The following is a 45,161-nucleotide window of genomic DNA, read 5'->3' as shown; positions in this document are numbered from 1 at the left end:
GACCTACGCCATGTGGTGGATTCGCGCCTCGATCCAGGAGTACATCCTGCGATCCTGGAGCCTCGTGAAGATGGGCACCACGGCTGCGCAGAAGAAGCTGTTCTTCAACCTGCGCAAGGCCAAGAGCCAGATCAGCGCCTTTGAAGACGGCGACATGCATCCCGACCAGGTCCACCTGATCGCCACCAAGCTGGGCGTGCTGGACGAGGAGGTCATCTCCATGAACCGGCGCCTGTCGGGTCCGGACGCCTCGCTGAACGCGCCCCTGCGTTCGGACTCCGAGAGCGAATGGCAGGACTGGCTGGCCGACGACAATGCGCCGAGCCAGGAGACCGTGGTCGCCGACAAGGAAGAGCGCGGCCTTCGCATGGGCCTGCTGCAAGAGGCGATGGCCGAGCTGACCGATCGCGAGCGCCACATCCTGACCGAGCGTCGCCTGAAGGATGATCCCACGACGCTCGAGGAACTGGCTGGCCAGTACGGCGTCAGCCGCGAGCGGGTTCGCCAGATCGAGGTCCGCGCCTTCGAGAAGCTGCAGAAGACCATGCAGGCCGCCGCCGAAGACCGGAACCTGGTCAACGCCTGAGCCCGCCGACATACAGACGTCTGCGGCCGGCCCTTCCCAGGACCGGCCGTTTTCGTTTCAGGCGACCCGCTTGGCGGCCGGCGCGCTCTCGGCTGGCAGGAAGGCCGACAGGGCGGCCACGTGGAACGCCACCTGGGCCGGGTCGAGCCGGCGGGGATCGGCGACGGTGGCCAGGTAGCGCTGGAATTCGGCCGCGGCGCCAGCCAGCTTGATGTCGCCGGTTTTCACAGCCACAGACTGCAGGTCCGCGCCCTGGGCCTTCATGGCTCGCAGGGCCTGGATCGGATCGCTCTGCAGGGCGCCGGCGGCGGACTTCAGAATCTTGATCGCCTGGGTGATCCGCGATTTCTCCGGCGTGGCCCGGGTGTCGGAGCGGCGCTTCAGCGGACCCGTATAGTCGCCGGAGTTGAACCGCCGGCGGTCGGGGCCGACATAGGTCACCGCCTCGACCCAGTCGCGGGGTCGCAGGGTCACCGCCTCCAACCGCTTGAGCAGGTCGCCGGTGGTGAAGGGCTTGCGCAGGAATTCGTGCACCCCGGCGTCCCGGGCCCCCAGGACGGCGGCGGCGGTCGGCTGGGCCAGGATCATGACCACCGGCGCCTGGCGGCAGGCGGCCTCGCTGCGGCGCAGTCTGCGGGTGAACTCGATGCCGTCCACCCCGCCCCGCTCGGCGTGCTCGATGAAGACGATCTGCGGATCGATCCCCTTCAGCAGCTCCATGGCCTTGCCGGCCGAGGGCGCGATCCAGACCTGGCAATGGGTCAGGCTGCGCATGAGATCGGCCAGCATGCGGCTGCCCGGCGGCGACGGATCGATCACCAGCACCCGCTGGAGGGCGGGCGCCATGCGATCGATCAGCTTTCCGTCATCCTTGAACACTGGGGCTCGCTCCACGATTGGAGCGAAGGTGGCACGAGGCCGTAAAGAACCACTTACGGTCGCCGCCCCGCCTAACCCTGGAACGGATCCAGCATCATGATGATGTCATCCCGGTCGGGGCTGGTGGACAGCAGCACGGCCGGGGCGCCGATCAGCTCCTCGATGCGCCGGACATATTTGATCGCATTGGCCGGCAAGTCCTTCCACGACCGGGCGCCGCGGGTGCTCTCGCTCCAGCCCTCCATCTCCTCATAGATGGGCGTGATGGCGGCTTGGTCCCGCAGGCCGGCGGGCAGATAGTCGATCGTTTCGCCGCGCAGGCGATAGCCGACGCAGACCTTCAGGGTCTCGAAGCCGTCGAGGATGTCGAGCTTGGTCAGGACCGCGCCCTGGATGCCGCCGACGGCGATGGACTGGCGCACCAGGACGGCGTCGAACCAGCCGCAGCGGCGGGGCCGGCCGGTGACGGTGCCGAACTCATGGCCGCGCTCGCCCAACAGGCGGCCGGTCTCGTCGTTCAGCTCCGTGGGGAAGGGGCCCTCGCCCACCCGGGTGGTGTAGGCCTTGACGATGCCGAGCACATAGCCGCCAGCGGTGGGGCCGACGCCGGCGCCCGCCGCAGCCTGGCCGGCCACGGTGTTGGACGAGGTCACATACGGATAGGTGCCGTGGTCGACATCCAGCAGGGTCGCCTGGGCGCCCTCGAACAGGACCCGCTGGCCCTCCTTGATGGCGTCCCCGAGGATCCGCCAGGCGGGCTTCGCATAGGGCAGGATGCGCGGCGCGAGCTCTTCGAGCTGGGCGAGGATTTCGTCGGCTCGCGCCTCGGGAAGGCCGAGACCCGCCCGCAGGGCGCCGTGATGGGCGAGCAGGCGCTCGATCTTCACCTCCAGGGCCTCACGGTCGGCCAGGTCGGCGAAGCGGATGGCGCGGCGGCCGACCTTGTCCTCATAGGCCGGGCCGATGCCGCGGCCGGTGGTGCCGATCTTGCCGGCCCCGGCCCGAGCCTCGCGGGCCCCGTCCAGGTCGCGGTGCAGCGGCAGGACCAGGGTGGCGTTCTCGGCCAGGATCAGGTTGTCGGGATTGATGTCCAGGCCCTGGCCCTGGGCGCGGGTGATTTCGTCCAGCAGCGACCAGGGATCCACCACGACGCCATTGCCGATGATCGACAGCTTGCCCTGGATGACGCCCGACGGCAGCAGGGAGAGCTTGTAGGTCTTGTTCCCCACCACGATGGTGTGGCCGGCGTTGTTGCCGCCCTGGAAGCGCACCACCACGTCGGCGCGGTTGGCCAGCCAGTCGATGACCTTGCCCTTGCCCTCGTCGCCCCACTGGGCGCCGATCACCGTCACATTGGCCATTGAGATACGATCCTTCCGCCTGCCGAGCGGATCCGTCCCGCCCTTCGACAGGGCTCGGCGAGAGGATGTGATCGATTGTGGAACCCGCCGATGGCGCACGCGGCGCGGGGCAGGTCAGAAGCTGTAAATCAGTCGCACGCCAGCTTCGTCAAGACCCTGGTTCTTGCCCTGGTGGAAAATCTGGGCGTTGGAGATGTGGACCCAGGACAGTTCGGCGGCGAACCGCTCGGTGAATGTGTAGCCCAGGGAGAGTTCAGGCTGGAACAACAGCTTGGAGCCGAAGTCGATGCGGGTGTTGTAGAGCTCCAGGCGGCGGGCCACCTCGTCAGGGGTGAGGCCTGGCTCATTGACCGGCGGCAGCCCCGCCTCCCCGTCCGTATAGGCCAGGCCCAGGCCCGGCCGGACATAGAGCCGGTCTGTGACGCCGATCGGCCAGGACAGACCGGCGGCCACGAAGTTGCTGGTGTTCTCGCTGTTGATGGAGACGAAGGCGTGCGCCTGGGGATCGCCCCACAGGGCCGCGATGGGCTCGCTGCGCAGGCCAAGATGCAGGTCGATCCCGTCCTCGCGGCCCGCCGCGCCCGAGCCGATCGCCTTGCCGATGAAGGTGACGTCGTGGCCATAGACTCCGACCAGCAGGTCGGCGGCCTGGGCGGTCCCCGTCCAGACGAGACAGACAGCCGCACCGGCCGCCGCAATCCTCTTGCGCATCATGAATCGCCCCCAAACCCCATGCTATGGACCGCGCACAGATAAGCACGGTCGGCCGTGCGTTAAAGCCGTCGCGCGACGGCGGGCGGCAAGCTATTCAGGAATCCCATGACCCGACCCCGCTTCCACCTCGCCTTCCCCGTCCACGACCTGGCCGAGGCCCGCGCCTTCTATGGCGATCTGCTGGGCTGCGCCGAAGGCCGCTCCAGCCCCGACTGGATCGATTTCGACTTCCATGGCCACCAGATCGTCGCCCATCTGGCGCCCGATGAGGTCGGCCATCGCCAGACCAGCGCCGTGGACGGCGAACAGGTGCCGGTGCGCCACTTCGGCGTCATCCTGACCCTGGACGCCTGGCAGGATCTGGCCGACCGGCTGCAGGCCGCGGGCACGTCGTTCATCATCGCCCCGCAGGTCCGCTTCAAGGGCCAGCCCGGCGAGCAGGCGACCCTGTTCTTCCTCGACCCCTCCGGCAACGCCCTGGAATTCAAGGCGTTCGCCCACGACGACATGGTGTTTGCGAAATGAGTGTGACCCTCGCCGATATCGAGGCCGCCGCCGACCGGATCCGCGGCCTCGCCGTCGAGACGCCGCTGATCGAGAGCCCTGCGCTGAACGAGAAGATGGGCCTGCGGGTGCTGCTCAAGGCCGAGACCCTTCAGCGGGTCGGCGCCTTCAAGTTCCGCGGGGCCTATAACCGGCTGGTTCAGCTGGACGCCGACGAGCGCGCCCGCGGCGTGGTGGCCTTCTCGTCCGGCAACCATGCGCAAGGGGTCGCCCTGGCCGCCCGGCTGCTGGGCATCCCTGCCCTGATCGTCATGCCCAAGGACGCCCCGGCGGTGAAGGTCGCCGCCACACAGGGCTATGGCGCCGAGGTGCGTTTCTATGACCGGCTGACCGACAGCCGCGAGGCCATCGCGGCCGAGATCGCCGAGCAGCGTGGGGCGGTGGTGGTTCCGGCCTTCGACGACCCGCACATCATCGCCGGTCAAGGCACGGTGGGTCTTGAGCTGGTGGCCCAGGCCAGGGCCGTCGGCGCGAGCCTCGACGTGGTGGCCGCCCCGATCAGCGGCGGCGGGTTGCTGGCCGGTCTGGCCACGGCGGTGAAGGGGCTGAGCCCCCAGACCGCCATGGTGGGCGTCGAGCCAGAAGCCTTCGACGATACGCTGAAATCCCTGCAGGCCGGCGAGCGCCGGACCTTCAAGCCCACCGGCCGGTCCCTGTGCGACTCCCTGGAATCACCGGCTCCGGGGGTGCTCACCTTCCCGATCCTGCAAGAGACCGTGGCGGACGTGGCCCTGGTCAGCGATCGCGAGATCACCGACGCCATGCGCTACGCCTTCTCGACGCTCAAGCTGGTGGTCGAGCCCGGCGGCGTCGCGGCGCTTGCGGCCCTGCTGGCGGGCAAGATCGACGTCGCCGGCAAGACGAGCGTCGCGCTCGTCCTGTCCGGCGGCAATGTCGACCCCGAGCAGTTCGCCCAGGTCCTGCGCGGCGAAATCTGATCTCTCCAGAACAGGCGTCTGGAGCGCGTTCCGATAAGTGGGAACCGGTTATCGGAACAAAACGCGCTCAAGTCTTTGAGTTTAGAGGCGGTCCTCTGGCACGGCCGGACCCGGCGCCTCCCGGGGGGTGACCAGGCGGCCGAGCTTGGGCGCCAGCCAGCGCTCGAAGTCGTCCACGATCTCGTAGACCACCGGCACCAGCACCAGGGACAGGATGGTGGAGGTGATCAGGCCGCCGATGACCGCCACGGCCATGGGCTGGCGGAACTCCGCCCCCTTTTCCAGGGCCAGCGCCGTGGGCAGCATGCCGGCCGCCATGGCCACGGTGGTCATCACGATGGGCCGGGCCCGCTCGCGACAGGCCTCGATCAACGCCTCGCGCTGGGGCATGCCCTCGCGCTCGCGCTCGATGGTGTATTCCACCAGCAGGATCGAATTCTTGGCCGCCAGACCCAGCAGCATCAGGAAGCCGATCATCGAGGGGATCGACAGGGAGAGCTGGAAGGCCAGCAGGCCCAGGAAGGCTCCGCCCACCGCCAGCGGCAGGGCCGACAGGATCACCACCGGCTTGAAGAAGCTGCGGAACAGCAGGACCAGGACGGCGAAGATCATCGAGACCCCGGCGAAGATCGCCATGCCCATGGCGCCGAACAGTTCCTGCATGGCCTCCAGTTCGCCCGTGGCCGCGGGCGCGACCCCGTCCGGCAGGTTCTGCATGATGGGCAGGGCCTGGACCTTCTGGTTGGCGTCGCCGAGCTCCACGCCGTTGAGCTCGGCCTGGACGGTCAGCTGACGGCTGCGGTTCAGGCGGTCGATACGGGCAGGCCCCGCCTGGAACTCCACATCGGCCACGGCGCCCAGGGTGGTCGCGCCCCCCGTCGCGGTGGGCAGGCGCAGGCCTCTTATGGCTTCCAGATCGGTGCGCGCGTCGGCAGGCAGCCGCAGGCGGATGGGCAGACGGCGCTCGCCGATGGTCATCTTGGCCACATTGGCGTCGATGTCGCCGACCGTGGCGACCCGGGCCACGGTGGCGATCTGCTCGGCGCTGACGCCCAGGCGCGCGGCCTCGGCGGCGCGCGGCCGGATGATCAGCTCAGGTCCGGTGGGCGGCACCGAAGGCCGCGGTTCGGCGATCTCGGGCACGTCGCGCATCTGCCGCTCAAGCTCGAGGGCGGTCTCGCGCAGGGCGTCGGGATTTGTGCTGGTCAGCACGATCTGCAGACCGGCCTGACCCTGGCCATCAAGGAAGGTCACCCGGGCGTCGGGGATTTCACGAAGGGCTTCGCGCATCTCGCGACGGATCTCGTCGCCGGACAGATTGCGCCCTTCATCCAGCAGGACGGTCACCGTGCCGCTGCGCAGGTCGCTGCCCCCGCCGCCGCCGCCGCCGGGCCCCTGGGCCACCACGGTCGAGCCGATCTGGGCGAAGATGTTGGTCACCTCAGGCCGCTCGGAGAAGGTGCTCGTGATATCGCGGACCACGCCCTCCATATGCTCGGCCGTCGCGCCGGGCGGACCCTGGACGTTCACATAGAGATAGTCGGGATCCCCCGCCGGCTGGAATCCCTGGGGCAGAAGGGGAATCAGCGCCAGGGAGAGGATGAACAGCACCCCGCCGGCGATGCAGGCCACGATCCGGTGATCCAGGGCCCATTCCAGGGTGTTGCGATAGAAGCCCTTGAAGGGCTTGCGCTCCTGCGGATGGGCTACCGGCTTGAGCAGATAGGCGGCCATCAGCGGGGTGAGCAGGCGGGCCACCAGCAGGGAGAAGATCACGGCCACCGAGACGGTGATGCCGAACTCCCGGAAGAACTGGCCGGCCATGCCGCCCATGAACGACACCGGGGTGAACACCACCACGATCGACGCGGTGGTGGCCACGACCGCCAGGCCAATGGCGTCGGCGCCTTCCAGGGCTGCCTGGAAGGGCCGCATGCCGGCGACGATCCGTTTCTCGATATTCTCCACCTCGACGATGGCGTCATCCACCAGGATGCCGATCACCAGGGTCAGACCCAGCAGGGTGACGATGTTCAGCGAGAACCCGAACAGATTCATCACAAAGAAGGTGGGGATCAGCGACAGGGGCATGGCCACGGCGGCGATGGCCGTGGAGCGCCAGTTGCGCAGGAAGACGAAGACCACCAGGGCGGCCAGGCCCATGCCCTCCAGCAGGACGTTCTGGGTGGCGTGGAAGCTGGCGCGCGTCTCGTCCACCGAGGAGAAGATCTTGGTGAAGCTGACGCCGTCGTGCTGGCGCTCCAGCTCGGCCAGGGCCTCCAGAACCCCGTCCTCGACAGCGACGTCGCTGGAGTCGCGGGTCTTCATGACCATGAAGCCGACGACGGGCTGACCGTTCAGGCGGGCGAAGCCGCGGGGCTCCGAGGCGCCGTCGCCCACATCGGCGATATCGGACAGGCGCACAAAGCCGCCCTGGCCGGTGGGAATGGTCAGGTCGCGCAGGGCCTCAACGCTGCTGACGGCGCCCAGGACCCGCAGGTTCTGCTCCTGACCGCCGATGGTGACCCGGCCGCCGGGGGCGTCGAGGTCGAAGCTGCGCAGGGCGTTGTTGACCTGGGTCGCGGTCAGGCCGCGGGCGGCCAGGCGGTCGGGATCGAGGACGACGTTGATCTCGCGGGTCACCCCGCCGACCCGGGCCACCTGGGCGACGCCCTCGCTGGCCTGCAGGGCGCGGCCCAGGGTGTCGTCGACGAACCAGGACAGCTCCACGTCCGACATGCTGTCGGCGGCGACCGCATAGGTCATGATCGGCTGGGAATCGAGCTCCACCCGCTGGACCGTGGGCTCGTCGATCTCGCGGGGCAGCACCGCCCGCGTCTGGTCGATCCGCGAGCGGACGTCGTCGGTGGCCTTCTGAAGATCCTCGCCGAGCTCAAACTCGACATTGGTCACCGAGACGCCCTGGGTCACCGTCGAATAGATGTTGTTGACGTTGGGGATGCCGGCCAGGGCGTCCTCCACCGGCCGGGTGATCTGGGTCTCCATCTCCCCGGGCGCCGCGCCGCTCTGGGTCACCGTCACCGAGACCAGGGGGAACTGCACATTGGGGAACAGCTTCACCGGCAGACTTCCATAGGAAATCATCCCGGCCAGCGTCAGGGCGACAAAGAGGACGACGACGGGAATCGGGTTCCGGATCGCCCAGGTGGAAAGGCCGAGGGGGCGTTCGGCGCTCATTTCGCGGGCTCAGTCTTGGCAGATGGCGTGGACTGGGCCGCCGGCGCGGTCGTCGTCGCCGAGGCGCGAACCGGTCGGACCATGTCGTTTTCCAGCAGGAAGGAGCCTGCGCTCTCCACCACCAGGGCGCCGGCCGGAGGCCCGCGGACCAGCTCGACGAGGCCGCCGCCGCGGGCGCCGGTGGAGACCGAGACGCGCTTCACCCGATTGTCCTCGCCCACCACCATGACGCTGGCCCCGTCGCCGTCATAACGGACGGCGGTCTCGGGCACGGTCAGGGACGAGGCGCCGCCCCCCTGGAAGGCGGCGCTGGCGAAGCCGCCGGCGCGGATGTCGGGACGACTGGGCAGGCGGATCCAGACCTCGCCCAGTTGGCTTTCGGCGTTCACCTGCGGGCTCACCAGGCGCACCGTCCCCTGGACGGTCTCGCCGTTCTGCAGGGTCACCTGAACCGCCTGACCCTCGCGGATGCGGGCCAGATCGGCCTCGGACACCTCGGCCCGCAGCTCGATCAGGCCATCGCGGGCGATGACGAACCAGGGGGTGGTTCCGGCGCCCGACTGGTCGCCGGGGCGGACATTACGCGCCAGGACCAGGCCGGCCACCGGCGCGGTCACCGACAGCCGCGCCTGGCGGGCCCGAAGATCGGCGAGGCCGGCGGCCTGGGCGCGGGCCTGGGCCCGGGCGCTGCGGGCCTGGAACTGACGCTGTTCGATCTGTTCATTGGACAGGACGCCCTGGCCTTCGAGGCCTTCGACCCTGGCGGCCTGGCTTTCGGCCTGCTGGGCCTGCACCTCGGCCTGGGCCAGGGCGGCCTCCTGCTGCTGCAGCTGCGACTGGAGCAGCGCCCCGTCGAGGACCGCCAGGGTTTGCCCCTGGCGAACATAGGCGCCGGGCTCCACCAGGACCCGGGCGACGCGGTAGCCGGCGATCTCGGCGCTGACGGCGGCCTCCTCCCGCGGGACCAGGGGGCCGGAGGCGGCGACGGAGCCGGTGATGGAATGGGCGGCAACCGGTACGACGGTCACGGCGCGCGCCTGCTGCTCGGCGGTTTCCCGGGGCGCGTCCTCGCTGCAAGCCGATAGGGCGAGCACGCCGGCGATCATGACGATCAAGGCGGCGGGGGCTTTGCGGCGGGTGGCCGGGGAAGTCTTGATCTGCATCATGCCGTCCGCCTCAGCGGGCTTGGGTGTTGAGAGGAAGGTCCTGCGACGGCCAGCCGCCGCCGAGGGCCTTGAAGGCCTGAACCGCCCGGCGCTGGGACTGCACCTGGGCGTTGGTCAGCTGGGCGCGGGTGGCGCGCCAGGTCTGTTCGGCGGCGAGCGCCGTCTGCAGATCGGTGAGACCGGCGTCATAGCCGATCCGGGAGGATCGATAGGCGCGCTCGGCCCGGACTTCGCCATCGGTCAGCAGGTCCACCCGACGCCGATCGGCCGACAGCCGGACTAGGGCGCTTTCGGCCTCCGCATAGGCGGTCTGCACCACCTTTTCATAGGCGATCACCGCCTGTTCGGTGCGGGCGTCCTGGGCGCGCAGGTCCAGCAGGAGCTGGGGAATGTTGAGCACCGGCTGGGTGACATTGGCCCCGATGCTCCAGTTCTGAGTCGTGGCCTCATAGCCCGGCTGAACCGTGCGCGAGATGCCAAGCCCCGGCGTCAGGGTAAAGGTCGGGAAGAAGGCGAGCTGGGCCACCGCCAGGCGGCCCGCGGCCGAACGCACCCGGGCCTCGGCCTCGCGAACATCGGGTCGCCGGGCCAGGAGTTCGCCGGGCATGGCGGCGGGAACCGGCGGCGGAAGGCCGGTCAGGGGTGGGGTGGACACGCCGGCCAGGGGGGCCGTCCCGCGGCCGACCAGGACGAGGAGGGTCCGCTGCTGGGCCTGAAGTTCGGCCTCGAGGTTCTCCACCTGGCTCCTGGCCTGGGCGAGTTCGCCGGCCACGCGGTCGGAGTCCGAGCGGGCGGCGATGCCGATGTCGACCCGCTGCTGGGCCAGATCATAGAGGGACTGCTGGACGCGGGCGCTTTCGCGGGCGTCCTCAAGCTGGATGGCCAGGCCGCGCGCCTGGAAATAGGCGTCGGCGACATTGGCCGCCAGGCTGGCGCGGGCGCCTTCATAGGCGAAGCGGGCCGCAGCCGTGTCGCCTTGCGCGGCGCGGCGCACGGCGAAGAAGCGGCCGAACAGGTCCAGCTCCCAGCTGACATTGAACGCGCCCTGGTAGCTTTCGCTGGTCCCGGAGGTGGACAGGCCCGGAACGCTGATCTCCTGGCCGTCGATCTGCTCGGTCTCGGTCTGGCGGGCTGACCCGGTCAGCTGGCCCTGCGGCAGGAAGGTGGTCAGCGCGCTGGTCGCCGTCAGCCGGGCTTCGCGCAGGCGCGCCGCCGCACTCTGGGCGTCCGGACTGAGCGTCAGGGCCTCATCGATCAGGGCGGTGAGCTCGGGATCGCCGAAGGACAGCCACCAGGCGTCCAACGCCCCGGCGGACGCCGCGTTGGCGTCCAGGGTCGGATAGGCCTCGGGCAGGTCGATCTCGGCGTCCCGGGCGGTCGCACAGGCGCCTAGGAGGAGGAGAGCGGAAAGGGCGAGCGAAGACGTCAGACGCATGGCAGTCCTGGTAGGCCTCGGCCGCGAATCGGAAATCATCATATCGCCCCAGGGGGTAACGCGGCCTAAACAGCAGCGCTTCCCAAACCACAGGTTCGCGACCCGGGAATTGCAGCTTCGATACAAACCGCTGGCCAGCCGTCACACAGGTAACATCCCCGGTGGCATGGCGCCTGCGCCGCAGCTAGGCTCCGCCCTAAACCACAACCCTGCGCAGAGTCTCAATGAAAACGATCCTTTTTGCGGCGGTCGCCTCAGTGGGCCTGATCGTCGCGCCCGCCCTGGGGGCTCCCTCCATTTCTGGCGAGCGGATCGGCCAGCACGTCGAGGTCCTGGCCTCGGACGCCTTTGAAGGCCGCGCGCCGGCCACCCCGGCCGAGGTCAAGACCATCGCCTATATGGTCGAGCAGCTGAAGGCCGCCGGCCTGAGCCCGGCCGGCGATCTGAAGAACGGCCAGCGCCTCTGGACCCAGGACGTGCCCCTGGCGCGGTTCGAGATCGACGGGCCCGCGGAGGCGACCATCCTCGCCCCGGGGGCGGCGATCACCCTGCGCCAGGGCGAGGAGATCGCCATTCGCGCCGCGGCCAACGGCGCTGGGCGCGTCGATATCGACAACGCCCCCATCGTCTTCGCCGGCTACGGCGTCGTGGCGCCGGAGCGCGACTGGGACGACTTCAAGGACATGGAGGTCAAGGGCAAGGTGGTCGTGGTCCTGGTCAACGACCCCGACTATGAGGCCGGCGAGGGCGACTTCGGCGGCAAGGCCATGACCTATTACGGCCGCTGGACCTACAAGTACGAAGAGGCCGCCCGCCAGGGGGCGCTCGGCCTGCTGGTGGTCCACGAGTCCGAGCCGGCCTCCTATGGCTGGGCGACGGTCAAGAACTCCAACACCAATGAGATCTTCGACATCATCCGCGCCGAGCCCGCCAAGGCCCATGTCCCAGTCGAGGGCTGGATTCAGCGGGAGGCGGCCGTGCACCTGATGGCCCGGGCCGGGCTCGACTTCGAGGTTCTCAAGGCCGAGGCCCAGACCCGGGACTTCCAGCCGCGCCTGCTGGAGGGCCTGACCTTTTCCACCGCCTTCGACGTCGATGTGCGCCAGATCATCAGCCAGAACGTCGTCGCCGAGGTGGCCGGTTCCAAACGGCCGAACGAGCGCATTCTCTATACGTCCCACTGGGATCATCTGGGGGTCGGCGCCCCCGACGCGGCCGGCGACACCATCTATAACGGCGCCGTGGACAACGCCGCGGGCATCGGCGCGGTGATGGAGATCGCCCGGGCCTTCGCCGCAGGGCCGACGCCGGAGCGCAGCGTCGGCTTCCTGCTGGTGACGGCGGAGGAAAAGGGCCTGCTGGGGTCGGAATACTACGCCGCCAACCCGCTCTATCCCCTGGAAACCACCGTGGCCGTGCTGAACCTGGACGCCCCGTCCCCGGCCGGTCCGGCCAGGGACTTCTCGGCGGCGGGCGACGCGGCCTCGGACCTGCAGGACCTGCTGATCGCCAAGGGCGAGGCCCAGGGGCGGACCTTCAAGCCCGACCCCCGCCCCGAGGCCGGCAGCTTCTTCCGCTCCGACCACTTCCCCTTTGTACGCGCCGGCGTGCCGTCGATCTCGTTCCGCTCCGGCCAGGACCTGGTCGAGGGCGGTCTTGCGGCCGGTCAGGCCTGGTCGCGGGACTATACCTCGGCCAAGTATCACCAGCCGGCCGACGCGTATGGCCCCGACTGGAACCTTGCAGGCATGGCCCAGGACGCCGACATGCTGTTCCAGCTCGGTCTCGACCTGGCCAATTCCAGCGATTGGCCGGCCTCGAAGGCGGGCTCGGAGTTCAAGGCCGCCCGCGACGCCACGGCGGCGGCCCGCCGATAGAGGACGACGACCGATGACGGGACGGGTGCGCGCAGGAATCGGTGGCTGGACCTTCGAGCCCTGGCGGGGGGTCTTCTATCCCCAGGGTCTGCGGCAGGCCGATGAGCTGGCCTATGCCAGCGGGCGCCTGCCGGTCATCGAGATCAACTCGACCTATTATTCGAGCCAGAAGCCGGAGAGCTTCGCCAAGTGGGCGGCCGCCACCCCTGAGGGATTCATCTTCACCCTCAAGGCTTCCCGCTTCTGCACCAACCGCAAGGTGCTGAAGGCGGCCGGCGAGTCGGTGGAGAAGTTCCTGAACCAGGGGATCGCCGAGCTGGGTGACCGGCTGGGGCCGATCCTGTGGCAGTTCATGGCCACCAAGCGGTTCGACGCCGACGACTTCGAGGGTTTTCTGGACCTGTTGCCGCCGACCCTGGCGGGCCTGCCCCTGCGCCATGCGGTCGAGGTAAGGCACGCAAGCTTCGCCGATCCGGCCTTCCTGGCCCTGTGCCGGGCGCGCAATGTGGCGGTCTGCCTGACCGAGCACGCGGAATTCCCGATGATCGCCGATCCGGTGGCCGACTTCGTCTATGCCCGGCTGATGGCGGGGTCCGACGAGATCGAGACCGGCTACGCGCCTAAGGCCCTGGATCAGTGGGCGGATCGTCTGCAGGCCTATGCCGCCGGAGGCGTTCCCGACGACCTGCCGATGCTGGAGGCCGCGCCCAAGGCCAAGGCCAAGGCCCGCGAGGTGTTCGCCTTCTTCATCAGCGAAGGCAAGGTGCGCGCCCCGGCCGCCGCCCAGGCCCTGATGACCCGGCTGAAGGCCTGACCGCCCAAGAAAAAACGCCCCCGCGCGGAGCGCAGGAGCGTTTGATCGTAAAGAATACGAAACTGTCTGGCTTAGCTGCCAGGGAACCGCATCGGGACCTTAACCTGGCCCGTCTTCGACCCCATGGGCAGGACTTCGGCGACGCAGAGCGCGGCCTTGTCGAAACCCTTGCCTGCAGCGCTGTCCTGCAGAACCTTGCAGTCCGACAGCTTGCCGCTGTCGGCGCTGCATTCCAGCATGACGGTCGCCGCTTCACGCGTATTGGCGTGCTTTGACAGACAACGAGCCATGCTTTCTTCAAACGAAGCCGCCACAGAGGCGTTCGCCAGAACGAGGCTCACGAAGAAGCCCCCACCGATTGCGATGATCTTTTTCACCTACCCACTCCTTCTAGACCGGAAGTGGGAGCACCATCAGGGATTCAGGTTAAAATTGTCTAATCCACGCAAGAAAACGATAGTAAATAATCGTAAACCATAATCATCGCGGTCCGCGGTCCCCGCCTGCACTTGCGCCGTCTCTATATAGGCGATTGGCAAGGCGAGCAGATGAAGGAACGCAACCCTCGGTGAGGAAGCGTTAGCAACCTAGCGTTCATCATGGCGCCGTCCGATGGCGATCGGGCGTGTCAGGGGATGGAACGACAATGCGTTTTCGGCTGGTGGACTTACCGTTGATCGTGAAGATCGGCTTCGCGCCGGCCTTTGCGCTGCTCATGCTCGCCGCGGTGGCGGGCGGGACCATCTACATGCAGCAGGCCCAGACCAGGGCCCTGCAGCAGGTGGTTCACACAGACATGCCCAACAGCCTGCGGATCCAGCGGATCTCAGAGCGGATCAATGCGGTTCACGGGCAGCTCTACTTTCTCCTGACCAAACAGGCCGCGGCGCTTGAGGTCGAGACCATTGAGGCCCAGGCCCAGGAGATGCTGGCCGAGGTGAACGCCATCGCCGCCGACGCGGCCACGGCCAAGGCGGCCGCGCCGACCAGCCAGCATGCGGCCTTCGACACCCTGATCCAGGACCTGAAAGAGACCCACGACGCCCTGGACATTATCGTGGCCATGCTCTCGGTGGACTTCACCACCGCCGCCAGCTTCGCGGCGCCCTTTGAAGAACAATATTCGGAGATGACCGCCAATCTGGGCGCCATCGTCGCCCAGACCCAGGCCGCCACCGACGCCCGGGCCGCCGCCAGCGAGGCCGGCGCCACCCTGGCCCGCAATGTCACCATGGCGGTCGTTCTGGTCACCCTGCTGGCGGCCGGCGCCCTGGCGCTGATGTCGGTGCTGACCATGCGCCGGGCCGTCCAGCGTATCGCCGGCGCCACCGAGCGCCTGTCGCGCGGCGACAATGAGGTCAATCTCGACGCCCTGGCCCGCAAGGACGAGCTGGGCGCCATTGTCCGCTCCCTGACGGTCTTCCGCGACAACCAGCTGCAGATGGAACAGCTGCGCGCCGATCAGGAAGCCAGCCGCCACACCGCTGAAGAGACCCGCCGCCAGAGCGCCGAGGCGGCTGCGGCCGTGGCCGAGGAACAGGCCCGCGTGGTCGGCGAACTGGCCCAGGCCCTGTCGCATCTGGCCGACGGCGACCTCACCTACCGCCTGGAGACCGATTTCCCCGGCGAGTATCAAAAGCTCCGGGACGATTTCAACGCCGCGGTGGCCAAGCTGGAAGACGTCATGGGCGCCATCGCCTCCACCACCGGGGCGATCACCTCGGGCGCGACTGAAATCTCGTCCGGCGCCGACGACCTGTCGCGGCGCACCGAGCACCAGGCCGCCACCCTGGAGGAGACGGCCGCGGCCCTCGACGAGATCACGGCCACCGTCCAGAAGACCTCCAGCAGCGCAGACCAGGGCCGGGAAGCCGTCACCTCGGCCCGGGCCGATGCGGAGCGTTCGGGCGACATCGTCCGTCGCGCCGTGGCCGCCATGGGTCAGATCGAGCAGTCCTCGACCCAGATCAGTCAGATCATCGGGGTGATCGACGAAATCGCCTTCCAGACCAATCTGCTGGCCCTGAACGCCGGGGTCGAGGCCGCCCGGGCCGGCGACGCCGGCCGCGGCTTCGCCGTGGTCGCCTCCGAGGTCCGGGCGCTCGCCCAGCGCTCGGCCGAGGCCGCCAAGGAGATCAAGGCCCTGATCAGCGCCTCGACAGAACAGGTGGCCCAAGGGGTCGGCCTGGTGGGCGAGACCGGCAAGGCCCTGGAGCGCATCGTCACCCAGGTCGCCGAGATCAACGGGCTGGTCAGCGAGATCGCCGCCTCGGCCAAGGAAGAGGCGCTCGGCCTCGCCCAGGTCAATACGGCGGTCAACGAGATGGACCATGTGACCCAGCAGAACGCCGCCATGGTCGAGGAATCCACCGCCGCCAGCCGTGTGCTGGCCGATGAGTCCCGCGAACTCGCCAAGCTGGTGGGCCGGTTCAGGGTCTCTGCAGGCCAGCCCGCCGCCAGCCGTCCCGCCGCCTCGGCCCCGCGGCCGGCGTCCAGGACGGCCTCAGCGCCCCGCCCCGCGACCCGAGGGGCCACCGCCCTGGCCCTGGCGCCGGCCGGCCAGGAAGAGGGGTGGGAGGAGTTCTGAAGGCCTTCCCCCGCCCAATTGAGATGATCGAAGCGCGCGGACCTCCGCGCGCTTCTTTCGTTTGCGCCCAAGAGACCGCCGCCTACGCCGGGACTTGACCGACGGGGCGTCACAGGTCCGCACTGGCGAAAACAGCGGAGGACGCCCCATGGCCCAGTTTTCGATGGACGACCTGATGTTTCGCCCCGGTCTCATGGCCGGCGAGCGGATCCTGATCACCGGCGGGGGCACGGGCCTGGGCAAGGTGATGGCCGAGGCCTGCCTGATGCTGGGCGCCGAGGTCTATATCTGCGGTCGCCGGGGCGGCGTGGTGGAGGCGACGGCGGACGAACTGATGGCGGCCCATGGGGGCAAGTGCGTGGGGCTGGCCTGCGACATCCGCGTGCCCGACGCCATTGAGGCCATGCTGGACGCCATCTGGGCCGACGGCGGCGCCCTGACCGGCCTGGTGAACAACGCCGCCGGCAACTTCATCAGCCGCACAGAGGACCTCTCGCCCCGAGGCTTCGACGCCATCTCCAACATCGTCTTCCGGGGCGCCTTCTTCGTCACCCAAGGCTGCGGCAAGCGCTGGATCGCCGAGGGTCGCAAGGCCTCGGTGGTCTCCATCCTGGTCACCTGGATCTGGAACGGCGGCCCCTACACGGTGCCGTCGGCCATGTCGAAGGCGGGCATCGCGGCCATGAGCCAGTCGCTGGCGGTCGAATGGGGCGCCTACGGCATCCGCTTCAACAACATCGCCCCTGGCCCCTTCCCCACCGAAGGCATGAGCGCGCGGCTCAATCCCGGCCAGGGCGAGGAGACCGGCGGCGCCTATGGGGATATGAGCAGCAATCCCATGGGCCGGGTCGGCGACATGCGCGAGCTGGCCAATCTGGCAGTCTATCTGCTGCATCCCCTGTCGGCCTATGTGAACGGCCAGACCATCGCCATCGACGGCGCCGCCTGGCAGGCGACCGGCGGCAACTTCTCGCGCCTTCGCAGTTGGGGCGACGACGAGTGGCAGGCCGCCCGCCAGGCGATCCAGTCCACCAACGAAAAGGACCGCGCCCAGCGCACGGTCTGACCTCAAGCCACGCGTCCGCCGAAACGTGGTTAATCGGGCCTTAACGGCTGGGCGCCAGGGTGAGCCCATGCGTCTCGTCCTCGCCCTTCTGCTGGTCGCGCTCACAGGCCTGCCGGCGCTCGCCCAGACCGACGGACGCCTGGACCTGTCGCGGCCCGGCGCCGGCGCCCTGGGTCTGCGCGGAGCCAGCGCCTTGGCCCCGACGTCCCCACAGGCGGCGGACGCCGCCGAGGACGAAATCTCAGCGCCCAGCCCTGCGGGGCTGAACCTGCGGCCGCTGGCGGGACCGGCGCTGATGTCGTTACCCCCGCCGCCGGACCCCCAGGCCTGCCGGCTGGCCTGCGCCCAGACCTATTACTTCTGTCTGGCCGATAGCGCGTCGGACGAGTGCCCCCAGGCCTGGGGGCAGTGCCGACTGGGCTGTGGCCCTGGCGCCGGCGGCGCTCCCGCCGCCTGACCCAGGCTGACCGGCTGGCGCCCAAGCGGGCGGCGAAGACACTTCATGCACGGCTGAAAGACGGGATCCGGACGATTGGGGCGCGCAGATCGGTGGCGCTTGTCCAGACCAGGCCCTAGAATGACGCCCGTCAGCTTTGCGTACGGAGTCCCATGTCCCAGCTCGCCCTTCTCCCAGCCGGAAAGCGCGCCAAGACCAAGGTCCAGAACCGGACCGCCATATTGGACGCCGCGCGCGAGGTGTTCGGGGAGATCGGCTACGAGCCGTGCACGGTCCGCGACATCATCCGCCGCACCGGCCTCGCCGCCGGCACCTTCTACAATTACTTCAAGTCGAAGGAGGAGGTGTTCGCCGCCCTGGCGGATGACGGCGCCCGGCGCTTCGGCCCGATCCTGAAAGCCCTGCGCAGCCAGAACGAAGACTTCGAGAGCTTTCTGCGCGCCGCCCTGAGGGCCTATTTCCGATTCCTCGCCGATGAACACCAGAACTGGGCCGCCCGGCGGCCGGCCGAGGAGCACCTGCACGTCCAGGGCCAGACGCCGGAGATGGAAGCGGTGTTCAGCGAGGTGCGCGCCGCCATCCTGGACGCCATCGCCCGCGGCGGGGTCCCGGCCGCCGACGCCGACTATCTGGCCGCCGCCTGCATCGCCATCGCCCGCGAGGTGGGCGACCAGATGCTGAACCGTCGCCCCGTGGACGTGGACGGCGCCACGGCGTTTTCCACCGCCCTCATCCTCTCGGGCCTCAAGGGGCTGCCCCAGGCCCAGGCTGAGTCTGCGGGGTCCAGCTGATGCGGGCCCTGGTCGTCGAGGCCCTGGCCGCCGACTATGGCGGCTGCGTCCTGAAGGAGATCGAAACCCCTGTCCCGGGGCCCGGCGAGGTGCGGGTGCGGGTGCGGGCCGCGGCGGTGAACTTCCCCGACCTGCTGCAGACCCGCGGCGAGTACCAGCACAAGCCCGCCCTGCCCTTCATCCCTGGCCTGGAGATCGCCGGAGAGGTCGAGGCCCTGGGGGACGGCGTCGAGGACTTCCAGATCGGCGAGGCCGTCGTCGGGGGCGCGCGCATCGGCGGCTTTTCCGAGTTCGCCGTGACGCCGGCCAAGGGTCTGCGCCGCAAGCCTGAGCGCCTCTCCTTCAGCCAGGCGGCCGGCTACGCCACCGCCTATCTCACCGCCTATGTGTCCCTGGTGCGCCGCGCCCGGGCCGAACCCGGGGAGTGGGTGCTGGTGCACGGGGCGGCCGGCGGGGTTGGCCTGGCGGCGGTGGATCTCGCCCGCCACCTGGGGTGCAAGGTCATCGCCGCCTCGGCCTCGGACGAGAAGCTGGCCATTGTCAGCCAAGCCTATGGTCCTGAGGCCACGGTCAATGTCACCGGCGGCTTCCGCGAGGCGGTCAAGGCGATCACCGGCGGCAGGGGCGCCGACATCATCTATGATCCCGTGGGCGGCGACGTGTTCGATGAGAGCGTGCGCTGCATCGCCTTTGACGGCCGGCTGCTGTCCATCGGCTTCACCTCGGGCCGGCTGCCCGTGCTGCCGGTCAATCTGGCCCTGATCAAGGGCTTCTCCCTGATGGGCGTGCGGGCCGGCGAATATGGCCGCCAGTTCCTGCAGAAGGGCCGCGAGAACCAGGCCGCGATCTGGGCCCTGGCGGAGGCTGGCCTGGTCACCCCGCGGGTCCATGCCGAATATCCCCTGGCCGACTGGCGCGCCGCCTTCGACAGCCTGGCCCTGCGCCAGGTGGTCGGCAAGGCCGTCATCCGCCCCGATCTCTGACGCAAATCCCCGAAGAAAGACCCCGCCATGACCATCACCAGCCAGGAAGACCTGGAAAAGCTCAGGGTCGTCGGCCGGCTGGTCGCCCAGACCCTGGAGGCCATGGGCAAGGCCCTGGAGCCCGGCATGACCACCGCAGAGCTCGACGCCATCGGTCGGGGCCTGCTGGAGGCTCAGGGCGCGCGGCCGGCGCCTGAGCTCACCTACGGCTTCCCCGGCGCCACCTGCATCTCGGTGGGGCCTGATGTGGCCCATGGGATCCCGAGCGACCAGAAGGTCGCCGCCGGGGACCTGGTGAACATCGACGTCTCGGCCGAGCTGGACGGCTATTTCGGCGACACCGGCGCCAGCTTCGCCGTGCCGCCGGTCTCCCGCAAGGTCGAGCGCCTGTGCCGCGACGGCCGGCGGGCCATGTGGAGCGGCATCCGGGCGGTGCGTCCCGGCGCGCCGCTGAACGCCATCGGCCGCAGCATCGAGGGCTTCGCCCGTCAGAACGGCTACAGCCTGATCCGCAACCTCGCCAGCCACGGGGTCGGCCGGTCCCTGCATGAAGAGCCCGAGAGCATCCCCACCTGGTATGAGCCGGGGGACCGTCGCCAGATCACCGAGGGCCTGGTCTTCACCATCGAGCCCTTCCTGGCCCTGAGCGAGGACTGGGTGGACGAGCTGGACGACGGCTGGACATTGCGGCCCACCGGCGGCGGTCCGGCGGTGCAGTACGAGCACACCCTGGTGGCGACCCGCAACGGGCCGATCATCATGACCCTGGCCAATTGAGGGACTTTCGGCCTTTTCCACAGCGGAGCGGTTGACGGGGCCAGGTGGTTGGCGTATCTCCGCGCCTCGTTTTTCTGAGCTGGAGCCAACAACGTGAAGCGGACATATCAGCCGTCGCGACTCGTGCGTAAGCGCCGTCACGGCTACCGCGCGCGCATGGCCACCAAGAATGGCCAAAAGGTCATTCAGCGCCGCCGCGCCAAGGGCCGCAAGCGTCTGAGCGCCTAAGGGCGGTCGCTGAGCGGTAGAATTGAGGTGTCGGCGTGACCGACGCCCCTATCAAGATCGAGCGCCTGCGTAAGCGTCCAGACTTTCTGGCCGCCGCGCGGGCGTTTTCGTGCGCCCGGGGCGCCGTGGTCGTCCAGGCCCGCGACCGGGCCGACGACACAAGCCTGGTCCGGGTGGGTTTCACCGCCACCCGCAAGGTGGGCGGCGCCGTGGTCCGCAACCGCGCCAAGCGCCGCATGCGGGCCGCCGCCCATGAGGTTTTGCCCGGTCTGGCGCGCCCCGGATTCGACTATGTTCTCATCGCCAGGAGCGGCGCGCCGGCCCGGGCCTGGCCGCGTTTGCTTGACGATGTGAAAAGCGCGCTGATAAGCCTCGCGACCGAAAGCGACCGGCAGGCGCGTCCGTCTGCGACCGCAACCCCTCCTCCCGCCTGAGCGCGCTGACCTCCATGCAAAATGACAATACCCGCAACACGATCCTGTTCGTGGTCAGCGCCATCATCGTGCTGGTGGTCTACCAGTTCCTGGTGATCGAGCCGGCGGCCAGACGCCAGCAGGCCGAAGTCGCCCGAGCCGCAGCCGAAGCCCCTGTGGCGCCCGGCACCAATCCGGTGGGCCGCGACCCCAACCTGCCCTCGAGTCCGGCCCAGTTGGCCGACCGCGCCGCCGTCGTGGCGCGCACCGCCCGGGTTCCGGTGGCGACGCCCTCGCTGACCGGCTCCATCGCCCTGCGCGGCGCGCGGATCGATGACCTGTTCCTCAACAACTACAAGGTCAGCGTCGACCCCAACGCCGAGGCCGTCGAACTGCTCCGCCCCGAGGGCGCCGAATATGCCTGGTTCGCCGAGTTCGGCTGGACCGGCGCCAATCTCACCGGCCTGCCGACCCCCGACACCCGCTGGACCCTGGTGGCGGGCGATCGCCTGGCGCCTGACTCTCCCGTCACCCTTCGTCACACCACCGGCCAGGGCCTGACCTTCACCCGCCAGATCTCGGTGGACGACCGCTACATGTTCACCGTGACCGACACGGTGGCCAATACCGGCCAGGGCTCGGTGACACTGGCCCCCTATGGCTCGGTGCAGCGCCAGGGCGTGCCCGCCGACCTGGGCAAGAACCAGATCGTGCACGAGGGCGCGGTGGGTTGGCTGGGCGAAGAGCTGCGCCTGGTGAAGTACAACAAGTGGGCCAAGGACGGCGGCCCCGAGGTCACCTCCCAGGGCGGCTGGCTCGGCATTACCGACAAGTACTGGCTGGCGGCCCTGATCCCCGACCAGGACGAGACCCTGAAGGGCGAGTTCCGGGTCACCCGCGCCGGCCCGGTGGAGATCTTCGAGGCCAACTATGTGGGCCAGCCCCGGACCATCGCGTCAGGCCGCCAGATCACCGAGACCACCCGCTTCTTCGCCGGCGCCAAGACCGTGCCGGTGCTCAAGGCCTATGAGACCGACCTGAACATCCCCCGGCTGGACGCCGCCGTCGACTGGGGCAACTTCTGGTTCCTGACCCGGCCGCTCTTCAGCTTCCTGCACTTCATCTATCAGCACATCGGCAATGTGGGCCTCGCCATCCTGGCGCTCACCGTGGTGGTCAAGCTGGTCTTCTTCCCGCTGGCCAACAAGAGCTACGAGTCGCTGACCAAGATGAAGAAGGTGCAGCCCCAGATCGAAGAGCTGCGCAAGAAGTACAAGGACGACCCGGCCAAGCAGCAGCAGGAGCTTCTCGGCCTCTACAAGACCGAGAAGATCAATCCCCTGACCGGCTGCCTGCCCATGCTGGTGCAGATCCCGGTGTTCTACGCCCTGTACAAGGTGCTGACCGTCACCATCGAGATGCGGCACGCCCCCTTCTATGGCTGGATCCAGGATCTCTCATCGCGGGACCCGACGACCATCTTCAACCTGTTCGGCGCCATCCCGTGGGATCCGGGCGCTGTCCCGCTGATCGGCGGCTTCCTGAACGGCCCGCTGCACCTGGGCGTCCTGCCGCTGCTCTACGGCTTCACCATGTGGCTGACCACGGCCATGAACCCGCCGGCCACCGACCCGATCCAGCAACGCATCTTCCAGCTGATGCCGATCATGTTCACCTTCATCATGGCGCCGTTCGCCGCGGGCCTGCTGATCTACTGGATCTGGAACAACATCCTGACCATCGCCCAGCAGTACATCATCATGCGGAAGTTCCAGGTCGATAACCCGATCGACAGCCTGATCAACCGCTTCAAGGGCAAGAAGGCCGTCACTTGAGCGCGCCTGACGAACTCTTCGACGAAGCCGCCCTGGAGGCCGCCCGCATCCTCTTCGCCCGCAAGGCGGAGTTCATGATGGGGGCCGTCGCCATGGACGGGCTGCCGGCCCCGGACCTGCCGGAAGTGGCCTTCGCCGGCCGCTCCAATGTGGGCAAGTCCTCGCTCATCAACGCACTGGTGGGACACAAGCACCTGGCGCGGGCCTCCAATTCGCCCGGTCGGACCCGCGAGGTGAACTTCTTCGTGCTGGACGAGCGCCTGCGCCTGGTGGACCTGCCGGGCTATGGCTTCGCCCGGGCCTCGCGCACCGAGGTCAAGAAGTTCCAGAACCTGGGGCGGGACTATCTGCGCGGCCGTCCGAACCTGAAGCGCGCCTATATGCTGATCGACGCCCGCCACGGCCTCAATGAGGTGGACGGCGATCCCATGGACGCCTTCGACCGGGCCGCCGTCTCCTATCAGATCGTCCTGACCAAGGCCGACAAGCTGCGCCCCGCCGCGGTGGAGGAGGTCCGCCTCCGCACCGAGGCGGCCATCGCCAAGCGCCCGGCCGCCTTCCCCCGGGTGATCGCCACCTCGGCGGAGACCGCCGCCGGCCTGGCCGAACTGCGGGCCGAAATCGCCGCCGCCTGCGAGATCACCGAGGTCTAGACACACGATCGCCGGCGTCAAAGCGGCGGGCGGCGGGTGACACAGAAGCCGCTGTCGGCTATCGGGGCCGTCCAAGTCCTGGGAGCCGCCGCGCCGTGACCGACACCTCCGAAGAAGAAGGCTGGGCGACGGCCCGCACCCTGGCCGAGGCCCTGCCCTTCATCCAGCACTACGACCGCGAAACCGTGGTCATCAAGTATGGCGGCCACGCCATGGGCGAAGAGTCCGTGGCCAAGCTGTTCGCCGCTGACGCCGTCCTGCTGAAGATGCTCGGCGTCCACCCGGTGGTGGTCCATGGGGGCGGGCCGCAGATCTCCCGCATGCTGGACAAGGCCGGCGTAAAGTCGAGCTTCGTCGACGGCCTGCGGGTGACCGATGCGGCCACCATGGAGGTCGCCGAGATGGTGCTGTCGGGCGCCATCAACAAGGAGATCGCCAACTGGATCACCCTGGCCGGCGCCGAGGCCGATGTCCGGGGCGTGGGCCTGTCGGGCAAGGACGCCCGGCTGATCACGGTGGAAAAGGCTGTCCGCACCCGCAAGGACCCCGACAGCCAGATCGAACAGGCCGTGGACCTGGGCTTTGTGGGCGAACCCACCAAGATCGATCCCAAGCTGATCGAGGCCCTGATCTATGCGGACGAGGACTATGTGCCGGTCATCGCCCCGATCGGCGTCTCCAAGGCCGGCGAGACCTATAATATCAACGCCGACACCGTGGCCGGCGCGCTCGCCGGCGCCCTGCGCGCCAAGCGCATGCTGTTGCTCACCGACGTCAAGGGGGTGCTGGACGCCGACGGCCAGCTGATCCGCGAGATGAACCTCGCCCAGGCCCGCGAGGCCATCGCCTCCGGCGTCGCCACCGGCGGCATGATCCCCAAGCTGGAGACGGCGATCAACGCGGTGGAATCCGGCGTGCAGGCCGTGGTCATCCTCGACGGCCGTCGCCCGCACGCCATGCTGGTGGAGCTGTTCTCCGAACACGGCGCCGGGACCCTGATCTCGGCATGAGCGCCGACCTCGTCCACGTCGACACCTGGCTGTTCGACCTCGACAACACCCTCTATCCGGCCGAGTCCGGCTTCATGGGCCAGATCGAGACGCGGATGACGCAGTTCGTGGTCAAGGTCACCGGCCTGCCAACGGACCAGGCCTATGCGCTCCAGAAGCGCTACCTGGTCGAGCACGGCCTGACGCTTCGAGGCATGATGGAGCATCACGGGGTGGATCCCGCCGATTTCCACGCCCTGTTCCATGACCTTTCCCTGGAAGCCCTGGCCCACGACGCCGATCTGCTGGCGGCGCTGGAGCGCCTGCCTGGCCGTCGACTGATCTTCACCAACGCCGACGCCTTCCATGCCGAGCGGGTGCTGAACCATCTGGGCCTCCACCACCTGTTCGACGACGTCTTCCACATCGACTCCTTCGGCTTTCGGCCCAAGCCCGACCCGGCCGCCTTCCAGGCCATGCTGGACGTTCATGGCCTGGAGCCCGCGGCGACGGCCTTCTTCGAGGACTCCGAGCGCAACTTGGCGCCGGCCGCCGATCTTGGCATGACCACCGTGCTGGTGGGCGCCCATGCGGGCGCCTCGGCCGCCCCCTTCGTTCAACATCGCACCGAAACGCTGGCGCCGTTCCTGGCGACCGCACGCCTCAGGGAGACCCGCTGATGACCGCGCTCACCTTCGATGACCTCAAGACCGAGATCGAAGCCGCCTGGGAGGCCCGCGACGGGATCTCGACGGCCACCAAGGGCCCGGTCCGCACGGCGGTGGACGAGACCCTGCGGCTGCTGGACGAAGGCCGCCTGCGGGTGGCCGAGCGGGCCGACGACGGCCAGTGGGAGGTCCGCCAGTGGGCCAAGCAGGCGATCCTGCTGTCCTTCCGCCTGAACCCCAACAGCGTCATGCACGCCGGCGCGCCGGGCCCCTACTGGGACAAGGTCCCCACCAAGTTCGACGGCTGGGACGCCCCCCAGTTCCAGGAGGCCGGCTTCCGCGCCGTGCCGGGCGCCGTGGTCCGTCGCGGCTCCTACATCGGCAAGAACGTCGTCCTGATGCCATCCTTCGTGAACATCGGCGCCTATGTGGGCGACGGGACGATGGTCGACACCTGGGCCACGGTCGGCTCCTGCGCCCAGATCGGCAAGGGCGTGCATATTTCCGGCGGCGCCGGCATCGGGGGGGTGCTGGAGCCCCTGCAGGCCAATCCGACCATCGTCGAGGACGGCTGCTTCATCGGCGCCCGCTCCGAAGTGGCCGAGGGGGTCATCGTCCGTGAAGGCGCGGTGCTGTCCATGGGGGTGTTCATCACCGCCTCGACCAAGATCGTCGACCGCAAGACCGGCCAGACCTATCGCGGCGAAGTGCCGGCCTATTCGGTCGTGGTGCCGGGCTCGCTGCCCGATCCGCACGGCGTCGGGCCGTCTCTCTATTGTGCGGTGATCGTCAAGACCGTGGACGCCCAGACTCGGTCGAAGACCAGCGTCAACGAACTGCTCCGCGACTGAAAAAACCCATACGGGCCGCCCCCTTACGCGTCAGCGGGCGCCTGCCAACTGCGCGATGCGCTTAACCGTGCGTCACCCGCTCATTTTGAGCGCGGGGGTTGTTTCCCGTTATGGGCGAGTAGACTAGGCTGATCTCAGGAGCGGGGGCGGTTCTATTCTTGGTTAACAAAGTCTTCCCCCTCAGCTGACCCATTGGCCCGAATAGAATTGGTCCCCGCTTCGCCTAACTATTGACAGGTTTTCGTTGTTTTTTGCGACGGGGCCCATATCCGGAGCGGTGGTTATGTTTTCATTAACATCGAATTCTCAATCGCTTTCCCTAAGGGATGCGGCGGATGAGACGATGGGCGTGCCCGCTGAGGCGCGCTGCTGGAGCGAACCCAGTCCAGGCTATCTGGACCAGGATGCGCAGCGCTTCTTCTACCGGTGGGGTGGTCAGCTTTCGGCGGCCCTGATTCGGATTCGGAGCCGCTTTGACGGCGATCTGGACCAGTACGTCCTCTATCTGACCTTCCTGCTGTCGGAACTGGCCGAGTCGATCAACGGAGAGGCGGGCGTCGCCCGGACGCCCCGGGGGCTGAATGCGCTCAGCCTGTCGGAGATCACCGGCATTCCCCGCGAGAGCGCCCGTCGCAAGCTGCTCATCCTGGCGGCCAACGGATACCTCAATCGCGACGCCGACGGCCTCTTCACCCTGGGCGACCGCTACGGCCTCGACGCCTTCTTCACCGAATTGAAGCCGCTCTTCTGGGACGCCGTCCGCACGCCGCGCTAATCCTCGCACCGCGCTAAGAGGTTGAGAGGCTGAGCCCCCACTCAGCCGACCTCGTCCATCCAACGCCAGAGGCTGCGGATCGCCAGCGCCCGCAGGGCCGCGTCTTCTGACTCCAGGGCCGGCAGTCCGGCATGGGTCAGGCAGTCATTGAGCGTCAGCGGCTCGCGGGCCGAGACCTCCAGGCCGATCCGCCGCGCCGTCTGCTGGAACCGCCGCCAGGCGCACTCGACACCGGCTGCAGACCGCACCGCGCCATAGGGCAGAAGCCCGCCTTGCAGAACCCGCTGATAGGCCACCAGAGTGGCCCCGCCGCAGAGCCGCGCGGCGATGTGATCGAACGCCTCGGCGTCCAGCGGCTCCATGGCCAGATCCTCGGCCCGGGTTCCGAACATGATCGCCGCCGGCGCCTGCGACCGAACAAAGGCGCTCATGACCACGTTTCCGCGATCGTCGGCAAAGGCGTATTGCAGAACATGGTCCCGCCCCTGCACGCCCAGCGAACGCACCACAAAGTAAAGATGGTCACTGGTTGAAGCGTCGATGCGGCGACGACGTTGGCCAAACGTCGCTTTCTCCGGCGGTCGATAGTGAGGATCAGCCGATCGCAAGGCCAAACCCATTCGGGATTTGCATGGCTTCGCGTGATGTCGCCCAAATATCTCGACCAGGTTCATCTCATGTCTCCGATTACTTGGACATTTGAGCACCTAACCATTCCGACGGGAATGCGGATGGTCCCTACACTGAGATGATTACTGGCGATTAATCATCTCATCCTGGGCGCGGCCTATTGCAGTCTGGGGGACCGGCCATTGCTCATCGCTGGGCCTGCGGCTACCTGCATGGGCATGACCCGCCTCGACGCCGTCCGCCTCACCCAGGATCTCATCCGCCGCCCCTCCGTCACCCCGGCCGACGCCGGGGCCATGGACGTGCTGCAAAGCCAGCTCGAAACGCTCGGCTTCGCCTGCCGCCGGATGCGGTTCGGCGAGATCGAGAACCTCTATGCCCGCTGGGGAACAGCGCGCCCCAATCTCTGCTTCGCCGGCCACACCGACGTGGTGCCGGTGGGCGACGCCGGCGCCTGGAGCCGCGACGCCTTCGCCGCAGAGATCGTCGACGACATCCTGATCGGCCGCGGCGCGGTGGACATGAAGAGCGCGTTGGCCGCCTTCGCCGCAGCCGCCTCAGCTGCGCTCTCCCGCGGCGAGGTCAGTGGCTCGCTTTCCTTCCTGATCACCGGGGATGAGGAAGGCGTCGCCCTGGACGGCACAAAGAAGGTGGTCGAGGCCCTGATGGCCGAGGGCGAGGCGGTCGATCATTGCGTGGTCGGCGAGCCCACCAGCGCCGAGACCTTCGGCGACATGATCAAGATCGGCCGCCGGGGCTCCATCAACGCCGAGATCGTCGTGGAGGGCCGGCAGGGCCACGTGGCCTATCCGCACCGGGCGGCCAATCCGGCGCCGGTGCTGGTGCGCATCCTGGCGGCGCTGGACGCCCATGTGCTGGACGAGGGCTATAGCGGCTTCCAGCCCTCGAACCTCGAGATCACCACCATCGATATCGGCAACGCCGCCACCACTGTCATCCCGGCGATCGCCCGGGCGCGGATCAACATCCGCTTCAACCCGGCCCACACCGGCGCCGGCCTCGCCGCCTGGATTGAAGGCGTGGCGCAGGATCAGGCGCAGGACTTCGACGGGACCGTGCGCGTCACGCCGGCCATCAGCGGCGAGGCCTTCCTGACCCCGCCCGGCGACTTCACCGACGTGGTCGCCGCCGCCGTCCGCGACGTGGCCGGACGCGACCCGGAACTGTCGACCACCGGCGGCACCTCGGACGCCCGCTTTATCCGCGCCCTCTGCCCGGTGGTGGAGCTCGGCCTGGTGGGCAAGACCATGCATGCGGTGGACGAGCGGGCGCCGGTGTCCGAAATCTACGACCTGCAGGCGGTCTATGAGCGTCTGATCGCCCGCTATTTCGCGCGGTTCGGCGGCTAATGCGTCCCTCGCGCCGAAGGCGCAGAGTAGGCATCCACCACGAAGGGCACGAAGTTCACGAAGAGCCGTTGCGTCCTTCGTGCTCTTTGTGAGCCTGGTGGTTCAATCTTCCGGCGCTGACGCGCCATACTTCACACCGACCAGATAGAGGCCGGTGGCGGGCGCCACGGGACCGCAGGCGCGGCGATCGCGGGCGGCCAGGGCCTTGGCCACGCCAGCGGCGCTCCAGCGCCCCAGCCCGACCTCGGCCAGGGTGCCGGTCATCGAGCGGACCTGCCGGTGGAGGAATGAACGCGAGGCGAACTCCAGGATCACCTCCTCGCCCTCGCGACGCACGCTGGCCACGTCCAGGGTCTTCATCGGAGACTTGGCCTGGCACTGCAGGTCGCGGAAGGTGGTGAAGTCGTGATGGCCCACCAGGGCCTGGGCGGCGGCATGCATGGCGTCGGCGTCCAGGGGCTTCTTCACATGCCAGACCCGGCCCCAGTCCAGGGCCGGCGGCGCCGTGCGATTGAGGATCCGATAGATGTAGCGCCGCTCGGTCGCCGAGAAGCGGGCGTGCCAGCGGGGATCCTCCACCAGTTCGGCCGACAGGATGGCGATGGGCTGGGGCACGAGATGGGCGTTCAGCGCATCGCGGACCACCTCGGCCTTCCAGGCCTTGTCCAGGTCCACATGCACCACCTGGCCGGTGGCGTGGACGCCGGTGTCGGTGCGCCCCGCCGCCTGCAGCCGCAGATCCTGGCCGCAGAACCCCTTGACCGCCGCCTCGATGGCGCCCTGCACCGAGGCCAGCCCCGCCTGGGCCTGGAAGCCCCGATAGGGCCGGCCATCATACTCGACAGTAAGTTTGTAGCGGGGCATCAACTGAGCTTCGTTCCGGCCGGCAGGGGAAAGCCCCGCAGGAAGACCTCGGCCTCCTGCGGACCGCGCCCCTCCCGCTGCAGGCGCAGGAGCCGCACGGCGCCCTCGCCGCAGGCCACCAGCAGATCGTCGTCCAGCACCTCGCCGGGTTCGCCCGTCCCATCCTCGCGGACGCAGGCCAGGACCTTGACCCGCACAGGCCCCTTCTCGCCGGGCGCCTCGAACCAGGCGCCGGGAAAGGGCGAGAGGCCACGGATCTGGCCATCGGTGCGGGCGGCCGGACGCGTCCAGTCGATGCGGGCGGTCTTGGGGCGGATCTTCCTGGCGTAGGTGACGCCGTCGGCGGCTTGCGGGACCTCTTCAGCGACCCCGGCCTCGATCTTCGGCAGGGTTTCGGCGAGCAGCTCGGCGCCCAGCTCGGCCAGCCGGTCATGGATGTCGCCGGCGGTGTCCCGGGGGCCGATGCGCGCCGTGGCGGTGGCCAGCACCGGCCCCTCGTCCAGGCCCTCGGTCATCCGCATCACCTGAACGCCGGTGATCTCGTCGCCGGCCATCACCGCCCGCTGGATGGGCGCCGCGCCCCGCCAGCGGGGTAAGAGCGAGCCGTGCAGGTTGAAGGCGCCGAGCCGGGGCGCCTCCAGCACCTCGCGGGTCAGGATCTGGCCGTAGGCGACCACGCAGGCCGCATCGAGATCCAGGGCGCGGAAGGCCTCGATCTCGGCCGGGTCGCGCATGGAGGCCGGCGTGCGCACGGGCAGGCCATGCTCCAGGGCGAAGGCGTGAACCGGCGAGGGCTTGAGCGTCTGGCCTCGCCCCCGGGGCGCCGGCGGCTGGGAATAGACACAGGCGATGTCGTGGCCGGCCGCCACAAGGCGGGCCAGGGCGACGACGGCGAAGTCAGGGGTACCGAGAAAGGCCAGGCGCATGGACGCCATTTACCCTGCCCCGTAGGGTGCGCAAAGCCGGGGGGAACTGGCCGACAAGCTTGACCGTTCTCCGAGGGCTTCAGGAGAAGAGGAGGCCATCATGCGTACGACCCTGACCACCATCACCTTCGCCGCCGCCGCCCTGGCGCTCGCCGCCTGCTCGCAGGCCGAACAGAATGAAGCCGAGGCCGATGCCGCCGAGGTCGCCGCCGAGGCCCGCCAGGCGGCGTCCGAAGCCGCCGATGTGGCCAAGGAGGCCGCGTCCGACGCCGTGGCCATGGCCGAGGAGGCCGCCCACGAGGCCGGCCAGGCCCTGGAAGCGGCAGGCGACGAGATCAGCGAAGCCGCCGACGACGCGACGAACTGAGATCAGGCTCAGACATGACGAAGGGCGGCGCGTTCAACGGGTCGCCCGTCTTGTGTTCCGGAATTGCCCGCCCGCCGTTCCGCCTCAGGCGGCGCGGGCCTGCTTCTTGACCTTGGCCACGGCGCGGTCGCGCTTCAGCCGCGACAGGTGGTCGATGAACAGCACGCCTTCCAGGTGGTCCATCTCATGCTGGATGCAGACGGCGAACAGGCCCTCGGCGTCCTCTTCCACCTGCTCGCCCTGGTAGTTCAGATAGCGGAGCTTGACCTTGGAGGGCCGCTCGACCTCGTCATAGATGTCCGGGATCGAGAGACATCCTTCCTCATAGGGGGCGGTGTCGTCCGAGGTCCAGAGGATTTCGGGATTCACATAGTAGCGCGGCTGGCGCTCTTCGTCGGGGCCGGCGATGTCCATGACGATCACCCGCTTGGGCACGCCGATCTGGATAGCCGCCAGGCCGATGCCCGGCGCGGCGTACATGGTCTCCAGCATGTCGTCCATCAGGGCGCGCAGCGCGTCGTCCACGGCGACGACAGGCTGGGAGACCTGCTTAAGGATCGGGTTCGGGACCGTGAGGATTTCGCGGATAGCCATGATCGGGAGGTAAGGGGCCGGCCCGCGAGCGTCAAGGTCAGGGACGCTCCAGCCCCTAGCCTTCGTCGCCTACGGCGCGGATGCGCGGCGGCGGTTCACTCTCTGTCATCAGCTTGGCCAGGGGGCGGACGGCGGTCTCGATGGGGTTCAGCTCGGGAATGTCCCGGCCCTCGTGATCGACCTTCAGGTCTTCGAAGCGCCGGGCCTGGGTGAGCACCTGGGTTTCCAGGGAGCCGACCATCTGGTTGTACTTGCCGACGGCCTCTTCGAGCTTCTTGCCCACGGCTGCGGCGTGGCCGCCCATGACCGACAGGCGCTTGTAGAGCTCGCGGCCGAGCTTTGAGATCTCCTGGGCGTTGGCCGCCTGCTCCTCGACCCGCCAGCCATAGACCACGGCCTTGCACAGGGCGAACAGGGTGGTGGGCGTCACCACCAGCACCCGGCGGTCCATGGCCTCGCTCATCAGGTCCGGCGCCCGGTCCAGCGCCGCGGCCAGGAAGCTGTCGCCGGGGATGAACATGGCCACGAAGTCGGGCGAGGCGGGAAACTGGTCCCAATAGGCCTTGGCCGACAGGCTCTGCATGTGGGCCCGCACGCTCTGGGTGTGGCGCACGAAACAGGCCTCGCGCACGGCGTCGTCGGTGGCCTCCTGGGCGTCGAGGAAGGCGTTGAGCGAACACTTGGCGTCGATCACGAACAGGGCCCCGCCGGGCAGGCGAACGGTGACGTCGGGACGGCGGCGGCCCTCCTCGGCGTCGGTGGAGACCTGCTCATCGAAATCATAGCGGTGCGAAAGCCCCGCGGCCTCCAGCACATTGCGCAGGGTCTGCTCGCCCCAGCGCCCCTGGACGCCGGCCCCCCGGCGAAGCGCCGCCGACAGCTTGCGCGCCTCGTCCTGGGTCGCGACGGATGCGGTCAGCAGCTGGGCGATCTGCGCCTTCAGCCCGCCGGTCTCCTCAGCGCGGGTCTTCTCCACCGCCGTGACCTGCTCCTGGAACTTGGCGAGCGTCTCGGCCACCGGCTTCAGCTGGGCCTCGAGCCTCGCCTGAGCCAGCTGCTCGCGATTGCGGAAGGTCTCTTCGGTGCGCTTGAGCAGGGCCTCGGCCACCACATTGGCCGACTGGGCCGCCTGGTTGCGCAGAATCTCGGCCTGGGACTCGGACTGGGCCTTGAAGCTGCGGAGCTCCGCCTCGGCGTTGGCGCTCTGGTCCCGCAGGCTCCAGTAGTCGCCCTGCAGCCGGTCGGCCCGGCGCCGTTCCATCAACGCCCAGGCGAATCCGGCGAGGGCGGCCAGGGCGCAGACCACCACGGCGACGAGGGAGGCATCCAGGTTCATGCTCCGTTCCTAGCGGGAGTCGGGCGCAGGGGCCAGGGGGTGGGCAGAGGCGCGGCGCCAGACCCTTACACTCCGGCGCCCTCGGACTCGATCCGAGGGCCCACGACCAGCCCGGTGTTCATGGATGGTCGGGTCAAGCCCGACCATGACGGTGAGAAGGTGGTGAGAAGGTGAGGTCATAGCCTCACCTGCCTCCTCATCCTGAGGTGCGAGCGCCGGCGAGCCTCGAAGGACGCGAGGCCTCAGGCCGGCCGCCTGGCCCTCAGCGCCTGGGCGATGGTGCCGTCGTCCAGCCAGTCCAGTTCGCCGCCCACGGGGACGCCGCGGGCCAGCATGGAGATGGTCACGCCGCAGGGCGCCAGGCGCTCGGCCAGATAGTGGGCGGTCGTCTGGCCGTCCACCGTGGCTGGCAGGGCCAGAATCACCTCGGTCACCTCGGCCGCCTCGGCCCGGGCCACCAGGGAGCCCACCCGCAGCGAGTCCGGCCCGACCCCGTCGAGGGCCGAAAGCAGGCCGCCCATGACGTGGTAGCGACCCCGGAAAGAGCCGCCCCGCTCCATGGCCCACAGGGCGCCGACCTCCTCGACCACGCAGATCATGCCCCCGTCCCGTTCGGGATCGGCGCAGACGGCGCAGGGGTCTCGGGTGTCCAGAGCCCCGCAGATCGAACAGGTCTTCACCCGCTCGGCTGCGTCGGCCAGGGCCTGGGCGAGCGGGGTCAGCAACTGTTCGCGGCGTTTGAGCAGGGCCAGCGTCGCCCGCCGGGCTGAGCGCGGCCCCATGCCGGGCAGCTTGGCCAGCAGCGCGATCAGCCGCTCGATCTCGGGTCCGGAGGATGCGGCCAAGGGGCGTCGATCAGAACTTGGGCATGCCGGGCAGGCCCATGCCGGCCAGGGGGCCGGCGGCCTCGCGCATCACCTCGGCCTGCATGGCGTCCAGCTTGCGCTTGGCGTCCGCATGGGCCGCCACCATCAGGTCCGACACAACCTCGCCCTCGCCGGGCGCCAGCAGGCTCTCGTCGAGCACCACGCCGGCCAGTTCGCCCGAGCCGCGCAGGGTCAGCCTGACCATCCCGCCGCCGGACGTGCCCTCGACCGTGGTCTCGGCCAGCCGCGCCTGGGCGTCGGCCAGCTTCTGCTGCATGGCCTGGGCCTGCTTCATCAGGGAGCCAAGGTCCTTCATCGGGCTCTAGTCCTCTTCGGTCTCGTTCTCGTCCTCGCCGGTCGGCTGGACGTCGGGTTGCGGCAGGGCGCGGACGCTGAGGATCTCCGCGCCGGGAAAGGCCTCCATGACGGAACGCACGAAGGGGTCCTGCTCGATCCGCTCCCGGGCCTCGCGCTCCTCGCGCTTCTGCAGCTCCCAGCGGCTTTCGGCGCCGCCGCCGCCCTGGGCGACGATCAGCCAGGGCTGACCGGTCCATTCCTTGAGCCGCCCGGCCAGGCGCTGGATGAGGGTATTGGGGGCGCCGGGGGCCGGCTCGAACTCGATGACCCCGGGGCGGAAGGCGATGGGCCGCACGAACCGCTCCACGTCCAGCCGCAGGGAGATGTCGCGCTTCTGCTCGATCAGAGCGATGACGTCCTCGAACCGGCGCAGGCTGATCTCAGGCGTAGCCTGCGCCTGGGGCTGGGCCATCTGGCGGGCCATGGCCGTCGCCCCGCCGCCTGAGCCCATAGCGGAGCTCCCGCCACCGCCACCGCCGGGGCCGCCGGAAGGACCAGAGCCGCCCGGCAGAGGCTCGCCGGCCTGCAGCTTCTTCAAGGCCTCTTCGGGACCCGGCAGGTCGGCGGCGTAGGCCAGGCGGATCAGGGCCATGTCCACGGCCGCGGCCGGATCGGGCGCGCGGCGCACCTCCTCATGGGCCCGCAGCAGGATCTGCCAGACCCGCGAGAGCGTGCCGGCCGACAGGGCCGCGCCGATGGCGGTCAGGCGGGCGGCCTGGTCCTTGGGCATGACCAGGGCCTGGGGTCCGACGGCCTTGGCCACCGAGGCCGAATGACAATGCTCCAGCAGGTCACCCATGACCTGGGCCGGGTCGGCGCCATAGCCGTACAGGCTGCGGAAGGTCTCGATGGCGGGACCGCCCTCGCCCTTCATCGCCTGTTCGAACAGGCTGATGGTCTGGGCCCGGTCGGCCAGGCCCAGCATGTCGCGGATCGAGACGGCGCTCACCGTCTGGCCGGACTCCGCCTGGACGATGGCCTGGTCGAGCATGGACTGGGCGTCGCGGACCGAGCCCTCGGCGGCCCGGGCGATCAGGGTCAGGCCCTCGGCCTCCACCCGCGCGCCCTCGGCCGCGCAGATCATCTCCAGGTTCTTGACGATGACCTCGGGTTCGACCCGGCGCAGGTCGAAGCGCTGGGTCCGCGACAGGATGGTCACCGGCACCTTGCGGATCTCGGTGGTGGCGAAGATGAACTTGGCGTGGGGCGGCGGCTCCTCCAGCGTCTTGAGCAGGGCGTTGAACGCCCCGGTCGAGAGCATGTGGACCTCGTCGATGATATAGACCTTGTAGCGCGCCTCCACCGGCGCATAGCGCACCCCGTCCAGCAGCTCGCGCATGTCGCCCACGCCGGTGCGGCTGGCGGCGTCCAGCTCCAGCACGTCCATGTGCCGGCCCTCGACGATGGCCCGGCAGTGGCGGCCATCCTGGGAGAGATCCAGGGTCGGGGCGTGGATGGTGTCCGATTCGTAGTTCAGCGCCCGGGCCAGCAGGCGGGCGGTGGTGGTCTTGCCGACCCCGCGGACCCCGGTGAGCATGAAGGCGTGGGCGATGCGGCCGGCGGAGAAGGCGTTGCGCAGGGTGCGCACCATCGCCTCCTGGCCGAACAGGTCCTCGAAGGTCCTAGGCCGGTATTTCCGCGCGATGACCGTATAGGCCGCGCTCTCCGCCGCAGGCGGCGCGGGCGCCGGCTCGGGGTTTCCAAACATGTCCGTCGTATTCGGATCACGCTCGGGCAGATCGGAATCGAGCGTGATGTCTGGGTCGGCCATGGGACGAAGGTGAGAGGAAGCGGGTGGAGACCGGACGACGACCCGAAGCGAAACTCGTTACGGCTGCTTCCTTCCGGACCTGACCGGGTTGGCGAGGACTCCGCCCGTCGCCGATCTCCACCCCCAATATCGCGATCGAAAGGGGTGCGTGCAAGCCGCTGCGCAGATAGAACCGCGTTCATGCCTCTCACAGCCTTCCAGAACACCTTCGCCGGCAACCCCCTGGACCGCGCCAGCGAGCGCCGGGGCGACACAGCCTGGCTCGCCGAAATGCAGACCGCGGCCGAATCGCTGGCCATTGTCCTGTGGAACGGCCGCCCCCTCGTGGAGACCACCGCAGGCGGCGGCGTGCAGCTGGCCTATGTGCCGGCGACCATTTCCGACGAGCTGGCCGGCGGGGTCGAACGACTTCTGTTCATGGGCCTGTGGAAGGACACCGCCGTCTTCGCCGTGGACATCGAGGGCGGGGTGGACCCGGCCGAGGGGCCCCTGCGCGGCGTCGGCTCATTTGAAGACCTTCGGGCCATCGCCCTGCGCCTGCCCGGCTCTGAAGCCGCCATCGCGGCGACCGCCAAGTCGATGTTCGAGTGGCGCCGCCGCCACCGCCATTGCGCGGCTTGCGGCGAACCCAGCGTGGTCGTCGACGGGGGCTGGAAGCGCCAGTGCCCCACCTGCAAGGCCGAGCACTTTCCGCGCACCGATCCGGTGGTGATCATGCTGCCCTATCTGGGGGACCGCTGCATGATGGGCCGCCAGGAGGCCTGGCCGCCGGGCATGTTCTCGGCCCTGGCCGGCTTCGTGGAGCCCGGCGAGAGCATCGAGGAGGCCTGCGCCCGGGAGTTGGCCGAAGAGGCCGCCCTGAAGGCGGTCAGCGTCCGCTATCACTCCACCCAGCCCTGGCCCTATCCGTCATCGCTGATGATCGGCCTGCTGGCCGAGGTGGAGAACGACCAGGCCGCCCCGGACCAGACCGAGCTGTCGGAGGTCCGCTGGTTCACCCGCGCCGAGGCCCGCGACCTGCTGGCCGGCAAGATCGAAGGCGTCTTCGCGCCGGGGCCGCTCGCCATCGCCCACCAACTGCTGAAGGCCTGGGCCGAGGAGGGCTGAGGCCGTGCGTCCTTCGAGGCTCGCTTCGCTCGCACCTCAGGATGAGGGAGAGGGTTAGCGGGCCCTCATTCCGTCCTCATCCTGAGGCGCCCTGCGCCAGCAGGGCCTCGAAGGACGAGGGCGGTCGCACCGCATGCCGCCCCCGCGCCTGAGCGTCCCTAAACCCGGGCGCGGAAGGGATCGGCCGGATAAACGCCGAGGATCTCGAACTTCTCGGAGAAGAACTGCAACTCCTCGATGGCCAGGGCCAGGCCGCGATCCTCGGGCCGGCCGTCCACCTCGGCGTAGAAGAAGGTCGCCGTCCAGGCGCCGTCCTCCATGTAGCTTTCCAGCTTGGTCATGTTGACGCCGTTGGTCGCAAAGCCCCCAAGCGCCTTGTAGAGGGCGGCCGGCAGGTTGCGCACGCGGAAGACGAAGCTGGTGATGCAGGGGCTGGTGAAGGGCGGGGCCGGCGGATCGCGGTCGGCGGTCATCACCAGGAAGCGCGTGGTGTTGTGCCGCTCATCCTCGATGTCGCGCATGAGGATGTCCAGGCCGTAGATTTCGGCCGCCAGGGCCGGCGAGATCGCCGCCCGGCTGCGGTCGGGGTTCTGGGCCAGCATCCGCGCCGCGCCGGCGGTGTCGCCCACGGTCTCAGCCTTGAGGCCCAGGCGCTTGACCGTCTTGCGGCACTGGCTGATGGCGATGGCCATGGACTGGACGGTGGTGACCTCCTCGATCTTCACACCGGGATTGACCATCAGCTGGAAGCGGATCGGCTTGAACTTCTCGCCGATGATCTTCAGGCCGGAATTGGGCAGCAGGTGGTGCACGTCGGCCACCCGGCCGGCGATGGAATTCTCAACCGGGATCATGCCCAGCTGGCAGTCGCCGGTCTTAATGGCCTCGAAGGCCTCGTCGAAGGTCGGGTGGGGGACGGGCTCATAGTCTGGGAAGTAGGCGGCGCAGGCCTCATGGCTGTTGGCGCCCAGCTCGCCCTGGAAGGCGATACGTCCCTGGCTCATCGAAATCCCTCGCTCATGGCTCGGGCATGGGCCCGGGCGCGTTCCAGATCGGCGGGGTTGTCCACCGAGATCGGCGCGGAGTCGATCACCGCCGCCCAGATGCTCATCCCCATCTCCAGGGCGCGCAGCTGTTCCAGCCGCTCGCGCTGCTCCAACGGGGAGGGCGACGCGGCGGTGAAGCGGACCAGGGCGTCACGCCGATAGCCATAGACCCCGTGATGCAGCCAGACCGGCCCGTCGCCATAGAGGGTCGAGCGGGTGAAATAGAGGGCGCGGCCCGAGCGGCCGTCTGGCGCCATGGCCAGCACCGCCTTGGGGATGTCGGGGTTCGCGCGCTCGGCGACGTCACTGTCGGCGACCACGATGGTCGAAATGTCGCAGGTCGGCTCACGGGCCAGCAGCGCGGCGCAGTCGCGCACCACGCCGGGCGCCACAAAGGGAATGTCCCCCTGCAGATTGATCACCACGTCGTGGCGCCCCTGCGGGTCCAGGACGTCCAGGGCCCGGAGGATGCGATCAGACCCCGAGGGCAGGTCCGGATCAGTCAGCACCGCACGGCCCCCAGCGGCTTCCACGGCTTCGACAATCTCGGGATCCCCCGCCGCCACGGCCACCGGGCCGATATTGGCCGCCTCCGCCTGACGCAGAACCCGCACAATCATCGGCGCGCCTTCGATGTCGGCCAGGGGCTTTCCCGGGAGGCGGGTGGCGGCCATGCGGGCGGGTATGAGGATGATCGGCGTCATGGTTCGGCTGAGGACTGTGCGCGGCAGCGCTTGAGGCTCCCAGCGACGAACTGGCCGGTTGCACCAGCGCCGGTAGCGTGTAAGAGACGCGGGCGCAATAAGGGGCGGGAGATTCCCGCGCGTCTGCCGGTTTCGATGACCGGCCTCAAAGAGGGCCGAATCCAAGACTATGAGCGACCTTACGTTCAACAAGGTCGCCGGCGCAGTGCTGGCGACAGGCTTGGCCATTGTTGGCCTGCGTGAAGCCTCCGCCATCGTGTTCGCGCCGCATGCGCCCGAGACCGCTGGCTACGCCATCGACATTCCCGAGGTCGCCGCCGGCGGCGCGCCCGCCGAGGCGCCCATCGACTGGGGCACGGTGCTGCCGACCGCCGACGTGGCGGCTGGCCAGGCCAGCTTCGCCAAGTGCCAAAGCTGCCACACCATCGCCCAGGGCGGCGCCAATGGAACGGGTCCGAACCTGTGGGGCGTCGTCGGCGCTCACCCGGCCTTCCATGCCGGCTATTCCTATTCGGCCGCCATGGTGGCTCACGGCGAAGAAGCGCCGGTCTGGACCCACGAAGAGCTGGGCCACTTCCTTGAGGCGCCGCAGCGCGTGATCCCCGGCACCAAGATGACCTTCGTCGGCCTGAAGCGCCGCGAAGAGCTGATCAATATGGTCGCCTATCTGCACTCCATGGGCGGCTCCATCCCCTTCCCGGCGCCGAACCCGGTGGAAGAGCCCGCCGCCGAAGACGCCGCGCCCGCCGAGGGCGAAGAGGCGGCCCCGGCTGAGGGCCCGGCCGAAGCCGGCGCCGAGGCCCCTGCGGCTGAGGCTGAAGCGGCCGCCCCGGCCAACTAGGCCAAGGGACGACACCCTCCGAACGATCAGGCCCGGCCTCAGCGCCGGGCTTTTTCGTGTCTGGCGGCCTGGGCCTCTCGGCGCGGGCTCAGGGCCGGCGATAGCTGGTGGGTTCGCCCGAGCCCGCCGCCTCGATCCGGGCGATGGCGGTGTTCAGCGGCTCGATGGCCACGGCCATGTGGTGGGCGTTGGCGTGAATGATCTGCTCGGCGTCCAGCATCAGGGCCACATGGCCGCGCCAGAAGACCAGGTCCCCGCGGCGCAGGGCCTGCGGATCGACGCTCTGGGTGAAGCGCGCCTCCTGCATGTCGGTGTCCCGCGGGCAGGCCCGGCCACAGGCCAGCATCGCCTGCAGAATGAGCCCCGAGCAGTCGATGCCAAGGCTCTCGCGCCCGCCCCAGAGATAGGGCGTCTCCAGATGGCGTTCGGCGACCAGGGCCGGATCGTGGGCGAAGTCGAAGCCTGCCGGGGCGAGATGGCGCTCGACAAACCAGGCGCCGCTGGCGTCGCGGACAAAACGCCCCTCGCGCTCGACTTCGCTGACCAGGGCGTTGAGGCTGAAGGGGCCAAACGCCGGCGCCTTGATGCTGGCGCCTTCGAAGGCGTAGGTGCGCAGGGCGCTGACCCGGTGCGTGACGGGCGATGGCGCCCCCAGCGCCGCCAGGGCGACAAAACCCACATAACCGTCCCGTCGGGCCTGGCCCCAGGCGAAGCCGTCGACCTCGTCCAGGACGTCGAAAACCTCGCCAAACAACAGCTGATCGGCCTGCTCGGCCCCCATTGAGGGCGCCGTGCGGATGGCGCTGGCGGGCAGGCGGCAGGTGCGCGCCTCGGGCTCGGCATAACGGTCAGCCGCCACCATCCCCTCGAGCCCGGCGGCGGCCAGGTCGGGGCGAGCCAGGGTCAGGCGGGGATCGCGGCTCACCCGTAGCGATCCTGCAGCAGGCGGAAGAGGGCGCGGATGGCCATGACTTCGCCGCCGGCCGGCACGCCGGGCCTGCCCTTGGGATTCCAGGCGAAGATGTCCAGGTGGACCCAGGCGCCTTCCGGCGCGAACCGCTGCAGGAAGAGGCCCGCCGTGATGGCGCCCGCCTGGGCCCAGCCGTCGGGATCGTTCTTCAGGTCCGCCACGTCGCTGTCCAGGGCCTCGACATAGCCCTTCCAGAGCGGCAGCCGCCACAGGGGGTCCTCCACCGCCTCGGAGGCGGCCATGATGGCCGCCGCCAGGGCCTCGTCGTCGGTCATGAAGGGCGGCAGCTGCGGGCCGAGCGCCACCCGCGCCGCACCAGTCAGGGTGGCGAGGTCGATGGTCAGGTCCGGCGAGAACTCGGCCGCCCGCGTCAGGGCGTCGGCCAGGATCAGCCGGCCCTCGGCGTCGGTGTTGCCCACCTCGATGGTCAGGCCCTTGCGGGAGTCGATGACATCGCCCGGCCGCATCGCATCGCCCGAAATGGCGTTCTCCACCGCCGGAGTCAGGACCAGCAGCCGGACCGGCAGGCGGGCGGCCATGACCATCCGGGCCAGGGCCAGGGCGTGGGCGGCGCCGCCCATGTCCTTCTTCATCAGCCGCATGCCGGCTGAAGGCTTGATGTCGAGGCCGCCGGTGTCGAACACCACGCCCTTGCCGATGATGGCCACCAGGGGATGGCCCTCCTGGCCCCAGGACAGCTCGATCATCCGCGGCTCGCGGCCGGCGGCGGCGGCGCGGCCCACGGCGTGGACAGCGGGATAGTTGGCCTCCAGCAGGCCCTCGCCGGTGACCACCGTGATCGCCGCCCCATGCTGCTCGGCGATCTCCCGGGCGATGGTCTCGATCTGCAGCGGCCCCATGTCATTGGGCGGGGTGTTGATCATGTCCCGGGCCAGAGCGCTGGCATGGGCCACGGCGCGGACGGCGGTTACGTCGGCGCCCTTGGCCAGCAGGCGAGGACGCTCGTCGGGCTTCTTCTTGTAGCGGTCGAAGCGATAGCTCCCCAGGGCGAAGGCCAGCGCCGCCTCGTCGGGGGCGATGTCATGGGGACTGCGGACGATTTCGTAGGTTCCCTGCGGCAGTTTGGCGGCCAGGGCGCGCACGCCGGAGGCCCGCGCCTGGCCGAGGCCGAACAGGACCTGTTCGAGCCCGCCCTCGGCGTCCGGGACCAGCAGAACCTGACCGGCCTTGCCCTTGAACCCCTGGGCCGCCGCCAGGCCGCGGCCTTGCTGACCGAGTTCAGCCACGGCGGCGTCCGCATCGGCCTCCCGCAGCAGGTGGACGGGGACGATGACGCCCTCGGCGGCGTCCAGGATCACATCGGACATGGCGGCTGGCCCTTCGGCTTATGCTTAACGCTTCCTTTAAGGCGCCGGGTCCAGTCTGGCCGGAACCTACGGAGGCTACCCTTGGTCATGTGTCGCATGTCGGCCCTCGCCGCAACCGCCCTCGCATTGAGCCTGGCCTCGGCCCCGCCGGCGCAGGCGTTCGGCTTCAAGGGCAAGGCGGACGCCCCGGCGCCTGCCGAAACCCCCGCCCAGCCGGCGGGCCCCCAGAAGGCGAGCGCCGAGGAGCGCGCCCTCTCGGCGCGCCTCGATCCCCTGGCCCGGGCGGCCTTCTGGGCCCGGGAGGTCAATCTGGACGCCACAGACCTTGAGGCCGGCATCGGTCTCGCCCGCGCCCTGCGCAATATGGGCAAGCCGGATGACGCCGCCGCCGCCGCCGAGCGGCTGGCCGTTCTGGCGCCCGACAATGTCGAGGTGATGCTGGAGCTGGCCCGCGCCCATCTGTCCCGCGGCCAGGGCTTCTACGCCGTCGAGCCGGGCCGCAAGGCCCAGACCCTGGCGCCGGGCGACTGGCGCGCGCCCTTTCTGCTGGCCATGGCCTATGAGCAGGCCCAGCGCGACGCCGAGGCCCTGAGCGCCCACCGCCGCGCCGTGCAGCTCGCTCCCGACAACGCCTCGGTGCTGTCCAACCTCGCCATGTTCCAGGCCGCCCGAGGGCAGACCGCCGAAGCCGAAGCGCTCCTGCGCCACGCCGCGACCCTGCCGGGCGCCACCGCTGTCGCCCGCCAGAACCTGGCGCTGATCCTTGGCCTGCAGGGCCGGCTGGCCGAGGCCGAGGCCCTGGCGCGCCAGGATCTGCCGCCGCAACAGGTGGCCAACAACCTCGCCTATCTGCGCGCGGCGGCGGCCCAGAGCGCCACGGGCGGCGCAGGCCGGTCCTGGAATTCCGTGGGCTCGGCCCAGTAGCGTCAGGCGGGGCCGTTGGCGGCCATCATGTCCATGACCCGCAGGATCGCCGGCCCCAGGATCACCAGGAACAGGACCGGCAGGAAGAACACGATCATCGGCACAGTCAGCTTGGCCGGCAGCTGGGCGGCCTTCTTTTCCGCCGAGGCCAGGCGCAGGTCGCGATTTTCCTTGGCCATCACCCGCAGCGCCGTGCCCAGCGGGGTGCCATAACGCTCGGCCTGGATCATGGCGGTGGTGACTGACTTGATACCCGGATGGTTGGTCCGCCGGGCCAGCCCCTCATAGGCCTGGCGCCGCTCCGGCAGATAGGAAAGCTCGGCGGTCAGCAGGGTCATTTCCTCGGCCAGCTCGATGGAGGAGCCGCCGATCTCCTGGCTGACCTTCTGGATGGCCGCCTCGATGGACAGGCCCGACTCCACGCAGATCAGCAGCAGGTCCAGGGCGTCGGGGAAGGCGCCGACAATGGACTCCCGGCGCTTCTGGGCGATGTTGCTGATGTAGATGTTGGGCGCGTAGTAGCCCAGGGTCAGCCCGCCCACGGTGGCGGCGAAGCGTGTCATGGCGGTCAGGCCGAAGTCGTTGACCACGAAGAGATAGAAGCCGACGCCGGCGGCGATGACAAAGGGCGATACGAAGCGGAAGAAGTAGAACGTGCTGACCGGTCGCGGCCCGCGGAAGCCGGCCTGGGCCAGCTTCTCGACCACCTGTGGATCTTCCAGCAGGCGTGAAAGCTGCAGCCGCTCGACCACCTTTTTGTAGAGCCCCTCGTCGGTCTGGCGCAGGGAGCCGCCCTTGGCCGCCACCAGGGCCTCCCGGGACTTGCGCCGCAGCTCCTCGCGCCGGCTGGAGACCGATTTGAGCCGCGCCTCGAGGTTGCTACGGTTCATCAAGGGCCGGGCGATGGTGACGATGGTGGCGAAGGTCACCACCGCCACGAAGACGGCCAGCAGGTTGTCAGGGTCGGTGAAGGCGCCGAGGTTCATCGCGGGCGCACCTTAGATCTTCATCCGGATCATGCGGCGCATCACCCAGATCCCCATGCCCATCAGCAGGGCGCCGCCCAGGAGGATGAGCCGGCCGCGGACGTCGGTGAACAGGGGCGCCATATATTCCGGGGCCATGACCGTGATCATGACGACAACCGCCGGGGGCAGCGAACCAATGATGAAGGCCGAGGCCACCGCTTCGCCGGAGAGCGCCTTGATCTTCTCCCGCATCAGCTTTCGCGCGCGGATCACGGTCGAGAGGTTGCCCAGGGCTTCGGCCAGGTTGCCGCCCGTCTTCTGCTGGATCGCCAGGACGATGCCGAAGAAGCGCACCTCCTGGGCCGGCATCCGCTCATACATGCGGTCGATGGCCTGATCGATCGAGACGCCCATGCCGGTGTTCTCGGTCATGGACTTGAATTCGCTGGCCAGGGGTTCGGGCGCCTCGGCGCCGATGATCCGCAGGCTGTCGTTCACCGGCAGGCCCGACTTGATGCCGCGAACGATGATGTCCATGGCGTCGGGAAAGGCCCCGATGAACTTCTTGATCCGCCGGGCGGCCATCATGGCGACGATCCAGCGGGGCAGGCCAAGGCCCGCGGCGAAACCCAGCCCCAGGGCGACATAGGCGGCCTGGCCCGCCATCAGGACCAGAAGGAAGACCGAGGCTCCGAGCCCGGCGCTGATCAGCCAGAAGGTGCGAACATTGAGGCTCAGACCCGCCTGCTGCAGACGGGCGCTGATCGAGAGCGAAGCCTTGCGCTGCTGGCGGTCCTGTTCCTTGAGGCTCTGCAGGATCTGCTTGCGCCGCTGGTCCTGGGTGGCGCCGGTGACGCGGCGGGTCTTGGCGTCCCGGGGCTCTCGGCCCAGGATCGCCTGGGTCCGCTTGGCGGTCCGCGCCTGACTCGGCGACGGACCGGCCAGGGCGAAGCCGAAGCCCGCCACGACGATGAAGCCGAGCGCGGCGGCCAGGATGGTGAGCAGGGTGGCGCTCATTCGGCGGCGTCCAGGGCTTCGGCCAGTTCCCGCTCCAACCCATAGTAGCGGGCGCGGTCCCAGAACCGGGGCCGCGCGATGCCGGTGGACCGGTGACGTCCCACGACCCGGCCCTCGGTGTCCTCGCCGGTGATCTCGTAGAGCATCAGGTCCTGGGTGATGATCACGTCGCCCTCCAGGCCCACCACCTCGGTGATGTGGGTGATGCGCCGCGAGCCGTCCCGCAGACGTGCGGCCTGGATGATGACGTCGATGGAGCCGACGATCATCTCGCGGATGGTCTTCGAGGGGAGGCCATAGCCGCCCATGGTGATCATGGACTCCAGACGGCTGACCGCCTCGCGCGGGCTGTTGGCGTGCAGGGTGCCCATGGAGCCGTCATGGCCGGTGTTCATAGCCTGCAGCAGGTCGAAGGCCTCAGGTCCGCGGACCTCGCCGACGATGATCCGTTCGGGCCGCATCCGCAGGCAGTTCTTCACCAGGTCGCGCATGGTGATCTGGCCCTGGCCCTCCAGGTTCGGCGGGCGGGTTTCCAGGCGCACCACATGGGGCTGCTGCAGCTGCAGCTCG

At 69.1% G+C, this 45,161-nt stretch carries 46 protein-coding genes and 1 other RNA gene; 24 read left to right on the top strand and 23 right to left on the bottom strand.

What is annotated here, in order from left to right:
* The coding region (locus tag Q7S93_RS16765; protein WP_304715346.1) for a sigma-70 family RNA polymerase sigma factor at positions 1 to 586 on the top strand (586 nt) is incomplete at its 5' end.
* A 57-nt stretch (positions 587 to 643) separates the two neighbouring features.
* Here the strand turns inward: Q7S93_RS16765 and Q7S93_RS16760 are convergent.
* The 3 genes from Q7S93_RS16760 to Q7S93_RS16750 form a co-directional block, all read right to left on the bottom strand.
* A complete protein-coding gene (locus Q7S93_RS16760; RefSeq protein ID WP_304715343.1) occupies positions 644 to 1,465 on the bottom strand; it encodes a response regulator in 822 nt (273 codons plus the stop codon).
* A gap of 71 nt (positions 1,466 to 1,536) precedes the next feature.
* Positions 1,537 to 2,826, bottom strand: a complete 1,290-nt coding sequence (locus Q7S93_RS16755) for an adenylosuccinate synthase (protein ID WP_304715341.1) — start codon at positions 2,824 to 2,826, stop codon at positions 1,537 to 1,539.
* Between the two features lie 114 nt (positions 2,827 to 2,940).
* Entirely contained in the window at positions 2,941 to 3,537 is a 597-nt protein-coding gene (locus Q7S93_RS16750; protein WP_370652195.1) for an acyloxyacyl hydrolase, read from the bottom strand.
* Between the two features lie 108 nt (positions 3,538 to 3,645).
* On the opposite strand from Q7S93_RS16750, the gene Q7S93_RS16745 reads away from it, so the two are divergent.
* Together Q7S93_RS16745 and Q7S93_RS16740 are read left to right on the top strand one after the other, a co-directional pair.
* A complete protein-coding gene (locus Q7S93_RS16745; RefSeq protein WP_304715336.1) occupies positions 3,646 to 4,065 on the top strand; it encodes a VOC family protein in 420 nt (139 codons plus the stop codon).
* Positions 4,062 to 5,042, top strand: coding sequence for a threonine ammonia-lyase (locus Q7S93_RS16740; RefSeq protein ID WP_304715333.1), 981 nt, complete (start codon positions 4,062 to 4,064; stop codon positions 5,040 to 5,042). The genes Q7S93_RS16745 and Q7S93_RS16740 overlap by 4 nt, the downstream gene beginning before the upstream one ends.
* A gap of 81 nt (positions 5,043 to 5,123) precedes the next feature.
* On the opposite strand, the gene Q7S93_RS16735 is transcribed toward Q7S93_RS16740, so the two are convergent.
* The 3 genes from Q7S93_RS16735 to Q7S93_RS16725 are packed head-to-tail and all read right to left on the bottom strand — an operon-like array spanning position 5,124 to position 10,841.
* Positions 5,124 to 8,240, bottom strand: a complete 3,117-nt coding sequence (locus tag Q7S93_RS16735) for an efflux RND transporter permease subunit (RefSeq protein WP_304715332.1) — start codon at positions 8,238 to 8,240, stop codon at positions 5,124 to 5,126.
* Entirely contained in the window at positions 8,237 to 9,406 is a 1,170-nt protein-coding gene (locus Q7S93_RS16730; RefSeq protein WP_304715328.1) for an efflux RND transporter periplasmic adaptor subunit, read from the bottom strand. The genes Q7S93_RS16735 and Q7S93_RS16730 overlap by 4 nt, the downstream gene beginning before the upstream one ends.
* A 10-nt stretch (positions 9,407 to 9,416) precedes the next feature.
* Positions 9,417 to 10,841, bottom strand: a complete 1,425-nt coding sequence (locus Q7S93_RS16725; RefSeq protein ID WP_304715325.1) for an efflux transporter outer membrane subunit — start codon at positions 10,839 to 10,841, stop codon at positions 9,417 to 9,419.
* A 224-nt stretch (positions 10,842 to 11,065) separates the two neighbouring features.
* On the opposite strand from Q7S93_RS16725, the gene Q7S93_RS16720 reads away from it, so the two are divergent.
* Together Q7S93_RS16720 and Q7S93_RS16715 are read left to right on the top strand one after the other, a co-directional pair.
* Positions 11,066 to 12,718 (top strand): M28 family peptidase, encoded by a 1,653-nt coding sequence (locus Q7S93_RS16720; protein ID WP_304715322.1) that lies wholly within the window; start codon positions 11,066 to 11,068, stop codon positions 12,716 to 12,718.
* 13 nt (positions 12,719 to 12,731) lie between these two features.
* Positions 12,732 to 13,532: a DUF72 domain-containing protein gene (locus tag Q7S93_RS16715; RefSeq protein WP_304715320.1), complete on the top strand. Its 801-nt coding sequence runs from the start codon at positions 12,732 to 12,734 to the stop codon at positions 13,530 to 13,532.
* A gap of 71 nt (positions 13,533 to 13,603) precedes the next feature.
* Here Q7S93_RS16715 and Q7S93_RS16710 read toward each other — a convergent pair whose 3' ends face one another.
* A complete protein-coding gene (locus Q7S93_RS16710; protein WP_370652194.1) occupies positions 13,604 to 13,909 on the bottom strand; it encodes a hypothetical protein in 306 nt (101 codons plus the stop codon).
* 269 nt (positions 13,910 to 14,178) lie between these two features.
* Here Q7S93_RS16710 and Q7S93_RS16705 point away from each other — a divergent pair, with 269 nt between their 5' ends.
* The 14 genes from Q7S93_RS16705 to Q7S93_RS16640 all read left to right on the top strand — a co-directional run bounded on the left by Q7S93_RS16705 (position 14,179) and on the right by Q7S93_RS16640 (position 26,605).
* The gene (locus Q7S93_RS16705) at positions 14,179 to 16,119 is read left to right on the top strand and encodes a methyl-accepting chemotaxis protein (protein ID WP_304715317.1); all 1,941 of its coding nucleotides are present in this window, start codon (positions 14,179 to 14,181) and stop codon (positions 16,117 to 16,119) included.
* A 148-nt stretch (positions 16,120 to 16,267) separates the two neighbouring features.
* A complete protein-coding gene (locus Q7S93_RS16700) occupies positions 16,268 to 17,185 on the top strand; it encodes an SDR family oxidoreductase (RefSeq protein ID WP_304715314.1) in 918 nt (305 codons plus the stop codon).
* A 67-nt stretch (positions 17,186 to 17,252) separates the two neighbouring features.
* Positions 17,253 to 17,642, top strand: a complete 390-nt coding sequence (locus Q7S93_RS16695; RefSeq protein ID WP_304715309.1) for a hypothetical protein — start codon at positions 17,253 to 17,255, stop codon at positions 17,640 to 17,642.
* 152 nt (positions 17,643 to 17,794) lie between these two features.
* A complete protein-coding gene (locus Q7S93_RS16690; protein WP_304715306.1) occupies positions 17,795 to 18,433 on the top strand; it encodes a TetR/AcrR family transcriptional regulator in 639 nt (212 codons plus the stop codon).
* Positions 18,433 to 19,416, top strand: coding sequence for an NADPH:quinone oxidoreductase family protein (locus tag Q7S93_RS16685; RefSeq protein ID WP_304715304.1), 984 nt, complete (start codon positions 18,433 to 18,435; stop codon positions 19,414 to 19,416). The genes Q7S93_RS16690 and Q7S93_RS16685 overlap by 1 nt, the downstream gene beginning before the upstream one ends.
* Before the next feature lie 27 nt (positions 19,417 to 19,443).
* Entirely contained in the window at positions 19,444 to 20,193 is a 750-nt protein-coding gene (gene map / locus Q7S93_RS16680) for a type I methionyl aminopeptidase (protein WP_304715302.1), read from the top strand.
* 93 nt (positions 20,194 to 20,286) lie between these two features.
* A complete protein-coding gene (gene rpmH / locus Q7S93_RS16675) occupies positions 20,287 to 20,421 on the top strand; it encodes a 50S ribosomal protein L34 (protein WP_293317463.1) in 135 nt (44 codons plus the stop codon).
* Between the two features lie 35 nt (positions 20,422 to 20,456).
* The gene (gene rnpA / locus Q7S93_RS16670; protein WP_304715293.1) at positions 20,457 to 20,855 is read left to right on the top strand and encodes a ribonuclease P protein component; all 399 of its coding nucleotides are present in this window, start codon (positions 20,457 to 20,459) and stop codon (positions 20,853 to 20,855) included.
* A 14-nt stretch (positions 20,856 to 20,869) separates the two neighbouring features.
* Entirely contained in the window at positions 20,870 to 22,669 is a 1,800-nt protein-coding gene (gene yidC, locus Q7S93_RS16665) for a membrane protein insertase YidC (protein ID WP_304715291.1), read from the top strand.
* On the top strand, positions 22,666 to 23,322 hold the full coding sequence (gene yihA / locus Q7S93_RS16660) for a ribosome biogenesis GTP-binding protein YihA/YsxC (protein ID WP_304715289.1): 657 nt from the start codon (positions 22,666 to 22,668) through the stop codon (positions 23,320 to 23,322). Before yidC ends, yihA begins: the two co-directional genes overlap by 4 nt.
* A 95-nt stretch (positions 23,323 to 23,417) precedes the next feature.
* Complete coding sequence (gene argB, locus Q7S93_RS16655; RefSeq protein WP_304715287.1) at positions 23,418 to 24,332, top strand: acetylglutamate kinase; 915 nt, start codon at positions 23,418 to 23,420, stop codon at positions 24,330 to 24,332.
* A complete protein-coding gene (locus tag Q7S93_RS16650; protein WP_304715286.1) occupies positions 24,329 to 24,991 on the top strand; it encodes a pyrimidine 5'-nucleotidase in 663 nt (220 codons plus the stop codon). The genes argB and Q7S93_RS16650 overlap by 4 nt, the downstream gene beginning before the upstream one ends.
* Positions 24,991 to 25,830 carry a 2,3,4,5-tetrahydropyridine-2,6-dicarboxylate N-succinyltransferase gene (gene dapD / locus Q7S93_RS16645; protein ID WP_304715285.1) on the top strand — a complete coding sequence of 280 codons (840 nt, stop codon included), beginning with the start codon at positions 24,991 to 24,993 and terminating at the stop codon, positions 25,828 to 25,830. Before Q7S93_RS16650 ends, dapD begins: the two co-directional genes overlap by 1 nt.
* 343 nt (positions 25,831 to 26,173) lie before the next feature.
* Entirely contained in the window at positions 26,174 to 26,605 is a 432-nt protein-coding gene (locus Q7S93_RS16640) for a hypothetical protein (RefSeq protein ID WP_304715284.1), read from the top strand.
* Positions 26,606 to 26,646: 41 nt separating this feature from the next.
* Here the strand turns inward: Q7S93_RS16640 and Q7S93_RS16635 are convergent, their stop codons facing one another.
* Positions 26,647 to 27,279, bottom strand: a complete 633-nt coding sequence (locus Q7S93_RS16635; protein WP_304715283.1) for a hypothetical protein — start codon at positions 27,277 to 27,279, stop codon at positions 26,647 to 26,649.
* Between the two features lie 168 nt (positions 27,280 to 27,447).
* On the opposite strand from Q7S93_RS16635, the gene dapE reads away from it, so the two are divergent.
* Positions 27,448 to 28,605, top strand: a complete 1,158-nt coding sequence (dapE, locus tag Q7S93_RS16630) for a succinyl-diaminopimelate desuccinylase (RefSeq protein WP_304715282.1) — start codon at positions 27,448 to 27,450, stop codon at positions 28,603 to 28,605.
* Positions 28,606 to 28,707: 102 nt separating this feature from the next.
* On the opposite strand, the gene truA is transcribed toward dapE, so the two are convergent.
* Both truA and fmt read right to left on the bottom strand, forming a co-directional pair.
* Entirely contained in the window at positions 28,708 to 29,469 is a 762-nt protein-coding gene (truA, locus tag Q7S93_RS16625) for a tRNA pseudouridine(38-40) synthase TruA (RefSeq protein WP_304715280.1), read from the bottom strand.
* Positions 29,469 to 30,395: a methionyl-tRNA formyltransferase gene (gene fmt, locus Q7S93_RS16620; protein ID WP_304715354.1), complete on the bottom strand. Its 927-nt coding sequence runs from the start codon at positions 30,393 to 30,395 to the stop codon at positions 29,469 to 29,471. The genes truA and fmt overlap by 1 nt, the downstream gene beginning before the upstream one ends.
* A 100-nt stretch (positions 30,396 to 30,495) precedes the next feature.
* On the opposite strand from fmt, the gene Q7S93_RS16615 reads away from it, so the two are divergent.
* Positions 30,496 to 30,762, top strand: coding sequence for a hypothetical protein (locus tag Q7S93_RS16615; RefSeq protein ID WP_304715271.1), 267 nt, complete (start codon positions 30,496 to 30,498; stop codon positions 30,760 to 30,762).
* Between the two features lie 84 nt (positions 30,763 to 30,846).
* On the opposite strand, the gene def is transcribed toward Q7S93_RS16615, so the two are convergent.
* The 6 genes from def to ffs all read right to left on the bottom strand — a co-directional run bounded on the left by def (position 30,847) and on the right by ffs (position 35,806).
* On the bottom strand, positions 30,847 to 31,356 hold the full coding sequence (gene def / locus Q7S93_RS16610) for a peptide deformylase (RefSeq protein ID WP_304715264.1): 510 nt from the start codon (positions 31,354 to 31,356) through the stop codon (positions 30,847 to 30,849).
* Positions 31,357 to 31,411: 55 nt separating this feature from the next.
* Complete coding sequence (gene rmuC / locus Q7S93_RS16605; RefSeq protein ID WP_304715257.1) at positions 31,412 to 32,692, bottom strand: DNA recombination protein RmuC; 1,281 nt, start codon at positions 32,690 to 32,692, stop codon at positions 31,412 to 31,414.
* Between the two features lie 242 nt (positions 32,693 to 32,934).
* Positions 32,935 to 33,537: a recombination mediator RecR gene (gene recR / locus Q7S93_RS16600; protein WP_304715255.1), complete on the bottom strand. Its 603-nt coding sequence runs from the start codon at positions 33,535 to 33,537 to the stop codon at positions 32,935 to 32,937.
* A gap of 10 nt (positions 33,538 to 33,547) precedes the next feature.
* Positions 33,548 to 33,874, bottom strand: a complete 327-nt coding sequence (locus Q7S93_RS16595; protein WP_304715251.1) for a YbaB/EbfC family nucleoid-associated protein — start codon at positions 33,872 to 33,874, stop codon at positions 33,548 to 33,550.
* A gap of 6 nt (positions 33,875 to 33,880) precedes the next feature.
* A complete protein-coding gene (locus tag Q7S93_RS16590; protein ID WP_304715250.1) occupies positions 33,881 to 35,686 on the bottom strand; it encodes a DNA polymerase III subunit gamma/tau in 1,806 nt (601 codons plus the stop codon).
* Positions 35,687 to 35,707: 21 nt separating this feature from the next.
* An RNA gene (gene ffs, locus Q7S93_RS16585) (signal recognition particle sRNA small type) lies at positions 35,708 to 35,806 on the bottom strand.
* Positions 35,807 to 35,866: 60 nt separating this feature from the next.
* Here ffs and nudC point away from each other — a divergent pair.
* A complete protein-coding gene (gene nudC / locus Q7S93_RS16580; RefSeq protein ID WP_304715248.1) occupies positions 35,867 to 36,793 on the top strand; it encodes an NAD(+) diphosphatase in 927 nt (308 codons plus the stop codon).
* A 158-nt stretch (positions 36,794 to 36,951) separates the two neighbouring features.
* Here the strand turns inward: nudC and Q7S93_RS16575 are convergent, their stop codons facing one another.
* Both Q7S93_RS16575 and Q7S93_RS16570 read right to left on the bottom strand, forming a co-directional pair.
* Positions 36,952 to 37,797 carry a prephenate dehydratase gene (locus Q7S93_RS16575; protein WP_370652193.1) on the bottom strand — a complete coding sequence of 282 codons (846 nt, stop codon included), beginning with the start codon at positions 37,795 to 37,797 and terminating at the stop codon, positions 36,952 to 36,954.
* On the bottom strand, positions 37,794 to 38,543 hold the full coding sequence (locus Q7S93_RS16570) for a 3-deoxy-manno-octulosonate cytidylyltransferase (RefSeq protein ID WP_304715246.1): 750 nt from the start codon (positions 38,541 to 38,543) through the stop codon (positions 37,794 to 37,796). Before Q7S93_RS16570 ends, Q7S93_RS16575 begins: the two co-directional genes overlap by 4 nt.
* Positions 38,544 to 38,712: 169 nt before the next feature.
* Between Q7S93_RS16570 and Q7S93_RS16565 the strand changes: the two genes are divergently transcribed.
* Positions 38,713 to 39,384 (top strand): c-type cytochrome, encoded by a 672-nt coding sequence (locus Q7S93_RS16565; RefSeq protein WP_304715244.1) that lies wholly within the window; start codon positions 38,713 to 38,715, stop codon positions 39,382 to 39,384.
* 88 nt (positions 39,385 to 39,472) lie between these two features.
* Here Q7S93_RS16565 and Q7S93_RS16560 read toward each other — a convergent pair whose 3' ends face one another.
* Both Q7S93_RS16560 and Q7S93_RS16555 read right to left on the bottom strand, forming a co-directional pair.
* Complete coding sequence (locus tag Q7S93_RS16560) at positions 39,473 to 40,309, bottom strand: C40 family peptidase (protein WP_304715241.1); 837 nt, start codon at positions 40,307 to 40,309, stop codon at positions 39,473 to 39,475.
* The gene (locus Q7S93_RS16555; protein WP_304715239.1) at positions 40,306 to 41,682 is read right to left on the bottom strand and encodes a leucyl aminopeptidase family protein; all 1,377 of its coding nucleotides are present in this window, start codon (positions 41,680 to 41,682) and stop codon (positions 40,306 to 40,308) included. The genes Q7S93_RS16560 and Q7S93_RS16555 overlap by 4 nt, the downstream gene beginning before the upstream one ends.
* Before the next feature lie 87 nt (positions 41,683 to 41,769).
* On the opposite strand from Q7S93_RS16555, the gene Q7S93_RS16550 reads away from it, so the two are divergent.
* Entirely contained in the window at positions 41,770 to 42,606 is an 837-nt protein-coding gene (locus tag Q7S93_RS16550) for a tetratricopeptide repeat protein (RefSeq protein ID WP_304715350.1), read from the top strand.
* Positions 42,607 to 42,608: 2 nt separating this feature from the next.
* Here Q7S93_RS16550 and Q7S93_RS16545 read toward each other — a convergent pair whose 3' ends face one another.
* The 3 genes from Q7S93_RS16545 to Q7S93_RS16535 form a co-directional block, all read right to left on the bottom strand.
* Entirely contained in the window at positions 42,609 to 43,592 is a 984-nt protein-coding gene (locus Q7S93_RS16545) for a type II secretion system F family protein (RefSeq protein ID WP_304715236.1), read from the bottom strand.
* Between the two features lie 12 nt (positions 43,593 to 43,604).
* Positions 43,605 to 44,579: a type II secretion system F family protein gene (locus Q7S93_RS16540; protein ID WP_304715348.1), complete on the bottom strand. Its 975-nt coding sequence runs from the start codon at positions 44,577 to 44,579 to the stop codon at positions 43,605 to 43,607.
* A gap of 8 nt (positions 44,580 to 44,587) precedes the next feature.
* Positions 44,588 to 45,161, bottom strand: a 574-nt coding sequence (locus Q7S93_RS16535; RefSeq protein WP_304715232.1) for a CpaF family protein, incomplete at its 5' end; no start/stop codon positions are given.

Origin of the sequence: Phenylobacterium sp., from assembly GCF_030646615.1 — a bacterium.
Lineage (GTDB): Bacteria > Pseudomonadota > Alphaproteobacteria > Caulobacterales > Caulobacteraceae > Phenylobacterium.
The sequence above is the reverse complement of the archived record's forward strand: the minus strand, read 5'-3'. Positions and strand labels throughout refer to the sequence as shown.

Coding starts and splice junctions, on each gene's coding strand:
- Q7S93_RS16650 (WP_304715286.1), top strand. CDS start 24,329: ATGAGCGCCGACCTCGTCCACGTCGACACCTGGCTGTTCGACCTCGAC.
- Q7S93_RS16725 (WP_304715325.1), bottom strand. CDS start 10,841: ATGCGTCTGACGTCTTCGCTCGCCCTTTCCGCTCTCCTCCTCCTAGGC.
- Q7S93_RS16715 (WP_304715320.1), top strand. CDS start 12,732: ATGACGGGACGGGTGCGCGCAGGAATCGGTGGCTGGACCTTCGAGCCC.
- Q7S93_RS16720 (WP_304715322.1), top strand. CDS start 11,066: ATGAAAACGATCCTTTTTGCGGCGGTCGCCTCAGTGGGCCTGATCGTC.
- rmuC (WP_304715257.1), bottom strand. CDS start 32,692: ATGAACCTGGATGCCTCCCTCGTCGCCGTGGTGGTCTGCGCCCTGGCC.
- Q7S93_RS16750 (WP_370652195.1), bottom strand. CDS start 3,537: ATGCGCAAGAGGATTGCGGCGGCCGGTGCGGCTGTCTGTCTCGTCTGG.
- Q7S93_RS16550 (WP_304715350.1), top strand. CDS start 41,770: ATGTGTCGCATGTCGGCCCTCGCCGCAACCGCCCTCGCATTGAGCCTG.
- Q7S93_RS16745 (WP_304715336.1), top strand. CDS start 3,646: ATGACCCGACCCCGCTTCCACCTCGCCTTCCCCGTCCACGACCTGGCC.
- dapE (WP_304715282.1), top strand. CDS start 27,448: ATGGGCATGACCCGCCTCGACGCCGTCCGCCTCACCCAGGATCTCATC.
- def (WP_304715264.1), bottom strand. CDS start 31,356: ATGGCTATCCGCGAAATCCTCACGGTCCCGAACCCGATCCTTAAGCAG.
- Q7S93_RS16640 (WP_304715284.1), top strand. CDS start 26,174: ATGGGCGTGCCCGCTGAGGCGCGCTGCTGGAGCGAACCCAGTCCAGGC.
- Q7S93_RS16615 (WP_304715271.1), top strand. CDS start 30,496: ATGCGTACGACCCTGACCACCATCACCTTCGCCGCCGCCGCCCTGGCG.
- Q7S93_RS16705 (WP_304715317.1), top strand. CDS start 14,179: ATGCGTTTTCGGCTGGTGGACTTACCGTTGATCGTGAAGATCGGCTTC.
- Q7S93_RS16690 (WP_304715306.1), top strand. CDS start 17,795: ATGTCCCAGCTCGCCCTTCTCCCAGCCGGAAAGCGCGCCAAGACCAAG.
- Q7S93_RS16695 (WP_304715309.1), top strand. CDS start 17,253: ATGCGTCTCGTCCTCGCCCTTCTGCTGGTCGCGCTCACAGGCCTGCCG.
- Q7S93_RS16595 (WP_304715251.1), bottom strand. CDS start 33,874: ATGAAGGACCTTGGCTCCCTGATGAAGCAGGCCCAGGCCATGCAGCAG.
- Q7S93_RS16740 (WP_304715333.1), top strand. CDS start 4,062: ATGAGTGTGACCCTCGCCGATATCGAGGCCGCCGCCGACCGGATCCGC.
- Q7S93_RS16700 (WP_304715314.1), top strand. CDS start 16,268: ATGGCCCAGTTTTCGATGGACGACCTGATGTTTCGCCCCGGTCTCATG.
- Q7S93_RS16570 (WP_304715246.1), bottom strand. CDS start 38,543: ATGACGCCGATCATCCTCATACCCGCCCGCATGGCCGCCACCCGCCTC.
- Q7S93_RS16730 (WP_304715328.1), bottom strand. CDS start 9,406: ATGATGCAGATCAAGACTTCCCCGGCCACCCGCCGCAAAGCCCCCGCC.
- Q7S93_RS16555 (WP_304715239.1), bottom strand. CDS start 41,682: ATGTCCGATGTGATCCTGGACGCCGCCGAGGGCGTCATCGTCCCCGTC.
- Q7S93_RS16545 (WP_304715236.1), bottom strand. CDS start 43,592: ATGAACCTCGGCGCCTTCACCGACCCTGACAACCTGCTGGCCGTCTTC.
- Q7S93_RS16565 (WP_304715244.1), top strand. CDS start 38,713: ATGAGCGACCTTACGTTCAACAAGGTCGCCGGCGCAGTGCTGGCGACA.
- map (WP_304715302.1), top strand. CDS start 19,444: ATGACCATCACCAGCCAGGAAGACCTGGAAAAGCTCAGGGTCGTCGGC.
- Q7S93_RS16635 (WP_304715283.1), bottom strand. CDS start 27,279: ATGAACCTGGTCGAGATATTTGGGCGACATCACGCGAAGCCATGCAAA.
- Q7S93_RS16575 (WP_370652193.1), bottom strand. CDS start 37,797: ATGAGCCAGGGACGTATCGCCTTCCAGGGCGAGCTGGGCGCCAACAGC.
- Q7S93_RS16735 (WP_304715332.1), bottom strand. CDS start 8,240: ATGAGCGCCGAACGCCCCCTCGGCCTTTCCACCTGGGCGATCCGGAAC.
- Q7S93_RS16685 (WP_304715304.1), top strand. CDS start 18,433: ATGCGGGCCCTGGTCGTCGAGGCCCTGGCCGCCGACTATGGCGGCTGC.
- truA (WP_304715280.1), bottom strand. CDS start 29,469: ATGCCCCGCTACAAACTTACTGTCGAGTATGATGGCCGGCCCTATCGG.
- Q7S93_RS16755 (WP_304715341.1), bottom strand. CDS start 2,826: ATGGCCAATGTGACGGTGATCGGCGCCCAGTGGGGCGACGAGGGCAAG.
- yidC (WP_304715291.1), top strand. CDS start 20,870: ATGCAAAATGACAATACCCGCAACACGATCCTGTTCGTGGTCAGCGCC.
- Q7S93_RS16590 (WP_304715250.1), bottom strand. CDS start 35,686: ATGGCCGACCCAGACATCACGCTCGATTCCGATCTGCCCGAGCGTGAT.
- dapD (WP_304715285.1), top strand. CDS start 24,991: ATGACCGCGCTCACCTTCGATGACCTCAAGACCGAGATCGAAGCCGCC.
- nudC (WP_304715248.1), top strand. CDS start 35,867: ATGCCTCTCACAGCCTTCCAGAACACCTTCGCCGGCAACCCCCTGGAC.
- fmt (WP_304715354.1), bottom strand. CDS start 30,395: ATGCGCCTGGCCTTTCTCGGTACCCCTGACTTCGCCGTCGTCGCCCTG.